The sequence below is a fragment of the Candidatus Methanoperedens sp. genome (assembly GCA_027460525.1).
Classification (GTDB): domain Archaea; phylum Halobacteriota; class Methanosarcinia; order Methanosarcinales; family Methanoperedenaceae; genus Methanoperedens.
On record JAPZAS010000032.1, the window covers coordinates 112,886 to 155,912 of the forward strand.

General features: G+C 45.3%; 49 protein-coding genes and 1 tRNA gene (1 of these 50 only partly in view). 35 read left to right on the top strand and 15 right to left on the bottom strand.

Translation table 11 applies throughout. The features are described 5' to 3' along the window. On the top strand, positions 1–261 hold the 3' portion of the coding sequence (locus O8C68_11590) for a radical SAM protein (GenBank protein ID MCZ7396433.1). It extends 753 nt beyond the left edge of the window; 261 of the gene's 1,014 nt are visible here — the last part of the coding sequence; its start codon lies beyond the left edge, outside the window; it ends in the stop codon at positions 259–261. 38 nt (positions 262–299) lie between these two features. Beyond that, a complete protein-coding gene (mqnE, locus tag O8C68_11595; GenBank protein ID MCZ7396434.1) occupies positions 300–1,385 on the top strand; it encodes an aminofutalosine synthase MqnE in 1,086 nt (361 codons plus the stop codon). A 5-nt stretch (positions 1,386–1,390) separates the two neighbouring features. Here mqnE and O8C68_11600 read toward each other — a convergent pair whose 3' ends face one another. Genes O8C68_11600 through eif1A form a run of 3 tightly spaced genes read right to left on the bottom strand, consistent with a single transcriptional unit; the run spans position 1,391 to position 3,033 of the window. Continuing rightward, positions 1,391–1,927, bottom strand: a complete 537-nt coding sequence (locus O8C68_11600; protein ID MCZ7396435.1) for a KH domain-containing protein — start codon at positions 1,925–1,927, stop codon at positions 1,391–1,393. Next, the gene (locus O8C68_11605) at positions 1,924–2,712 is read right to left on the bottom strand and encodes a serine protein kinase RIO (GenBank protein MCZ7396436.1); all 789 of its coding nucleotides are present in this window, start codon (positions 2,710–2,712) and stop codon (positions 1,924–1,926) included. The genes O8C68_11600 and O8C68_11605 overlap by 4 nt, the downstream gene beginning before the upstream one ends. Positions 2,713–2,718: 6 nt before the next feature. Then, a complete protein-coding gene (gene eif1A / locus O8C68_11610; GenBank protein MCZ7396437.1) occupies positions 2,719–3,033 on the bottom strand; it encodes a translation initiation factor eIF-1A in 315 nt (104 codons plus the stop codon). A 227-nt stretch (positions 3,034–3,260) separates the two neighbouring features. Between eif1A and O8C68_11615 the strand changes: the two genes are divergently transcribed. Continuing rightward, on the top strand, positions 3,261–4,871 hold the full coding sequence (locus tag O8C68_11615; protein MCZ7396438.1) for a bifunctional N(6)-L-threonylcarbamoyladenine synthase/serine/threonine protein kinase: 1,611 nt from the start codon (positions 3,261–3,263) through the stop codon (positions 4,869–4,871). A 19-nt stretch (positions 4,872–4,890) separates the two neighbouring features. Here O8C68_11615 and arcS read toward each other — a convergent pair whose 3' ends face one another. Together arcS and O8C68_11625 are read right to left on the bottom strand one after the other, a co-directional pair. Continuing rightward, on the bottom strand, positions 4,891–6,717 hold the full coding sequence (gene arcS / locus O8C68_11620; protein ID MCZ7396439.1) for an archaeosine synthase subunit alpha: 1,827 nt from the start codon (positions 6,715–6,717) through the stop codon (positions 4,891–4,893). Positions 6,718–7,021: 304 nt separating this feature from the next. Beyond that, positions 7,022–7,999, bottom strand: a complete 978-nt coding sequence (locus tag O8C68_11625) for a beta-propeller fold lactonase family protein (protein MCZ7396440.1) — start codon at positions 7,997–7,999, stop codon at positions 7,022–7,024. A 548-nt stretch (positions 8,000–8,547) separates the two neighbouring features. On the opposite strand from O8C68_11625, the gene O8C68_11630 reads away from it, so the two are divergent. Continuing rightward, positions 8,548–8,635 (top strand) — tRNA-Leu (locus O8C68_11630). 24 nt (positions 8,636–8,659) lie between these two features. Here the strand turns inward: O8C68_11630 and O8C68_11635 are convergent. Then, complete coding sequence (locus O8C68_11635) at positions 8,660–9,454, bottom strand: radical SAM protein (protein ID MCZ7396441.1); 795 nt, start codon at positions 9,452–9,454, stop codon at positions 8,660–8,662. 121 nt (positions 9,455–9,575) lie between these two features. Here O8C68_11635 and O8C68_11640 point away from each other — a divergent pair, with 121 nt between their 5' ends. Continuing rightward, positions 9,576–11,018 (top strand): dihydrolipoyl dehydrogenase, encoded by a 1,443-nt coding sequence (locus O8C68_11640; protein ID MCZ7396442.1) that lies wholly within the window; start codon positions 9,576–9,578, stop codon positions 11,016–11,018. Here O8C68_11640 and O8C68_11645 read toward each other — a convergent pair. After that, complete coding sequence (locus tag O8C68_11645; protein MCZ7396443.1) at positions 11,008–12,264, bottom strand: Nre family DNA repair protein; 1,257 nt, start codon at positions 12,262–12,264, stop codon at positions 11,008–11,010. The genes O8C68_11640 and O8C68_11645 overlap by 11 nt on opposite strands. A gap of 99 nt (positions 12,265–12,363) precedes the next feature. Here O8C68_11645 and O8C68_11650 point away from each other — a divergent pair, with 99 nt between their 5' ends. The 14 genes from O8C68_11650 (at position 12,364) to O8C68_11715 (ending at position 25,097) form a co-directional block, all read left to right on the top strand. Next, a complete protein-coding gene (locus tag O8C68_11650; GenBank protein ID MCZ7396444.1) occupies positions 12,364–12,843 on the top strand; it encodes a 6-pyruvoyl tetrahydropterin synthase family protein in 480 nt (159 codons plus the stop codon). A gap of 291 nt (positions 12,844–13,134) precedes the next feature. After that, a complete protein-coding gene (locus O8C68_11655) occupies positions 13,135–13,329 on the top strand; it encodes a hypothetical protein (GenBank protein ID MCZ7396445.1) in 195 nt (64 codons plus the stop codon). 162 nt (positions 13,330–13,491) lie between these two features. Further along, positions 13,492–16,458, top strand: coding sequence for a phosphoribosylformylglycinamidine synthase subunit PurL (purL, locus tag O8C68_11660; protein MCZ7396446.1), 2,967 nt, complete (start codon positions 13,492–13,494; stop codon positions 16,456–16,458). A gap of 86 nt (positions 16,459–16,544) precedes the next feature. Further along, entirely contained in the window at positions 16,545–17,237 is a 693-nt protein-coding gene (locus O8C68_11665) for a hypothetical protein (protein ID MCZ7396447.1), read from the top strand. Beyond that, entirely contained in the window at positions 17,238–18,161 is a 924-nt protein-coding gene (locus O8C68_11670; protein MCZ7396448.1) for a hypothetical protein, read from the top strand. After that, entirely contained in the window at positions 18,161–19,225 is a 1,065-nt protein-coding gene (locus tag O8C68_11675) for a hypothetical protein (GenBank protein ID MCZ7396449.1), read from the top strand. Before O8C68_11670 ends, O8C68_11675 begins: the two co-directional genes overlap by 1 nt. A 211-nt stretch (positions 19,226–19,436) precedes the next feature. Then, entirely contained in the window at positions 19,437–19,742 is a 306-nt protein-coding gene (locus O8C68_11680) for a UPF0175 family protein (protein ID MCZ7396450.1), read from the top strand. Continuing rightward, entirely contained in the window at positions 19,739–20,233 is a 495-nt protein-coding gene (locus tag O8C68_11685; GenBank protein MCZ7396451.1) for a hypothetical protein, read from the top strand. Before O8C68_11680 ends, O8C68_11685 begins: the two co-directional genes overlap by 4 nt. 80 nt (positions 20,234–20,313) lie before the next feature. Beyond that, positions 20,314–21,099: a phosphoribosylformylglycinamidine synthase I gene (purQ, locus tag O8C68_11690; GenBank protein ID MCZ7396452.1), complete on the top strand. Its 786-nt coding sequence runs from the start codon at positions 20,314–20,316 to the stop codon at positions 21,097–21,099. Between the two features lie 55 nt (positions 21,100–21,154). Then, positions 21,155–21,358, top strand: a complete 204-nt coding sequence (locus tag O8C68_11695) for a hypothetical protein (GenBank protein MCZ7396453.1) — start codon at positions 21,155–21,157, stop codon at positions 21,356–21,358. Between the two features lie 62 nt (positions 21,359–21,420). Beyond that, positions 21,421–22,188, top strand: coding sequence for an AAA family ATPase (locus O8C68_11700; protein ID MCZ7396454.1), 768 nt, complete (start codon positions 21,421–21,423; stop codon positions 22,186–22,188). A 15-nt stretch (positions 22,189–22,203) separates the two neighbouring features. Continuing rightward, positions 22,204–23,361 carry an acetylornithine transaminase gene (locus O8C68_11705; protein ID MCZ7396455.1) on the top strand — a complete coding sequence of 386 codons (1,158 nt, stop codon included), beginning with the start codon at positions 22,204–22,206 and terminating at the stop codon, positions 23,359–23,361. Continuing rightward, positions 23,351–24,442, top strand: coding sequence for a histidinol-phosphate transaminase (gene hisC / locus O8C68_11710; protein MCZ7396456.1), 1,092 nt, complete (start codon positions 23,351–23,353; stop codon positions 24,440–24,442). Before O8C68_11705 ends, hisC begins: the two co-directional genes overlap by 11 nt. A gap of 94 nt (positions 24,443–24,536) precedes the next feature. Beyond that, positions 24,537–25,097: an adenylate kinase family protein gene (locus tag O8C68_11715; GenBank protein ID MCZ7396457.1), complete on the top strand. Its 561-nt coding sequence runs from the start codon at positions 24,537–24,539 to the stop codon at positions 25,095–25,097. Position 25,098: 1 nt separating this feature from the next. Here the strand turns inward: O8C68_11715 and O8C68_11720 are convergent, their stop codons facing one another. Continuing rightward, positions 25,099–25,617 carry a nitroreductase family protein gene (locus O8C68_11720; protein ID MCZ7396458.1) on the bottom strand — a complete coding sequence of 173 codons (519 nt, stop codon included), beginning with the start codon at positions 25,615–25,617 and terminating at the stop codon, positions 25,099–25,101. A 42-nt stretch (positions 25,618–25,659) separates the two neighbouring features. Continuing rightward, complete coding sequence (locus tag O8C68_11725; GenBank protein MCZ7396459.1) at positions 25,660–26,226, bottom strand: hypothetical protein; 567 nt, start codon at positions 26,224–26,226, stop codon at positions 25,660–25,662. Positions 26,227–26,338: 112 nt separating this feature from the next. Here O8C68_11725 and O8C68_11730 point away from each other — a divergent pair, with 112 nt between their 5' ends. Genes O8C68_11730 through O8C68_11740 form a run of 3 tightly spaced genes read left to right on the top strand, consistent with a single transcriptional unit; the run spans position 26,339 to position 30,214 of the window. Next, complete coding sequence (locus tag O8C68_11730; GenBank protein ID MCZ7396460.1) at positions 26,339–26,959, top strand: 4Fe-4S dicluster domain-containing protein; 621 nt, start codon at positions 26,339–26,341, stop codon at positions 26,957–26,959. Beyond that, entirely contained in the window at positions 26,956–27,798 is an 843-nt protein-coding gene (locus O8C68_11735; GenBank protein MCZ7396461.1) for a CoB--CoM heterodisulfide reductase iron-sulfur subunit B family protein, read from the top strand. Before O8C68_11730 ends, O8C68_11735 begins: the two co-directional genes overlap by 4 nt. A gap of 1 nt (position 27,799) precedes the next feature. Next, positions 27,800–30,214 carry a 4Fe-4S binding protein gene (locus O8C68_11740; protein MCZ7396462.1) on the top strand — a complete coding sequence of 805 codons (2,415 nt, stop codon included), beginning with the start codon at positions 27,800–27,802 and terminating at the stop codon, positions 30,212–30,214. A gap of 47 nt (positions 30,215–30,261) precedes the next feature. Here the strand turns inward: O8C68_11740 and O8C68_11745 are convergent, their stop codons facing one another. Further along, entirely contained in the window at positions 30,262–32,196 is a 1,935-nt protein-coding gene (locus O8C68_11745) for a DUF4118 domain-containing protein (GenBank protein MCZ7396463.1), read from the bottom strand. A 301-nt stretch (positions 32,197–32,497) separates the two neighbouring features. Between O8C68_11745 and O8C68_11750 the strand changes: the two genes are divergently transcribed. From O8C68_11750 to O8C68_11805, 12 genes are all read left to right on the top strand, one after another. Next, positions 32,498–33,154 (top strand): ribonuclease P protein component 3, encoded by a 657-nt coding sequence (locus O8C68_11750; protein MCZ7396464.1) that lies wholly within the window; start codon positions 32,498–32,500, stop codon positions 33,152–33,154. Then, positions 33,151–33,513, top strand: a complete 363-nt coding sequence (locus tag O8C68_11755; protein MCZ7396465.1) for a ribonuclease P — start codon at positions 33,151–33,153, stop codon at positions 33,511–33,513. Before O8C68_11750 ends, O8C68_11755 begins: the two co-directional genes overlap by 4 nt. A 58-nt stretch (positions 33,514–33,571) precedes the next feature. After that, positions 33,572–34,345, top strand: coding sequence for an archaeal proteasome endopeptidase complex subunit alpha (psmA, locus tag O8C68_11760; protein ID MCZ7396466.1), 774 nt, complete (start codon positions 33,572–33,574; stop codon positions 34,343–34,345). Positions 34,346–34,351: 6 nt separating this feature from the next. Further along, positions 34,352–35,047, top strand: a complete 696-nt coding sequence (locus O8C68_11765; GenBank protein ID MCZ7396467.1) for a ribosome assembly factor SBDS — start codon at positions 34,352–34,354, stop codon at positions 35,045–35,047. A 5-nt stretch (positions 35,048–35,052) separates the two neighbouring features. Next, positions 35,053–35,844 carry an exosome complex RNA-binding protein Rrp4 gene (gene rrp4, locus O8C68_11770; GenBank protein MCZ7396468.1) on the top strand — a complete coding sequence of 264 codons (792 nt, stop codon included), beginning with the start codon at positions 35,053–35,055 and terminating at the stop codon, positions 35,842–35,844. Positions 35,845–35,892: 48 nt separating this feature from the next. Continuing rightward, positions 35,893–36,624 carry an exosome complex exonuclease Rrp41 gene (gene rrp41 / locus O8C68_11775; GenBank protein ID MCZ7396469.1) on the top strand — a complete coding sequence of 244 codons (732 nt, stop codon included), beginning with the start codon at positions 35,893–35,895 and terminating at the stop codon, positions 36,622–36,624. Further along, positions 36,611–37,396, top strand: coding sequence for an exosome complex protein Rrp42 (gene rrp42 / locus O8C68_11780; protein ID MCZ7396470.1), 786 nt, complete (start codon positions 36,611–36,613; stop codon positions 37,394–37,396). The genes rrp41 and rrp42 overlap by 14 nt, the downstream gene beginning before the upstream one ends. Next, on the top strand, positions 37,396–37,695 hold the full coding sequence (locus tag O8C68_11785; GenBank protein MCZ7396471.1) for a 50S ribosomal protein L37ae: 300 nt from the start codon (positions 37,396–37,398) through the stop codon (positions 37,693–37,695). Before rrp42 ends, O8C68_11785 begins: the two co-directional genes overlap by 1 nt. Positions 37,696–37,697: 2 nt before the next feature. Continuing rightward, a complete protein-coding gene (locus O8C68_11790; GenBank protein ID MCZ7396472.1) occupies positions 37,698–37,835 on the top strand; it encodes a DNA-directed RNA polymerase subunit P in 138 nt (45 codons plus the stop codon). Then, complete coding sequence (locus tag O8C68_11795; GenBank protein MCZ7396473.1) at positions 37,832–38,260, top strand: hypothetical protein; 429 nt, start codon at positions 37,832–37,834, stop codon at positions 38,258–38,260. Before O8C68_11790 ends, O8C68_11795 begins: the two co-directional genes overlap by 4 nt. Beyond that, on the top strand, positions 38,253–39,218 hold the full coding sequence (locus O8C68_11800; GenBank protein ID MCZ7396474.1) for a Vms1/Ankzf1 family peptidyl-tRNA hydrolase: 966 nt from the start codon (positions 38,253–38,255) through the stop codon (positions 39,216–39,218). The genes O8C68_11795 and O8C68_11800 overlap by 8 nt, the downstream gene beginning before the upstream one ends. A 65-nt stretch (positions 39,219–39,283) precedes the next feature. Further along, complete coding sequence (locus O8C68_11805) at positions 39,284–39,529, top strand: hypothetical protein (GenBank protein ID MCZ7396475.1); 246 nt, start codon at positions 39,284–39,286, stop codon at positions 39,527–39,529. Here O8C68_11805 and O8C68_11810 read toward each other — a convergent pair. The 5 genes from O8C68_11810 to O8C68_11830 form a co-directional block, all read right to left on the bottom strand. Continuing rightward, positions 39,526–40,161, bottom strand: coding sequence for a DUF115 domain-containing protein (locus O8C68_11810; protein MCZ7396476.1), 636 nt, complete (start codon positions 40,159–40,161; stop codon positions 39,526–39,528). The genes O8C68_11805 and O8C68_11810 overlap by 4 nt on opposite strands. Positions 40,162–40,225: 64 nt before the next feature. Next, positions 40,226–40,411, bottom strand: a complete 186-nt coding sequence (locus tag O8C68_11815) for a hypothetical protein (GenBank protein MCZ7396477.1) — start codon at positions 40,409–40,411, stop codon at positions 40,226–40,228. Between the two features lie 5 nt (positions 40,412–40,416). Next, entirely contained in the window at positions 40,417–41,430 is a 1,014-nt protein-coding gene (locus O8C68_11820; GenBank protein ID MCZ7396478.1) for a transcription initiation factor IIB, read from the bottom strand. Positions 41,431–41,442: 12 nt separating this feature from the next. Then, complete coding sequence (locus tag O8C68_11825) at positions 41,443–41,688, bottom strand: Gar1/Naf1 family protein (GenBank protein ID MCZ7396479.1); 246 nt, start codon at positions 41,686–41,688, stop codon at positions 41,443–41,445. 108 nt (positions 41,689–41,796) lie between these two features. Further along, positions 41,797–41,958 carry a DUF2080 family transposase-associated protein gene (locus tag O8C68_11830; protein MCZ7396480.1) on the bottom strand — a complete coding sequence of 54 codons (162 nt, stop codon included), beginning with the start codon at positions 41,956–41,958 and terminating at the stop codon, positions 41,797–41,799. A 52-nt stretch (positions 41,959–42,010) separates the two neighbouring features. Here O8C68_11830 and O8C68_11835 point away from each other — a divergent pair, with 52 nt between their 5' ends. Then, positions 42,011–42,997 carry an ISNCY family transposase gene (locus tag O8C68_11835; protein MCZ7396481.1) on the top strand — a complete coding sequence of 329 codons (987 nt, stop codon included), beginning with the start codon at positions 42,011–42,013 and terminating at the stop codon, positions 42,995–42,997. Positions 42,998–43,027: the final 30 nt, after the last annotated feature.

A 43,027-nucleotide genomic window follows, 5' to 3' on the forward strand; every position in this document is an offset into this window, starting at 1 on the left:
AATTTTGAAAAAGCATACACCAGAGGAGAAATCCTGCTAAGACAGCTTGTTCTTCCGGGACATCTTGAATGCTGCACCAGACCGATTGTACAATGGACGAAAGAGCATATCCCGAAGGCAAGGTTTAACCTGATGTTCCAGTACCGTCCCAGTTACAGGGCTTATGAATATCCGGATATAAACCGGAGTCTTTCGCCGGAGGAGATTCAAAAGGCGCTTGATATTGTGAAAGAATCCGGGCTTGAAGATGTGCTGGTGTGAAAAACCCTTATTTACTATCTGCATCTTATGAAACATAAATGGAAGAGCTCTCATCGATAATAGAAAAAGTACAGGCAACAGAGGAACTGGATTTTGAGGACGGCATGCTCCTCATGGAATCCAAAAACCTCTCACTCATAGGAGCGCTTGCGGATTATGCGCGCAAAAAAACTGTGGGCGAGAGGGTGATGTTTGTAACCAACTGCCACATAAACTATACCAATATCTGCATCTCAAAATGCAGGTTCTGTGCGTATTTCAGGGAAGAGGGGCAAAAAGGTGCTTTCACCCTTACCATTGATGAAATAATGGAGAAAGCGCAAAAGGCTTCGAGAATGGGCGCAACCGAACTCCATATCGTCGGCTCGCTCAATCCCAAACTCCCTTTTGAATATTATGAGGAAATGCTCAGCAGGCTTAATGAGAAGCATCCTGAAATGTCATTGAAGGCATATACGGCAGTGGAGATTGCGCACCTTGCAGAAACAGCAGGAATAAGCGTCAAAGAAGTGCTTCTGCGCCTGAAAAATGCAGGGCTTGCAGGTCTTCCAGGAGGCGGCGGGGAGATATTCAACGAAGATATCAGGAAAAAACTTTGCCCGAATAAAATCAGCGGGGAGCGGTGGCTTGAAGTTATGGAAACCGCCCACAAGCTTGGAATAAAAAGCAATGCCACGATGCTCTACGGACATATAGAGGCGCACGAGGACATTGTTGACCATATCCTGAGGATCAGGAAATTGCAGAAGAAAACAAAAGGTTTCCAGGCATTCATCCCTCTGAGCTTCCACCCCGATAACACCGAGCTCCAAAAAAACGGGGTGAGAGGTCCAACCGGGTTTGATGACCTGAAAATCATCGCGGTCTCGCGCCTTTTGCTGAACGGGTATGTCAATAACATCAAGGCATACTGGGTCATGGTGGGGGAGAAGCTTGCCCAGATTGCGCTTCACTATGGGGCGAACGATATCGACGGCACAGTGATGGAAGAGCGCATCACTCATGCGGCTGGAGGGGCTTCGCCGGAATATATGCCCAAAGAGAGGCTGATTCATTTAATAAAAAATGCAGGCAGGATTCCGGTGGAAAGAACTACGAATTATGAAATAATAAAAGAGTATTGAAAAACTCACAAACCCATTTCAGAGCGTTTCAATTCGCTTCTTTTCTTCTCAAGGAACTTATAGACAGGACCATGCGATGAGCCTTCCAGAAGCATATCTATCCCTTTTTTTGCCACCGAATTTTGTTCCGGATGCCCTATCAGACATACAGTTTTCCCATAAACCGAGATGCGTACATTGGTAAGCGACTCAAAGATCTCCCGTGTTTTCCCGCTCTTGCCTATGATTCTTCCTCTGATGCGCTGGAGGTCTTTTTCTGTTCTGGCGATATTCGAAAGGTCGATTGTCTCAAACATAAGAAACTCATCATCAAAGAGCCGAAGAGCCTTTTCAGGACTGAAACCCCGCGCAATGGCATGTATCACTTCTGTTGCACGCATTCCTTTGAGCGGATCTTTCGCACTTTTTATCTCAACATCCCCGCTCTGGCTGTCGATATTGAGCATTGCTGTTGATTTCTCTTCGATCAATTCCTTAATACCGCCTTTGGGACCCACAAGAACGGCGATTCTCTCAAGTGGAACTTTGATATACTCTGTCATTTTGCTTCCTCTTTTATAATCGAAATCATTTCATCTTCATCAGTCTTGATGTATTTCCCGAAGAACCGTGCAATATTGGCTACATCGCGCCGCAGGTACGCATCCGCATTTAAATGGTCTGTCATAACCGACTGACCCATATCTATTATCACCGGCTCCATCGTATTCACATCTACCAGTATATTATATTCGCTTAAGTCGGCATGGACAAGTTTTGCCTTTGAATACAGGAGTTTCATATACTCGACAGTCCTGTTAAAAATATGTTTTGCCTCTTCATGTGTCAGTTCGGCTTCTTTCAATTGGGGCATTGGGATTCCGTCCTTTCCGATAAACTCCATTAACAGAATGTTCCTTTTTGTAAAATACGGTTTCGGCACCCTTACCCCGGCTTCTTCGGCACGCTTCAGGTTCTTAAATTCTTTTCTTGTCCATGCAAGAATTATATCCTTTCTGGATTGTTTAATCCCCATAAAACGCGGGTCTCCCAGAATGTATTCCTTCATGGCATTAAAATTTGCAGTGGAAATGAGGTAGATCTTCACGGCAATTTCAGAAATATCGTCTTTTTTCGCGAGAGCATGGAAAAGATTCGCCTCTTTTCCTGTGCTGAAACAACCCCCAAGCGCCTCGATGTAGCCTTTTCTGGAAAGCTCGTAGAGTGCCATTAGTGTCGCCTCGTCAAAAACATCAGAATAAACCCCTCTCTGGTCAGAATCCTTGATACGCATGCGGAATTCATCGATTATCTCATCCATGCGGTGAAGCTTCTTGTCACTCACCATATTAATTTAAGTTTTTAAAAATCCCTTGCGTTCGAGCCAGTTTACCTGAGGTCCGCTATATTTCCACACTATGTCTGCCTTTTCATTCTGGAAAGACCATGGAACTAATATAACCACGTCCCCTTCACGAATCCATGTACTTTTCTTCATTTTACCTGGAATGCGAGCGAGCCTTACTACCCCATCCATGCACCTGACCCTCAGCTTATTTGCCCCCAGCAAACTTTCAACGGTGCCTAATAACTCGTTCGCCTTTTTTTGAGGGATGCGAATCCTGGTGAATTCTTCGGGCTGCTGGTTTTTATTTTCTCGCTTTTTCAGTATAACACCTCATGGTTCATGCTTCATATTGTCGCATGCTTCTTATTATGTCTGTGCTGTATGTAAAGTTTACTGATTTGAAAATTCTGCCAAATATTTAAAGTTCAAGTCTTCACTGAATTTTCAAATTTTGAAAATTCTGCCAAAATATTTAAAGTTCAAAGTCTTCATTGAATTTTCAAAATGCGATACTTAGTAGACCCCGTATTTAAATACGGGGTCTTTATATGAAGCTGCCAATGCCAAAAATATCGATATTCGGTCTTGAAGGAACTGCATGGAACCTGAGCGCTGCGGTTGTTGACGAAAAGGAAGTAATAGCCGAAACAACAGCCACGTATATGCCTCAGACGGGAGGAATACACCCGCGTGAGGCAGCGCAGCATCATGCCAACCATATCGCGAAGGTAGTAAAAGAAACCCTGGAAAAAAGCGGAAGGGATATAAACGCAGTGGCTTTTTCCCAGGGTCCCGGGCTCGGTCCATGTCTTCGCACAGTTGCAACGGCAGCGAGGGCTCTCGCCTTGTCCCTGGAAGTTCCTCTCATAGGCGTAAATCACTGCATAGCCCATATAGAAGTCGGAAGGTGGAAAACAGAGGCTGAAGATCCTGTCACGCTGTATGTTAGCGGCGCAAACTCGCAGGTTCTTGCTTACAGAAAAGGTCATTACAGGGTTTTTGGCGAGACGCTTGATATCGGGATAGGGAATGCTCTTGACAAGTTTGCAAGGTTTGCAGGACTGCCGCATCCAGGTGGTCCCAAGGTTGAGGAACTTGCTAAAAAAGCCACACGATACATTCCCCTGCCCTATACAGTGAAGGGCATGGATTTTTCATTCTCAGGTCTTACGACTGCAGCACAGGAAAGTTTAAAAAGCTCCACCTTGCCTGATGTCTGCCACTCATTCCAGGAAACTTCGTTTGCCATGCTGGTGGAAGTGACAGAGCGGGCTGTGGCGCACACCGGAAAAAACGAGGTTCTTCTTGCAGGAGGCGTGGGGGCGAATTTGCGCCTGCGGGAAATGCTTTCAATTATGTGTAAGGAGAGGGACGTTGAGTTCTATGTGCCTGAGAAGCGGTTTATGGGAGACAATGGCGCCATGATAGCATACCTTGGTCTTCTGATGTATAAAACAGGGTATAGAACACCAATTGCGGATTCCAGGGTCAATCCCAATTTCAGACCTGATGACGCGGTGGTTAAATGGAAACCTTTAGGAAAGGTTTATCAAACAGGGGGTATGCCAAGCATACCCCAACACGGCGGAATAATAGCAAGCGGCGCCGAGGCTGCGATAGCTCTTGAAGGAAATACGATAATCAAGACAAGGATACAGAAACGATATAGGCTGAAGGAGATTGATGAGGCGATACGCAGGGAGAGGACAAAAACTGAGGCAAAGCTGATATCCGAGGCGCGAAGATGCGGAGTGCCTACGCCGATACTCAGGGATGTTACCGATTTTGAGATAAAAATGGAGTATATCGAGGGAACTGCCCTGAAATATATAATCACCCCTTTGCTTAGCGAACAGACTGGAGAGCTTATCGGACGCCTTCATACATGCGCAATTGTGCACGGCGATCTTACCACATCGAACATAATTTTAAAAGAAGGTAAACTTTACCTGATAGACTTCGGTCTTGCGTATCTTGATAAGACCTTGGAAGCAAGAGGTGTGGACGTGCATGTGCTGTTCCAGACCTTTGAAAGCACGCATGAAAACCACGAAGAGCTAATCGAAGCTTTCAAGAAAGGATATGCCAGAACTTTCCATGGAGCAGAAGAGGTTCTTGAAAGGGTAAACGAAATCGAATCGCGAGGCAGGTACGCCTAAATGTGTAAGGTATCTGTGTTTATCTGCGTTCATCCGCGGTTATTTTTTCAATCTTCTTTGAATGCCGAAGTTCCACTGCCACACCCCTCCCGCACTCCTTCATCTCCCACCCGCTCATGAGAGCGCGCCCAACCCCGAAAAACTTCTCACCCTCCACTATCACCTCATCATTTGGGCAAATCTTGGGGTCTGCATCCAGAACCCCGGGCGCAAGGATGCTGCTGTGGGGAATGAACTCCCCAATCTTCACCCTGTAAAACGGGTGATTGCGAAGCCGCTGCGCTCCTTCCAAAGTCAAGGCTAGTGTGCCGTATTGCGGGACTAAGGTGACTAGCTGTTTATCCTGGAATAACTGGAACTTGGGATAGGGTGCTCTTACAACCGCATCATCCATAACCAGCATATCACCTGCGCCACACCCGAACTGGTAATCCGCAGATGCCCGGAAAATGTCAAGTTTTGCCCGCTCGCTTGTTCTTTTTTTAACGTTTTCGAGCCCTGAAACAGCCTCTTTTAGTTTATCAAGGGATGCGTGTAAAGTAACACCTTCGTCTGCCGTATAAATAAACTCTAAGCCGAGCTCGTTTTCCACCGTTTCGCAAATTTCCTTGTACACCCCGTGCACATGCGCGATGATGTTTTTGTATTTATTTTTTTGAAGGTAGTTTTTAAGGCAACCTCCGACCCATGCCCTCTCCTCCAGATCCCAGTGACCTGTCACAGGCGTATCGTAATGTGCAGCGGGATACATTAATTCAAGCTCGCGCGGGACAATCCCCACAGGCGATGAGATTATTACTTCATGCACATATTTTCTGGATTTTCCAAGGGCATGGATGAATTTCTGATGTGACAGCGACATGGAATAAGGTTTTTTTGCAGAGCAGGGAAGAAGCACAAGCGTATCCAGTTCGGGCGCAGTGTAGCGCTCTATTATCCGCTGTGCAAACCGTTTGATTTCAACCCTGTTAAACGATTCCACGGTGTTGGCGTACAGGGTATTCGACCTGAAAATCGGCGTTCTTCTTTCAAGAAATAAGTATTGCGAGTCTATGAGGCGGAGCGCAGCAGTGAGCCAGGGACGCGACCTGCACTGTCGTTCCACGTACTCGCGGAGATATCCTGACCTTATGAACTCGCGCACTGCGCGCAGTTCCTCGCCGAGCTTTTGAGTATTATGGCTCGATAACAGCTCGATGCGTTCTTTTTTGGGTAGTTTTAACAGTTCATGCGGGGTATTCGAATTGCATGCCTTACATGCGCAGGGGAATTCATGCAGCCTGTCAAGGTGATGCTCGCCCCAGTTCGTCAAATAAATATCCTGGTACGCTTTGATTATAGGTAATGTATCATCCACTATGTCCACGCCCATGTACACAAGCATGGAGAGGTTCTCAGGTGTGGCGAGAGCGGGCGCGTAGAGAAGCGAATCGGCGCGCGTGTTTTCCTTGAGCCTGATGATTGATTCAACGAGTTCTCTGGGCTTGTTTTCAAGCTGTCTTGCCGCGCCGAGGACGTACAGGTCTGATTCAGGATATTCGCGGGTGGAAGGGTGGACGACAATGCCTGTATGCGCCGATGTGGTCACATCTGGAAGCGAATCCTGGATTTCTTTTATGATTTCCTCTCTTGTATGCAGGGGCAGTGATTTATGGGGAAGGATTACTATCTTATTTGCATCAGGTTCAGGAGGCGCGGTCTTTTTCCAGAGAGAGCCTGAATCTATTACAGAGCTATCTTTTTCGTGAATCTGGATGATGGCTGGAGTTGATATTTCCTTATCCAGAACCAGTTTGCCGATTCTGGCTGCTGCATCACGGTGGATAATTTCGAATATTTTACTCACAAAACCTCTTTCAGCGATTTGCGCCTCAAGTGCAGTCTATGTGAGAGCTTTATTTAAATCTGAGCTTATTTTCCCTGCAATTTGTAAGTTCTAAGCATATGCGGCGAATAGAAATAGAAGAGCGAAGTCATCACGCGTGCGCAGGATGAAAATCTGCAGAGTTATAAACACAAACCGTGTATGCATGATAATCGATATAGATTGTAAATATAAAAATAAAAAAGAAGGGAACCCATTATATTCAACAGCATATCAACACATCATCTGTCTTCTCCCTTGCTGAAATAAAATCTGCCAACCCTCATTAGCGAGACGCCAGACCATTGGCCCCGATGGGTACGCCAACCGTCGGTACCGCTATAAGGCTGCCATCCGGATTAACCCGGAAGCCAGCAATTGTGTGAGCTCCTGAGTTCAGGCTATACAGGAACTTGCTGTTCTTACTTAATGCCAGGTCAATATTTCCTGCGCCGGGTGTTCCTGCGATGGAATCGAGAAGGGAAATCATCCCTGTTTTACCGATTTCGTAACTCGAGATAGTGCCGCTATGTGCATTATTTGTATAGGCGAACTTCCCATTTTTAGTTACTACAACCCAGCAGGCTGCAATCTGGAAATCAGGGACAGAACCACTTATTGTTACCAGATTGCCATGATCATCCACAGCGTACGAAGAAAGAGCGTTGGAAGCAGCTTCACTGACTATGAGATGTCCTTTTTTATCAAATGCGAACCCAAATGGTTCAGCGCCATTAGAAGTACGTGTAATAGGTCCATTCGCAATTCCTTTTTTGTTTACTGTGTACGTATCAATCTTGTTGTTTGTTTTCTCTGTGACCACAAGCACCTTTCCATCAGGATCGAAAGCTATCTCTGCAGGACCAACAGCACCACCACTCAACGGTAGGGTAGATCCGGGAATCGGTGACAGCTTGCCTTTATTGCTCAGATGGAAACCAGAAATATTACCGGTTCCGCCAGCGTTAAGGACGTACACCAGATCTTTATGGATTGCGATGCTGATTGGCAGAGTTCCGCCTGAGCTGACCTTGTCAGTAAGCATCAATCCTTTGGATTTCACCCGGAAGGCAGAAATCTCATTGCTTCCTGCATTGACCGCCAAGAGCATATCGCCGTCTTCGCTGGGTACCAGTCCGCCTTGGCTACCAAGGCTGCTTCCCGTCCCATGACCATTAGTTGAGAAGGTACCGGAGAGGCTTAATGTACCATCAGCCGCCCGGTCATAGCGTATCACCTCATTGCCTGCTGCAGCATTAGTCATGGTATACACCGCTCCATTTCCATCTTCGGGTGTGGCCGCAGCCGGAAATAGAAACACCGTTCCGAGGGTCAGCAACGACAACAATGCGAATGCAACCCACTTATATTTCTTATTACGAATCATATTTTCACCCCAAGTTTTATTTGGATTTAATTATGATAAGGCTTTCGCCATTCCCGGCTTTGGGACGAATTAAGCAGGGTACAGGTTTAACAGATTATGCCAACGCCAGGACATGTCAAAGCAGTACCAATCCGAACATCCCTTTTTTGTCCCACTTTCCATCCAAACCATCTTTTATCCATAGAAAATCCCGGGCTTCAGGCATTCACTTTTACTTTTGGGTGAGACGGCATTAACATTAAAACAAAAGGGCGCAAGCATCAAGCATGCGCCCCGGCAGTCTGTTGAGAGACTGATATCTGGTCGATCACGTCAAACTATCTTCTGTTTCCCCATTATTTAAGGATTTGCTTGTGCGAATTGAAATAATACTTTCACATCGCTTGGAAATGACTCAAATAGTCTGAAGGCAAGGTAGAAATCATGCCGAGGTAGTCTAGCAAGGTAAGGCGCCAGACTAAGGATCTGGTCGATCACGTCAGATCGCCGCGGGTTCGAATCCCGTCCTCGGCGCAGTGATCATTCAGACGCGCTGCACTACTTTAACCTGTTTATTTCACACCTCACCCCCTTCTCCTCGCATCTCCTCAAAACCCTCTCAAAAACCCCGCTGTAATAATCCTCACCCTTCAAAAAAATCCTCTCGTAATCGGTAAGCAGCTCAGGCTTAAATCCCGCAATAAACTCCCTAACCCTCTCCCACACCCCCTCCTTCAGCCTCAGCCTGTCCACAAGCACATACCTCGGCTTCACTTCTGCGATAGCCTCAACCAGCGCCTCAACACCAGTAATATACGGCATCACAGGTCCGAGGAAGACCCATGTTTTAATCCCATTCCTCTCAAGTTCCGAAAGCGCGAGCAGCCTCTCCTCCACACTCGATGCGCAGGGTTCCATTTTTGCCCTTATACCATCAACGAGCGCCGTTAGGGTCACTCCCACCTCAATATTTGAAAATTGTTTCAACAAATCCATATCCCTCAGCACAAGAGAAGATTTTGTCTGGATGCACACTGGAAAATCATGCCGCAAAAGAAGTTCAAGGCACCTGCGAGTAATTTCGTATTTCTTCTCCGCGGGCTGGTACGGGTCTGTCACTGTTCCAAGCCCCACAACACCTTTTTTCCTTCGCAGTTCCTTTGACAGGATGCGCGGAAGATTCATCTTGACCTCCACAAGCTCGCCCCACTTTCCTCTATCCCAATGTATGACCGACGGTGCGTAGCAATAGACGCAGGCATGCGCGCAGCCCCTGTAAGGATTGAGGGCATAATCCAGGCCGGGGAGCTTTGATGGGGAGAGCGCGGTTTTCACTGTTATTTCTTTTATCATTTCATGAGACCACTTTTACAGCTTTTCTTATCTTTACGTTAATAGTTCTAAAAAGCATACCTATGACTGGAAAAAGGCTATATGCAAACAAATACAACACTCAATATCAGGGGTGATTCAGGTGAAAGAGTACGACTTGATTGTGATAGGCACAGGTTCAGGGATTAACTATGTTGAATCAATGATAAGCACGAATCCGGGAATTAAAATCGCGGTTATTGATAAAGACGAACCCGGCGGGATATGCCTGACAAGGGGATGCATCCCATCAAAACTTCTTCTTTATCCTGCAGAGCTTGTCAGGGAAATTGAAAGAGCAGGAAAATTCGGCATCGATGTACAGCTTAAAAACATCAATTTTAATTTCGTGATGGAAAGGATGAGAACACTCATCTCAAAAGAAATTAAAATGGTCAGTGAAGGATTGTCCGGCAATCCGAACATCGATTATTATCACGAGGTTGCAAAGTTCGTTGCTCCCTATACTATGAAGGTAGGAAGCGAGACAATTACCTCAAAAATGATCTTCCTCTGTACAGGTTCAATACCCATTATACCACCAATAAAAGGGCTGGAAGAAGCAGGATATCTGACAAGCGATACGGTATTGAAGATGACAGAACTTCCACCCAGCATTGTCATTATAGGCGGCGGATATATCGCTGCCGAGTACGGGCATTTCTTTTCTGCAATGGGTTCAAGGGTGACCATCATTGGAAGAAATCCACAGTTCATTCCTGAGGAAGAACCTGAGATATCAGCCTTGGCGAAGAGGGATATGTCAAGACACATGGAAATCATCACAAATCATGAGGTTGTAGAAGTGCAAAGGACAGGTAAAGGGAAGAAAAGGATAATTGCAAGGGACAAAACCAGCGGCAAGGAAATAATAGTGGCTGCGGATGAGCTTCTTGTTGCATCAGGAAGGGGACCGAATAACGATATATTGCATCCCGAAAGGGGAAAAATTAATATTGATGAAAACGGGTGGATCTCTGTGAATGAATATCTTGAAACCTCGCAGCCGAATATCTGGGCGTTCGGTGATGCAAACGGGCAGTATCTTTTCAAGCATGTTGCAAATTACGAATCTAGTATTGTTTACTCTAATGCAGTCCTGAAGAAAAGGGTCAAAATTGACTACTATGCAGTTCCCCATGCCGTTTTTTCCTATCCTGAAATAGCCAGCGTGGGAATGAACGAAAAGGACGCCATCAAAAGATATGGTGAGGAGAATGTGCTAATAGGTTTCGAGAAGTATGAAGACACAGCTAAAGGCGAGGCAATGGATGTGAAAGATTATTTTGTAAAGGTGATAGTTGAAACTGGCATGCACAGGATTCTGGGTGCGCATATAATTGGTCCACATGCCTCGATACTTATCCAGGAAATCATAAACCTCATGTACACTCCACAAGAAAGTGCAGACTCTATTATGCTTGGAATGCACATCCATCCGGCATTAAGCGAGGTTGTTAAGAACGCGTTCTATTCGCTTATGCCTCCGGCACATTACCATCATATTCTGGAGAATATGAACCTGGAACCCGAGTCTACATCCTGAAGAAGTCCTCAAGACCTCTCTGGTATAATGTATCCTTCAACACAGTGCTCTCCTTTATCCACCGCGCCTTCGGGATGACAAGCCTCGTTGAAATATACGCAAAGGCATCATCCAGAGAAGAAAAATTCCTAGCCGGTGACTTCAGCGCAGCCCTCACATTCTCCCTCACGTTCCATACTCCGACAGGCATGATGTAACCCGGATGGGCCTCCCTGAGTATCACCACGCGCGCCTGCCTTTTCTCTTTAACGAGGTATTCATTCACAGCAAACCTCGCAGCATAATAGCAGCCCCCTATCTCAGCGTACGTGGTTCTTCCTTCATAACCCTCGGAGGAAGACATTATCGCCACCTCCTTTCCGAACGGGTTCCACACGGTATTGGGATACCACGCCTCTATAAGCTCATAGCTCCAGGCGCGCGGCATCATCAGGACCACGAACCTGTTATCCAGCTGCCACGACTCAAAAACCATGTATTCGTTAATCAACGTGAAATCCTTCATCTTCTCCATCAGATGGGCGCCTATCATGCTGTCGACGGCTGTAATGCTCCACCTTGTGGGGACAAAACGGCGCGCTTTCCCTTCCCCGAATGAGCCCACGCTAAAGGCTTTCTGGATGCTCGAGATTAAAGTATCCTTCTTGTAGAGTTCAAGCACCGCATCCTTTGCCTTAAGATCGGTATCGTTATACGCCTTCTCCATCCTCTGGTCAAGCTTCGTATTTCCGAGGTCTATCTTCTTAAGAGGCGCGGTGGGGCCGAAGGGCTGGACCTCATCATCCAGTACCAGCCTTGCACTTGGCTTTTTCAAGAACTCAGCCTCCACATCTACAGGAGACTTGGAGAGTGCCATCTCCCGCGTAGCTTCTATTATGTGGTTGCTTTCAAGGTCTCTTATGTGTACAAGATGTTTTCCCCTTACCAGTTGAGAGCGGAAATCCACGATATCATCGATGCTCTTACCAATCCACATCTCGGGTGTGTCCAGAAGGGTTGTGTCCCCATGCGAGGGAGGGATTAAAGGGCCCACGGAAACGTATGGATACCCGATTCTTCCCACAAACACTCCCGGCGGGGAAGAACCATCAATGCTGAGGCTGTCCGTGAGCGATTTCACCCTAACGTTGGAATAGAATTTGACAAGGACAGGGCATCTCTGTTTGCCGCATAATAATTTCGCTCCCCGACAAAGAATGCAGAGTGCATCACTCTTGCCGCTAAATAGTGAATCCGGACCTTCCATGTTTTGATTAACAACATGCATGGATATAAAATAAATCTAAGCTCTGTGAAAGTGATTCAACAAAAGGATTATACTACCCTGAGTACTTAAGCCGATGTGATGTTCATTGAGATAGACGGCTGGATGGCAAAACTGCGTTTTTCAGCGTGCCACTTCATCCCAAACCACCCGAAATGCGGATGCCTTCACGGGCATACCTATGCTGTCAGCGTGCGGATTGAAGGCGAACAGGTCGGGGAGTTCATCATTGATTTTGAGCTGGTGAAAGGGATAGTCAATGCTATTTGCGACAGGCTTGACCATAAAGTCCTGATAGCCGAGAAAGACCCCCGCCTTCGGATTGAGAAAAAAAGTGCGGCGTCTATTGAAATCATTGAAAGTAAAAAACGATACTTGTTGCCGCTGGAAGATGTCATGTTCCTGCCCACTCTATCGGTAAGCGCTGAAGACATGTGCAAATTTTTCACCGCCGAAATGGTAAAGGCGTTGAAGTCAAGCGGTGCGGATAACATCAAAAAGCTACATGTCAGGCTGGATGAAGGGATAGGTCAGGGAGCTGGCTGTGAAATAGAAATCTAAAAATAAGTTTCAAAATGAACGCAACGTTTTTCTTTTATAGCATGCTTAAACAGGTCTAAATCTGAAATTTTCTCCAGAAGTGCAATCTATAAAGAAAATATAGACTCGGAAGATGTTAAATTAAACTAATTAAAATAGTGATAGACGGTATGTTGAGATTATCAATTTATAATGTCTTTATTATTAATAAATACAATTAAAAAATGAAAAGCTTTATATATGGGCAACATACATAATCATAATTATGATAATGCACATTATTATCTAAATGTAAATGATGAGGTGGTAAATATGGAATGCAAGCATTTAAAGATCGATTGTGTCACCCGCGTAATAGATCAGAAGTGGGAAGAAATGCGGGCGTGCGAATGCGGGGTATCCTGCTTTTATCAGGATAATCCTGAACTCACTTCTATTTCTTTAGTACCGAATGAGATTCCGGATATCTTTCGGTCACGGTACACGATGTACGAGGCATATACATAGCGTTTTTAGATTATTCCAATATTATACTATTACAGTATTGCCATAACACCTGCGGAATATCTTTTTGACCTCAAACTTAGAGCAGTTGCTACTTAAAGAAGAAGGACAGATATAATTGTGACCTGATTTGCCAAAGTTATTTTATATCATCTGCATCGTAATATGACCAAATATATCATTCATCAAAAGGAACGAATAATGGTCAGGAGAATTGAAGTCGGTTTTAAAAAAGGGATGAGGGATGCGCTGGGTGAAAGCATTAGAAAAAGGATAGTAGAAGACCTGCATATTAATGTGGATTCTGTCAGAACTGTTGAAGTCTATACCCTTGATGCAACTCTATCAAATGAGCAGGTAAAGCTTTTGGGGGAAAAACTATTCGCGGACCCTGTGATACAGGTTTTTTCTGATGAACCCCTGGCAGAGAATTTTTCATGGCTGATAGAAGTGGGCTTCAAGCCAGGTGTGACGGATAATGTCGGGACGACGGCAAAAAAAGCCTCAGAAGACATACTGAAAATCCCGTTGAGTGGAGTTTATTTTTCAAAGCAGTACCTCATCAATGGGAACATCACAAAGGAAGAGGTCAAGCGTATTGCAGGAGGGCTTCTTGCAAACAGCATGATTGAACGATGGGTAATAGCAGGCATCAAGGAATGGAATAAAGAAAAGGGTGTGCGTCTTCCTCTCCCTGTGGTGAAAGGAAAACACACACCATCGGTCTTGACACTGAACTTAGAGGCAAGTGATAATCAATTAAAAGAACTAAGCAGGCAGCGGCTTCTTGCCCTGAACCTTTCGGAGATGAAGGCAATCCAAAAATATTTTAACAAAGCCGATGTTAAAAAAGATAGAGAAGAGTTTTGTCTTTCCCTGCCCACCGATGTGGAGATTGAGGCGCTTGCCCAGACATGGTCAGAACACTGCAAACACAAGATTTTCAACTCGCAGATAACCTATACGGATGAAAAAGGTACGAAGACTATACATTCGCTTTTCAATACTTTTATAAAGCGAGCAACTAAGGAGATCAATAAACCCTGGCTTGTTTCTGTTTTTACAGACAACGCAGGCGTGATCAAATTCAACCGCGATTATAACCTTGTTATGAAGGTGGAAACACATAACACGCCTTCTGCCCTTGACCCTTACGGCGGCGCCATTACCGGTATTGTGGGCGTTAACCGCGACCCGCTTGGCACGGGTATGGGGGCAAGACTGATTTTCAATACGGATGTTTTCTGTTTTGCCTCGCCGTTCTATGATAAGGAGTTGCCGCCTCGTCTTCTCCATCCCAAGAGGATATTTGAAGGGGTGAGGCGCGGCGTGGAGCACGGCGGAAATAAGAGCGGCATCCCCACGGTGAACGGCTGCATAGTCTTTGATGACAGGTATCTCGGAAAGCCTCTGGTGTACTGTGGCACGGGGGGGATAATGCCTTCAACAATAAACGGGAAGCCATCGCATATCAAGGAAATCCACACCGGCGACCTTATAGTGATGACCGGAGGTCGAATAGGGAAAGACGGCATACACGGCGCTACTTTCTCGTCCCTTGAGTTGGATGAGGATTCCCCTGTAACAGCGGTGCAGATAGGTGACCCCATAACCCAGAAGAAGATGCTGGATTTCCTGCTTGAAGCGAGGGATAAAGGACTGTACAACGCCATCACCGATAACGGCGCAGGAGGATTATCCTCCTCCGTGGGAGAGATGGCGCAACTCTCGGGAGGCTGTCTCATAGAACTTGAAAACTGCCCATTAAAATACGCTGGTCTTGACCCCTGGGAAATACTGCTTTCGGAATCGCAGGAGAGAATGACCCTTGCTGTTTCCCCTGATAAGATTGATGAATTCTTAGAGCTTGCAAAAACAAGGGATGTTGAGGCTACTGTCATCGGTACCTTTACAGACTCTGGAAAATTCCATGCAATGTACGGCGATAAAACCGTAGCTTATCTGAATATGGATTTCCTGCACAGAGGTCTTCCAACCATGAAACTCGATGCACGCTGGGAAACCCGTAAATTCGAAGAACCCGTGCTCGGGACTGTGGAGCTGACCTCAGCCCTTAAGACCCTCCTCTCTCGCCTCAATATCTGCTCAAAGGAATACGTTATCCGGCAGTACGACCATGAAGTGCAGGGCGGTTCAGTGCTTAAGCCGCTAACAGGCGATGGACCGAGCGATGCCGCAGTTCTAAGACCACTGCTCGGCAGCATGGAAGGTGTGGTGGTGGCGAACGGCATCTGTCCCAGATACGGCGACATTGATACCTACCACATGACCGCCGCCGCCATAGATGAAGCCGTGCGCAACCATATATGCGTGGGAGGCTCGTTCGATCACTTAGCTGGGCTTGATAATTTCTGCTGGTGCGACCCTGTGAAATCAGAGAAAAATCCTGACGGCGAATTCAAACTTGCGCAGCTTGTGAGGGCGAACATGGCTTTGTACGAATACACCAAAGCCTACGGCGTGCCCTGCATCTCGGGAAAGGACAGCATGAAGAACGATTATATCATAGGCAGGAGGAAAATCTCAATCCCGCCCACGGTGCTTTTTTCGACGATAGGCAAGATAGAGGATGTCAGGAAAGCGGTGACGATGGATGCCAAGAGACCGGATGACAGGATTTACGTCCTTGGAATGACGAAGGATGAACTCGGCGCTTCTGAGTATTTCGCTTCTCTTGGTTACATTGGAAATGACGTGCCGAAAGTGGATGCTGGTTCTGCGAAGAAGCTCTATATTGCGCTTGAAAAAGCCATCCGTGAGGGCGCTGTCGCCTCGTGCCACGACTGCTCAGACGGCGGTCTTGGAGTGGCGCTGGCTGAGAGCGCGTTCTCAGGAGAACTTGGGATGACGGTCGAGCTGACAAAGGTGCCTGTGGAGAACATCAGGCGTGCTGATACGATACTGTTTTCAGAATCCCAGAGCAGATTCGTGGTGACTGTGGCGCTGGATAATGTTGAGAGGTTCGAGGCGATAATGAAAGGCAATGTGTTTGCTGATATAGGCATGGTGACACAGCAGCAGAATTTCGCGGTGATGGACGGGGAGAAGGTGGTGCTGAGCGCGGGGATAGATGAGCTTAAGGAGGCGTGGCAGAAGACGCTGCGGTGGTAAAATTTTATTATATGAACAGTTTCGAAAGTTTTATCAAGGATATGTTCTTACGTAGGTTGATTTTCTCTATTTAGAGTGTATAGTTTATGGATTCACGTACAACTATGCTTTTCAAGCGTATTCAGAGTGATGGTATCTCTTTAAAGGATATTATAAAAAAAATAAAAGAAAATGAATATTCTAAATCTAAAGGCGAAGGTTTCGCCATTAAGGAAATCGGAGAGAATATTATTTATGCAAATTACATATTTCAGTATCCTTCATTCATAAATAAGTTCGACGACGAGAGCTTAGATATTAAAAAAGAAAAAATAATAAATAAGGCAGTTATTAGCTTTTCAATAGACTTTTCACACAATCTCATAGTAGTATTTTCAAATTCCTCAAATGCACGTCGTTTATTGACGGAATTAGGCAAAATAACGGATTTTGAAATGCCCATAGAAGATGTCAATTTTTCGCCACTAAACTTGCTTCCAAAATTCAAAAAATCAAATAATATTTTGAATATCACCTCTCTAAGAATTAGAAATTTCAAGTTCAATCAAAAGCTTTCAGGAACATTCTGGGTAAGAATATTGGAACAACAAACCGCCAAAGAATTGATAGATAATTATTCTGGAGAAATTATTTACATGGGCGCATCTACTAAATTTGATGGAAGAAATGTAAGCATGGGCTTTTATGAGAATGGAAGTCTCATGATATTTGATAAGCTTAATAATCTATACGATATTATAGATGAGATTAAGAATATATTATTCTTGGAGAGCAACTAATTGCCAGAAGAACAGCCCTATAGGGGAAATAGATGGACAAAACACGCAGTAGAGCTACTTGGTAACTTGGGGTGGAATTTGAAAGGAGATACAAACATGGACATACCTTGCGCTATCCACACTGGACGCAAAGTTGGTCATGGAATTGATGCTTTTTTGACTTATTTCGATCCATATCAAAATTGTGAGATAGGAGTTATAACTGAAACCAAGTATTACGCATGGAATAATATAAATAAAGACTTTGTTCAAGAATCTGTTGATAATCTAATTCAGGCAGTTGAATGCGTTCCGCATTCTGAAGAGTTTACGCAGAAGCTAAATTTTAACCATGCAAAGGTCAATACAGGACTTTTAATGATATGGTCACATGACAAGTTCGAGAAGGGCAAATTTGAAGACTACTTGCAAGGGGTCAAAATACCACAAAAACACAATATGTCAAGAATCTATGTATTGAACAATTATGATATTTTAAAACTATATTCTATAATCGACGTTATCAATGGATTAACGAATGAGTTAAATGGAAAAGGGAAATTCGATATTTATTATCCAAGTTATCCTGAGAGTGACTCATTAAGAGGCAAGAACTTTGTTGGTCTTGAGTATTTCAATTCAAAATTCATTTTCGGAAAAATGGTAAGGATTAAGGAATTTCCAAACGGTGGTTCTATGCCTATCAATGTCACAGTCGTTCTTTATTTTGACAAATTGACTACCGCATGCTTGAAGTATATGTATTTAGCTTTAAGAAGGTTCCAGTTAACTGACGAGGAAATATGGGTCTATCATTATGAAGACCCTATAGACTATAGAGGACAAACAAGTGAATTTGAAAGGCAATATGGAGAAGGCCAGAAAAAACAGATAATTTTTAAACCTATGAACCGCTTCAAAGACGTACCTTGGAGGCTCGCGTAATGGAACTCCAAGAATTTTATCCGAATGATAGCGAGATCGATGACTTTTTCAATGAATTTATCAGTTTTGACAATGCCAGGGATTATTTTAAAAAAATGGGCATACTGTTTGCAACAAATAAACGCTCTGAAATAGCAAAATATGCATCAAGAATAGTTTTTGGCTATGAAGATTTTGAAATGATGAAATCCATTACTGCAACTAAGCAGAATTATGATAAGGTCAGCGGATTTGAAATTAAAACAAGCAAAAGCATTCAAGAACTTAAAGAAGCCTTCAATAGCGGTGAAGTGATAAAAAATCAAAATAAGTTGACTATTAGGGAGTCGATAGTAGACCCCCATACGCACAGCATCACAGTTTCATACTCTTTTGAACGAAAAACCCCAGGCAAAATGAATCTGATAAGTGCTGAGGAGAGAAAAGGTGAATTCAGAATAGAGAAGGGAGACGACGAGACAGGCAAAATAGTTGTTTTCAATCATAGCAAAAATGAAGATTATGGCGCAGTAAAAGAAATTATCACGGCGATAGGGCAGAATGAAGAAACAAAAATGGATATTGTTCCTATAACACTGGAACGATTTGATGTAAAGGGAAAAATCGACTTTATCGATAAAGTTCTTCAATATGAATATAAAAAGTGGAAACTGGAAGAAGTAGTAACTATAAGGGTTAGAAAAGGTGAAGAATCTGAGGAGGAATTGGAAGAAGCGGATAAGAAATTCTTGGAAGGGATTAATGATGCAATCCTGCATGGACACAATTTACGGACTAATCCCTTTGTTATTAAATGCGAAAAGTCAGGTTATTACTTTCCAAGTATAATACTGAAAATGGCTCACAAAACTGAGCCTTATAAAATTAGCCTTGAAGTTCAATTTAAATTCCGCCCCGATATGCCTGAAATCAATATTGTGGACTCTTTTATGGTTGAGGAAAGCGCAGAAAAATCATATGTTCTGGAGAAAGAGTTCAGAAAACAAACTCTGGATAATTTTTTCCATGATATTATTGGAATTTATAATAATGTAGCTGGAGCTGAAAAAAACATCGTTAGTTAATTAACTGCTTTACAGCCCCAGCCCTTTAATTTCCCAGGTCAAAGCTGCATCGATAGCGCCACAAATTAATACAATTGAATTTATTAAATTAAATGAATCTCTATCTCAAATGTTAATGCGAGTTCAATCGAGTTCCTGTCAATCCGAGGGTTTTGAAAGTAAACAGTTATTACATAATACGTTTATAATAATACAAACTCCGGTGAAAATTATGACAGAAAGCCTTGTGCGCGAAAGTATTGATATTCTCTCAAAATCACGATACTTTGGCAGCAAAAATAAACTGCTTGACGAAGCGGTCAGAACTTTACTGGAAGTCAAGCCTGCCCTGAAAATAGAAATCGCTCTTGAACTTTATAAAAAAGGTACTGTCTCTTTAAGCAGGGCTTCAGAAATTGCAGGCGTATCGACTCAGGGATTTAAAGAAATACTTGCAAGCAGGGGCATGGTCAGGGTTATCAAAGCCCCTTCCAGGGAAAAAATCAAAAAAGAAGTTAAACTGATATTACACGGATGAAAATGCCAGTCATCTTCGATGCAGACATTCTCAGCACATTTGCAAAAACCGACACTTTATTGTTGTTAAAAAAGCTCTTCTCAAAACACGATGTTTACATAACCCCTAAAATTTATGAAGAACTCAGCGTTCCTCTGGATTATGGTTACTCTTTTCCATTGAAAATATTTGAACAGTTCAAGATTCTATATCCAGACGAGGAAGAGCAGAAAACGTATCGTGGATTTATAAAAGCCAATCGGCGCCTTGGAAGAGGCGAACTGGAAGCAATCTCCATTTGCATGAACCGGAAATATTATTTCTCGTCAATGGATGAAGTTGCCATATCATTCGCAGAAGTCAATGATGTTACAACAATAAGTTTGCATTCAATTTTAAGATCATTCTGGGAGTCTAAGATTTTAACTAAAAAAGAAGTGCAGGAACTAATATCTGAAATTGAGCAAAAAGATAATACAAGAATCAAGGATACTCAAAGGATTCTTCAATGAGATATGAGATGTCTGTTTAACTCGTGTCTTACAAAGACTAATGCTAAGTATAAGGAGAAACACTCAGAATTAACAATAACATGACCCCGAAAGTCCTCGTCCTCACAGGCTACGGCATAAACTGCGATATGGAGCTTGCGCACGCCTTCAGGCTTGCCGGTGCGGATGCAGAGCGCGTCCATCTCACCGACCTTATCAATGGCACCCCGAAACTCTCGGATTTTAATATTGTGGCGCTCCCGGGCGGCTTCTCCTTCGGGGATGATATTGCCTCGGGCAAGGTGCTTGCCAACATGCTCAAATACAATCTGGGCGCGCAGATTCAGGAATTCATAGATGCAGGAAATCTTATTATCGGCATCTGCAATGGTTTCCAGGCAATGGTAAAGATGGGGCTTCTGCCTGCTTTTGATCGGGATTATGCCGCGCAGGAAGTCACCCTCACTTTCAATGACTCGGGAAGATTCGAGGACAGGTGGGTGCACCTTAAAGCCAATAAAAGCTCAAAGTGCCTTTTTACGAAGGGAATAAACAGCATCTACCTTCCAGTACGACACGGCGAGGGGAAGTTCGTGGCTAAAAACCCGCAGGTGCTTGCAAGATTGAAAAAAAATAACCACATTGTATTCCAGTATGTGGACAGAGAGGGAACCTCTGGCGGATATCCGTTTAATCCCAACGGCTCTGTGGATAACATCGCAGGGATATGCGACGAGACCGGGAGGGTTTTCGGGATGATGCCGCACCCGGAAGCCTTCACGCACAGGACAAACCACCCGGCATGGACAAGGGAGGAGCTGCCTGAGGAAGGGGCAGGGGTGGCGATATTCAGGAATGCTGTGGAGTATGTGAGGGAGAGGTTATAAATTCCCAGTTTTTCGTCGCAAGCTTCATTATTGATTAACACATCATTTGCTTTAGATGACTGTCTTAGATGGATACCTGGAATTTTTTGATACGGCAGAGGATCCGAATCTCCATGCGTCCAAACAAAAGGACGGCATGTTCTTTATTTTTCGTTCAATAGAGGCATGGAAAGAGGAAAAGTGCAAGGATGAGGACATCCCGGCGAAAGAACTGGTGCTCAATGAGTTCACAAGGAACAGGTTTCTTGCTCATCCATAATCTCTTTTACAATCAATTATATATATTAATAAATTCATTTCTCCATAGTAGCGAGGAAACGAATGGGCAAAGTAAAAACTGCTATTCCAGGGCTTGATGAATTAATCGAAGGAGGATACGTTGAGAACGATGTCATCATTGTGACAGGCGGTCCGGGGGCAGGCAAGACAACATTCGGGATACAGTATCTGGTGGGCGGGGCAATGAATTATAACGAGCCCGGGGTGCTTGTTGTAATGGAAGAAACCCCATCCAGGATGATCCGGGATATGTGGAGATTCGGCTGGGATATTGAGAAACTGGTAGCCCAGAAAAAAATAAAGATAATATATGCTGACCCGTTCAAGTATACAAAATTTGTAAAAACGCCAGACAGCAGTCCTCTGGGTATTGTAGCCGCAACCAAAAATGTTGGGGAAATCTTCAAGCAAATTCAAACCGAGGTTGAATCAATAAAAGCAAAACGGGTTTTCATCGATTCCATAACATCCGTTAAATTAGCCTCGGAAGAAAGAGACGTCAGGCAGATTGTGTCCGAGTTCATCAAAAACCTTGAATTTCTTGATTGTACCACCCTCATGACAAGCGAGATACAGGACACCGAACTGTTCAGTGTTGAAGAATATCTTTCATCAGGAGTTATCAGGCTGCATGTTTTCAGGGTAGGTGGAAGCAGGGTAAGGGCAATCGAAATATTAAAGATGAGAGGCGTCAAGCATGATGAAACCCTGCATCCCTACGACATTCAGGAAAAAGGTATCGTTATCCATCCCGCCGAAACCGTGATGATTGATGACGTCAACCTTTTAGAGACAGTGGGCGCGAAATAACATTTGGAGAATCAAATGCAGCTTGATTATGACGAGATAGTCCAGAAATATGAAACATATATTTTCAACACCTACACGCGCCAGCCAATAGCAATAAAAAGCGCACGTGGCGCCGTGGTGACTGACGTTGATGGAAAAGAATACATAGACTGCGTTGCCGGCATAGCTGTGAATAATGTTGGTCACTGCCATCCTTCGGTTGTAGAAGCAATAAAACGGCAGGCTGAGCAGTTAATCCATGTTTCAAACCTTTATTATACCGAACAGCAGGCGACTCTCGCCGAGGAGCTTGTCAAAATCACAGGCATGGATCGCGTCTTTTTCTGCAACTCAGGAACTGAAGCTGTCGAAGGTGCGCTGAAACTTGCCCGCAAAGCCTCGGGCAAAAAGGAATTCATTGCCACGGAGAACGCTTTCCATGGGAGGACAAGGGGGGCTCTTAGCGTCACGCACAAGGAAAAATACCGAAAACCATTTGAACCGCTTGCGCCTGCGGTATTCGTGCCGTATAACGATGCCGAGGCTGTAAGAACCGCCATCAATGAAGACACAGCAGGCGTGATACTTGAGCCCATACAGGGCGAGGGCGGAGTGATAATCCCTTCTGATGACTATCTTAGAGAAGTGCGGGAGCTGTGCGATGAAACAGGCACGTTATTGATACTGGATGAGGTGCAGACAGGCTTCGGCAGGACAGGAAAATGGTTCGCAAAAGAGCATTCTGGCATCAAACCCGATATCATGACAACAGCTAAAGCCATGGGCGGAGGTTTTCCCATGGGAGCGATGCTGGCACGCGAAGATGTGGCATCAAATTTCGGGCGTGGCGACCATGCCTCCACCTTCGGCGGCACCCCGCTTGCATGTGCGGCTGCACTTGCAAATATAGATGTCATCAGGAAAGAAAAGCTTGTGAAGAGGTCAGAAGAACTGGGGAATTACCTCATCAAAAAACTGGAAAGCCAGAACAAGGATTATGTCAAGGAGATACGCGGCAAAGGATTAATGGTGGGTGTGGAGCTCACAATAAAGTGCGATGAGATTGTAAACAAAGCAAGGGAGAGAGGCGTTCTTCTCAACTGCACATCGGAATCGGTGCTGCGTTTTGTTCCTCCTCTCACCATCACAAAGGAACAATTAAATATTGCAGTATCGGTGCTGAATGAGATTTGAAAGGCTTCTGCGCCCCTCGGTGAAAGATATTAACGAGTATGTTGCCGGAAAATCCATCGAGGAGATAGCAAAAAAATACGGGCATTCTCCTGAGAAGATAATAAAACTCGGCTCAAACGAAAACCCTCTTGGAGCTTCACCTCTTGCGGTAGCGGCTATTCAAGAAAATGCCGGAAAAGTCAACATATACCCGCCGAAGGATGCCTTTGAATTAAGATATGCGCTCTCTCTCTACACGGATTATCCTGTAGATAATATCGTGGTCTCGGGGAACGGCATGGACGGGATACTCGATACTGTGATGAGGCTTTTCATGCCGCCCGGGGCAGAGGCGGTAATACCAATACCCACTTTTTCCTATTATGAAATCGCAACACTTGCAAACGGGGGGAAACCTGCGTTTACAACAAGGGGAAAGGATTTTGAGATAACAGCAGGAAATATTCTTAGTAAAGTAAATAGCAACACAACGATGATATTTCTCTGCTCACCCAACAATCCTTCAGGAAACGCCCTGCCCGAAGAGGATGCAAGAGAGATTCTGGAATCGGTTAATGCCATTGTATTCATAGATGAAGCGTATGCTGATTTCTCAGAGAACAACCTCACGGGACTTGTGAGAGAATACGATAATCTTATAGTGGGGCGAACTTTCTCAAAAGCATTCGGGCTTGCCGGGATGCGCATGGGTTATGCGCTCGTACCCGGATGGCTCTGCAGGGAATATATGAAAGTCATGACGCCGTTCTCTGTGGATGTTTTGTCACTGGCTGCCGGCATAGCGGCTTTGAATGATACGGAACACCTGAGGAAAACCATTGAAACCGTGAAGAAGGGGCGCCTCCAGCTTTCTCGAGGACTTGAATCCCTCTGCAAGGTTTATCCCTCAGAGGCGAATTTTATCCTTATAGACGTGTCGTCCAGCACTGCAAAGGAGGTTTCTGAATCTTTGCTGAAGAAGGGTATAATCGTTCGCGACTGCACTTCGTTTCGGGGGGCAGGGCAATCCCTTATCAGGATAACCGTGGGTACGAAGGAGCAGAACGCAAGGGTCATTGATGCCCTCTGCAAAATTTTATGATTATGTTTAATAAACTCTGCGCTCTTTGCGTCTTTGCGGTGTTTGCTTTTATTCACCGCAGAGGCGCAGAGGTCGCAAAGCGGGGTGTAGGTTTATGATTATCGCTCTCTCGGGTACTCCTGGCACCGGAAAAACCACGGTTTGCGGCATCATAAGCGAGCATTCGCAGTACAGGAAGCAGTACAGTATTATCGACCTGAACAAACTTGTTCTCAATGAAAAGCTTTACTCGGGGAAGGATGAGGTGCGGGACACATACATTGCGGATATGGATAAACTGGAGGAGCGGGTGAAACAGATAATCAGCCGGACTCCAGGCATGGATGTCATCATGGAAGGACATCTTTCTCACCTCCTGCCTGCCGATGCCATAATCGTGCTCAGGGCGCATCCAGTGGCTCTGAGGAAGCGGCTTGGAAAAAGAAAGGACTATTCGTTTGCGAAGGTGAAGGAAAATGCCGACGCTGAGGCGCTGGATGTCATACTTGTGGAATCATCGGAAAGACAGGACAAGGTCTTTGAGATAAATACCACGGATATGAATCCTCTTGCGGTTGTTAAATCCGTTGTTTCGATTATAGAATCCTTGAAGCAGGGGAAAATTCCCGAGGAGTTTTTACCTGGAAAGATTAACTGGATAGAACAGGTTAGTTAAGTCACCACGTTTCCATGTGAACCACCCTGTCCAGACCCATCCTGGGCGGCGCAGCGGGTGCTTCATCCGCATATCCCACTGGTATTATAGCCACTGGTCTTGTTTTATGGGGAATACCGAGCATCTCGCTTACCGCGTTTTCATCGAAGGCGCCGACCCAGCATGTCGCCAGCCCCATGGAATGCGCTGCAAGAAGCATGTTCTCCACGCCCGCTGTGGCATCCTGAATCCCATAAAGCTCTCCCCTTGATCTATATATGCGGGATGACCGCTCGATATTCGCGACGACCACGATCACAACAGGCGCCTGCTCGATGAACGACTGCCCGAGGGCAGCTTCTTTTAACTTCTGTTTTGATATTTTATTGGACACGACTATGAAATCCCGCGCCTGAAGGTTTCCGGCTGACGGTGCCATCTGGGCTGCTTTCAGAAGTTCTTCGATTATCTCCTTTCCAACCGCGCGGTCTTTGAATTTTCTGACAGACCGCCTCCCGTTAATAGCTTCCATGCAATCCATACACAAACCACCAATGGTAATTGTTATTGATAGTATTTAAACTCAGGCAAGTTTTGTCTGCTGGAATCTTGCCTTTAAGCCATCAAGGTCGATTAACTCGTTTATGATATCTATAAGAACCTCATTCCCCTTTACCAGAACCTCGCTGCCATCGCTTATCTCAAATGCAGGGTCGTCGTAAGGTATTTTGACGCGGGTAACCGATGCTCTGTAATCCTTGACGCGGGGGTCCTTTGATTCCTTCACAGCACCGCTTTTCCGTGCTTCAATTCCCAGAAGCCCGAGTTCGTATTTGAAACATGGTCTGTGGAACAGCGAGGAAAGTATAAAAACTGCAATTTCCAGCCTCTCAGAAATATCAATCCCTTTCAGATGCTCTTTTACGATGCTATATATATCCCGCTTCACATTCATTTTGAGCGTATAGACCTTTGAGGGCGGGATATCCGTCTCCTCGACATGACCCATGTCATACAGTGCGCGGAGGTATCCAGTGAGTATCAATCTGTGATGGTCGTGTCCGTTTTTTTTCAATTCCCTCGCTATGCTGCTTATGGACATCTGCCTGCTCGCAAGTATTCCTGTGAGGGTATCGTAGAACTCAGACATCGGTATAAGATTTGGTAATAGACCTGATAAAGGTTTTGATACATGCCCAAAGCGCAAAGTGCAGCAATATCTTTATATAACATAAACCCTACATCTGTTTCCCCTCAAATTTATGAAAAAAGAAGCGCTCCTAGCGGAATCCAGAGACCCTGCTTTTCGAGACCTTATTTTAAAAACACCTGTAGGTGAGAAAATTCCAACTTGCATGCAGTGCGGCATCTGTGCCGGCTCATGCCCGGTAAGCCATGAGATGGACTACACGCCACGTGAGCTTGTGCGGATGGTACAGCTCGGTCTTAAACAGGAAGTGCTGAACAGCAACACTATCTGGATATGCACCACCTGCTTTTCATGCTCTGTGCGCTGTCCCAGGGGAATTCGCCCGACTGAACTCATAGAGGCGCTCCGACCCATCGCCATAGCGGAAGGGGTAAAGAACAAAAATGCCAGATTCGATAGCATCTTTTCAGGCGTGGTAGGGAAAAACGGGAGAGCTTCGGAATTTCTGTTGATCTCAAAATACAGCCTCAAAGAGCCGGAAATGATTAAACAGGTTCCCTTCGGGCTCAGTCTTTTCGCAAAAGGAAAACTCCCGCTGTCTATCGATAAGATGGAAGATACGCAAGAGTTAAAAGCGATTTTTAAAATGGCAGGGAAAAAGCAGGAAGGCGAATCAAAAGAAAAAGAGAAGACTCAAGAAATACCCCAACCGCAAGAGGGAGCTGAAAAATGAAGTATTCCTATTACCCGGGGTGCGCGCAGCACGGAACCGCTGTGGATTACCGCATGTCAGTGGATGCTGTATTTCGCCGCCTCGGCATCGAGCTTGAGGAGATCAAGAACTGGAACTGTTGCGGCGCCCTCCATGTTCCTGACAGAACCACAAGAGTTGCCCTGTCTGCAAGAACTCTTGCCTCAGCAAAAGGTCTTGACATGGCAACGCCGTGCAACCTCTGCTATTCAAACCTGATGCGCACCCGGTCCGCACTTGAAGAGAGCACTCTTAAAAACAGGATTAATGAAGCCCTTACTGTCAAATACGACGGCAATACAAAACCAAAACACCTTCTTGAAGTGATAGTAAAAGATTTCGGACTTGCGAAACTGGCTGAACAGGTCAAAATCCCATTAAAGATTAAAGCTGTGCCTTATTACGGCTGCCTGCTCACGCGACCTGAGAACAAGTTCGACAGCCCGGAGAACCCAAAGTCGCTGGATAACCTTATCGCAAGCATCGGAGCGGAACCGGTTAAGTATTATTATAAGACAAAATGCTGCGGCGGTCCTGTACTGCTTACCAACGAGGAATTGGCTCTTAGCCTTGCAAAGGATATACTCGTGATGGCAAAGGAGTCGGGCGCAGACTGCATCGTGGTGACATGCCCAATGTGCCATCTCCAACTGGATGCCAAGCAGAAAGCTGTGGAATCAAAATATAATATAAAGCTTGAGATGCCTGTTATTTATTTCACGCAGCTCATCGGGCTTGCCATGGGTTTTCCGGCGAGCGAACTCGGGCTGGATAAGCACCTCGTTCCTGCTGATAAATTGATAGCTAAGATAGGGAAGTAATATGCCTGAAAACGAACAGCCTCAGAACGAATCCCCCAAAAACGAATCTAAAATAGGCGTGTACCTGTGCAGGTGCGGCGGGAACATAAGCGATGTGGTTGACCTGCAGGCAGTTGCGGACTCCCTGAAGGAGAATAAAGACGTAGTTGTGAATATCCAGGATTACCTGTGCAGCAGCCAGGGACAGGAAAAAATCAAAAACGATATAGAGAAGGGAAAAGTGAGCCGCATCGTAATCGGTTCATGCTCGCCCAAGCTGCATCTTGAAACCTTCAGGGGCATGGCAAAAAAGGCAGGGCTTAACCCAAACCTGCTTGAGATCACGAATATAAGGGAACAAGCCAGCTGGGTGCATAGTCCAGCCGAAGTGCTGGACACGCCCTCCAGAGGCGTGACTCTGGTACACGAGAAAGCCAGCATAGACTCAAAGGTCAAAGGATTAATAAAAGGCGCAGTCGCCCGCATGGGCTCCATAGAGCCACTCGTACCTCTTGAAAAAAAACTGGTTGACAGGACTCTTGTAATAGGAGGCGGGATAGCAGGGATAACCACAGCCCTTGAACTGGCAGATGCCCATGAAGTTATACTTATCGAAAAGCTGCCGTACATCGGCGGGCATATGATTGGCTTATCCAAGACCTTCCCCACGCTGGACTGCTCACAGTGCATACTCACGCCGAAAATGGTGGCTATCCACAATCATCCCGGTATCACCATGTTTACGCAGACCGAGGTAGCGGATGTGCACGGCAGCCCCGGGGATTATTCCATCACACTAAAACACAGCCCGCGTTATGTGGATATAGATAAATGCATAAACTGCGGGGCATGTGCAAGAAAATGCCCAAGTGGGGCGATATTCCTGCCTTTTGCCCAGGCTGTTCCGCAGGCATACATGATCGATATGTCAAAATGCAAGCGCTGTGAAGCCTGCGTGAAAGTTTGCCCCCGGGATGCCATAAACCTCGATGAAAAAGAAAAGACGAGTACAATATCAGCAGGGGCTGTTGCAATCGCCACGGGATTTGAACCCATCGACCCGTCCTTCATCGAAGAGTACAACTATCCTTCTCCCAACATCCTGACAGCGGTGGAATTTGAGGAAATGCTCTCAGCCAGGAGCAAAACAGGGATGAGGCTGCAGAAAGCAGACGGTTCGTTCCCGAATAAAGTTGCATTCGTGCTGTGCGCCGGAAGCCGTGATTTCACAGGCAGAGGAAGAAAGCACTGCTCCAAGGTGTGCTGCATCTACTCGCAGAAACAGGCACAGCTCGTCAAGAAGATGAAAGGCGATGCCGAGGCGTGGATATTTTACATCGACATGAGGTCTGCGGGCAGGAGATTTGAGGAGTTTTACCATCACACGCAGGAAAAGGGTGTCAATTACGTGCGCGGAAAAGTGGCGGAAATAATACCAAGGCAGGACGGGAGTGTCATGGTGCAGTACGAGGACACAAACCTTAGCAGGAAGGGACGCGAGTTGTTCGACATGGTCGTGCTTTGCCCTGCGCTTATCCCATCTGCCGGGACAAAGGAGCTTGCTGATAAGCTTGGCGTTCCCCTCGGCGATGACGGTTTCATCGAAGAAAAACACGTCAAGCTTGACCCTGTAAATACCCTGAACCAGGCTGTATTTGCTGCAGGTTGCGTTCTCGGTCCGAAGGACATACACGATTCCGTGACAGAAGGCTTGGGTGCCGCGCACAAGGTCTCCCAGTTTCTCGGAAAAGGCATGATACTGATTCCTCCTGAAAAACCCATGATACTGGAGTGCAACGGATGTGGGGACTGCGTGAGCGCCTGTCCTTATAATGCGCTTAGCCTTGACGGAGGAAAAGCGGTTCTTTCGCCGCTGGCATGCACAGGCTGCGGTATCTGCGTACCTGCCTGCCCGATAAAAGGAATCGAGATAAGGAATTTCACGCGCAACCAGTTAAAAGCACAGCTCAAGGCGATATTAAGTGAAGGTGCTGGTGTGATTGTGTTCATTGATCCCTTTGCCTATGCTGCGGCTGATATTGCCGGGGTTAACCGAAAGCAGTACTCTTCTCTTGTCAGGTTTGTAAGCGTGCCTTCCATCCATATACTGGATGCCGATGTGGTTAATGCCGCTTTTGAGAACGGAGCGACAGGCGTCCTGCTTGTGGAAGGTACGACTGATGAAAAACTCACATTGCGATCGGATGAGTTGTACAAGAAGCTTAAAAAAGAAACGAGAAAGCACAAAAAGCCGCTTCGTTATTCGCATATAGAGACTGCACAGTACGAAAAGCTTACCGACCTCCTGAATGTGTTTGCCCTGCAGGCTGAAACGAAGGCGCAGAAGCGAAGTAAGTTTGATGAATCCGTCAAAAAAGAACAGATAACATCGGATTCATCAAAAAAAGAAGAAGGTGCGGAAACCCAGGAAGAATGAAATTTATAATAGATTCGTTATTCATTCCGCAAGTACAAGATACCATATCATTCCTTCCCGCCAATCCTTTCAATCGCCAGAGCCCCCAGTCGGGCAATGGTATCAAATACAACCTTATTCTCGGGGGTAAGAATCTGCAGAGGAGCGTCGAAATGAAATCCCACAACACCCTTTACGATATCTGTCGTTTTCATAGGAAGATAGTACGCCCATGCTTCGGGGAGCGTATCCGTACCCATGCCGGCAGGTTCGCCATTGAGCCAGACCCAGGTTGCTATACCAAGTTCTTTCGGGTTTATCTGGAATCCGTCTGTAGAAGCCCTGACCGAAATTTGTCCATTTTCAGGAAGGAAAATAGCCATATCGCATGGGAAAATTTGTCTTGTATGACGAATCATCAGGTGCAAAACCTGATCAATGCTCTGGGCAGTGACAAGGTCCTGGCTCAATTCATATAAAGTTGTATTTCTGGACTCGCTCTGTTGAAGCTGGTGCACCTTGTATTGAAGCTTGGATGCAAGATTGCTAATTACAAAGGCAAACGCAATGAACATGAGATAAGATAAAAAATATCTTACATCAGAAACCGCAAAGCTGAAATACGGTGGAATAAAGAAATAATCAAAAATGAGAACGCTTAAGACTGCTGCAAAGATAGACGGACCTCGCCCTATGAAAATAGCGATGATCACAACGGGTAGAAGCATTAAAAATAGTAAGTTAATCTGACCAAGAATATCTCGAAAAAGAAAACCGAATAAAGAACCAAGAATAACAGCAAGTGCGCTTATGACAAAATTTAGCGGGCTGACTATACCTATTTTTTTCTTAGGTATAGGTTGTTCGCTCTTGCCGGCAAAAAGGAAAACATCGATATCTCTTGTGCGTACCAGGATCTTCCGGGCAAGAGTTGGAAACAATCCAAAACGCCTGGGTTTGCCCATTACGATCTTTGTCACATTATGGCTCTGTGCATAGCGGGCTATTTCTTCAGCAACATCATCCCCTTTGACCCAAACGACACGTGCACCCAGCTTTTCAGCGAGATCCAGGGCATTTTTGAGCCATTCCCGTTCTTTATCTGAAACTTGCGCATGTTTGGCGGTTTCTACATAGAGCGCAACACATTCCGCATTCATATCAGAGGCTATGCGAAAGGCTGAGCGGACCAGTTGCTCAGCATAAGGGCTGGCTAATACTCCTACCAGGACACGCTCCGTAGCAGACCAGGGCCCGCCGATTGCATGGGCTCTCATGTACTGAAGCATTTTTTCATCTACGTTACCTGCCACAAGCCGCAGCGACATTTCACGCAGTGCAAGTAAATTCCCAGGCTTAAAGAAACGCTTCACAGCATTTTCTGCCATATCCTTTGCGTAAACCTTTCCTTCTTTCAATCTTTTGAGCAGCTCCTCAAAAGGAAGATCTACAAGCTTGATCTCATCAGCTAACTGGAAAAAAGTGTCCGGGATGGTTTCACTGACACGAACTCCTGTTATACGGAAAACGATATCATTTAAACTTTCCAGATGCTGCACGTTCAGGGTTGAATATACATCAATTCCTGCGTTCAGAAGCTCCTCTACGTCCTGATAGCGCTTAACATGGCGGGAATTAGTGGCATTCGTATGGGCTAATTCATCAACAAGGACGATTTTGGGCACGCGAGCCAGGACACCATCCAAATCCATCTCCGCAAGCTGTACGCCTTTATATTCAGAAACAATGAGGGGAATGGTTTCCAGACCCTCCAGGAGTATTTCGGTCTCTGCCCTGCCGTGTGTTTCAACGTACCCAACAACAACATCTATTCCTTCCTGTTTACGCATTCTGGCATCAGAGAGCATGGAATAGGTTTTCCCGACACCGGGTGCGGCGCCAAAATAGATGGTCAACTTTCCACGTTTTTTGGCTGCTTCTTCCTGTTTGGCAATTGCCAGAAGAGATTCTGGTTCCGGTCTTCTTTCTTCTGTATCTGTCATTAAAATCTACTTCATATTATCCAGAGCAAGATTCAATTCCAAGACATTAATACGTTGCTCTCCTAAAAATCCCAACTGCCTTTCCCTCAACGTGTTCAAGCCCAATCGCCCCGTCATTCTAAAGGCTTTCACACCTGCTTAGCCATCAAAAACTCAACAAAGTCCGGTTAAGAATTAAACTGTTTTCAAAATTTAAAAAGATTGTATTGCCGAAGATGCACAGTCAAAAACATTATGTAATCAACCCATAGAATCATAAATCGCATAACTATATCACACCATAGAATTATTAAGCCAGATAATGTCGCTGTTTGATGCTAAGTTTTATGACTTTAATATCCATCCCGACCCTTCACATTCAATCACCCAGCTGGCGCTTGAGGCAAAAAGGTACGGATACTCAGGAATCGCTATCATCAACTCAGGGGTAACAAGCAACGAGGTTTTACCTCCGAATTTTTCGATTTACATCGGGGTTGAGATCACAGGCAGACCTTCAAGAATCAGGGAAGAAATAAAAAAACACAAGACCGGGATACTGACAGTATTGGGCGGAAATGAGGAACTGAACCGTGCCGCAGTGGAAACAGAAGGGCTTGACATTCTTTTACAGCCGGAAGAGTTCAACAACGTGCTCGCAAAAGCAGCAGGTGATAACTCAATTGCCATCGGTTTTAACCTTGGCTCACTCACACATCGCAGGGGGGAGGCGCGCGTGCGTGAATTGATGCTCATGAGGACAAACCTCCGCCATGCACGGAAGTATCACCTTTCCATGGTTCTCACATGCAGTGCCCATTCCATTTACGACCTTCGCTCACCGAGAGAGAAGGCTGCGCTTGCTGGCTTGTTCGGGATGACACAAAAAGAAGCAGTCATGGCTATGAGCGCAACCCCTCGTGGGATTCTGAGGAGAAAATCTTCTGATTATATACAGGAGGGAATTGAAATAGTATGAAAACCCTCCCAACCCTGCGCGATAAGAAACGGTACATTGCCTTTGAGGCTGCATGCGAGCACACAATAACCAGGCAGGAATTAATTAGCGAAATTTTAAACTCAACATGCTCATTATACGGCGATGCTGGATGCAGCGAGATCAATCCCATGCTTATGTCTTTTGATGGGAGATATGGAATTGTTCGATGCACCCGGGAAAAAACCACTCAAGTGAGGGCATCGCTTGCCTGCATAAATAATACTAAAAGTATACGAGTTTCCATTCTGGTGCTGGGGATATCCGGAACCATCAAAGGAGCGATGGAAAAGTTTATACAAAAGACACTCATTAAAGAGTTAGAACCGAAGAAAGAATAAAAAAAGAAACAATTCCATATCCATAGGAATTACGGTTTTTCACACGGAGATGATATAAATGCAAATGGCACCACAGATGGGATACGACAGGGCTATAACAGTGTTCAGCCCCGATGGAAGGTTATTTCAGGTAGAATACGCGCGGGAAGCGGTAAAGCGCGGAACAACAGCAGTAGGGGTGAAAGCAGTGGATGGAGTGGCTTTACTGGTGGACAAGAGGATTACGAGCAAACTTTTGGAAGCGGAATCCATAGAAAAAATATTCCAGATTGATGATCATATCGGGGCAGCCACATCAGGGCTTGTGGCGGACGCCAGGGTGCTCATAGACCGCGCCCGCGTGGAATCCCAGATCAACAAAGTTACGTATGATGAACCTATCGACGTCGAGACGCTTTCCAAAAAAATCTGCGACTTTAAACAATCATATACGCAATACGGCGGAGTAAGACCCTTTGGGACAGCTCTTCTTATCGCCGGCGTTGATGACAGCAAAGCCCGGCTTTTTGAGACAGACCCCAGCGGCGCCTTACTGGAATACAAAGCCACAGGCATCGGTTCTGGAAGGACTGAAGCGATGGAAGTCTTCGAGAAGAAATATACCAACGATATTAAATTAGAGGGGGCTATTATTCTTGGGCTCGATGCCCTTTACAGCACTGCCGAAGGGATATTCAATGCTTCGACTATTGAAGTGGGAATAATCGAGCTCTCAACCAGAAAATTCAGAAAGCTCGCTCCTTCCGAAGTGGAGAAATACGTGGAGCAGGTCGTGAAGTCGCATGCTTCTGAAGCCAAGGGAAAGGAAAAGAAAAAGAAAACTGAAGAGTGAGCTGAAATGGTCGCTCTGGATGAGTCAATAATCGCACGACTCAAGACACACGGCAAGACGTTTGAGGTTTTTGTGGAGCCTGAGGGAGCACTGGCTCTTAAAAGGGGAGAGGCTGTTAAACTTGAAAACATCCTTGCAGTCGAGGACGTGTTCCTCGACGCAAAGAACGGCGACAGACCTGCAGAGCAGGACGTTATAAGTGCCTTCGGCACCACGGACGCGATTAAGATTGCAGAAAAAATCATTCTGGAAGGAGAGCTTCACCTTACCACAGAGCAGAAGAAAAAGATCCAGGAGGAAAAAAAGAGGCGCGTAATAAATATTATCGCTCAAAATGCCATAAACCCGCAGACAAAAGCACCGCATCCCCCAGCAAGGATCGAAGCGGCTATGGATGAGGCTGGTGTGCATATTGATCCCATGAAAGAGGTGGATGAAATGGTCAGCATCACGATGAAAGCGATAAGACCGATTATCCCGATACGTTTTGAAGAGGTAAAGATCGCGGTGAAACTTCCGGCAGAATATGCTGCGAAAGCATACGGCAGCGTTGCAGGCTTTGGCAACCTCACAAAACAGGAATGGCAGAACGACGGTTCATGGATAGGTGTTATAACCATCCCAGCAGGGAGACAGGACGAGCTGTACAGCCTCTTGAACAGGCTGACAAAAGGCAGTGCAGAGACTAAATTTTTAAAGTGATTGAAATGGAAAAAAAACTAGTAATCCCAGGTGAATTTTTATCCGATGATGTAACTCTTGCAGACGAGGGTACATATGTCGAAGATGGTAAGGTATTCTCCTCAGTCTTCGGCATAGCGTCACTGAAAAACCATATAAGGGTGGTTCCGCTTTCAGGTAAATATATTCCAATCCCAGGTGACATGATCATAGGCGTAATAACCGAAGTCTCTTTTTCGAACTGGATTGTGGATATCCGCTCGCCCTACGAGGGTTTGCTGCACATATCCGAATTCCCGAGAAGAATCGAGAGCCAGGACATGTCCAGATATCTTACTGTCGGGGATTCGATAATGGCTCTGGTAAGGGATGTAGATGCCAATATGAAAGTTGAATTGACTCTCAATGACCAGAGGTTGAGGCAGATAAAGGAAGGGCGCATTATCGAGGTCACACCTTCTAAAGTGCCCAGATTGATAGGCAGGAGCGGTTCGATGATTGCCATGCTGAAAAATGAGACAAACTGCAATATCTTTATCGGGCAGAATGGTAGGATATGGATGACGGGTAAGGACAAGGATCTGGATCTGGCTGTGAAGGCTATCTCCAAGATCGACAGAGAATCTCATATTTCAGGTCTGACTGACAGGATCATCAAGTTTTTAAAAGAAGAAAAAAGCGGGCAGGTTAAAGAACCTGAAAAAGAAGCCAAGAAAGAGATTAAGACAGAAGAACATGGTAAGGAAGAAAAATCGGAAGCAGAGCATGAAGAGGAAAAACCTGGAGGAATTCTGGACGAGCTCCTCGGGGATAAATAATTTACTTTTCATAATATAAAAAGAAGGAGAAAAGACAAGAGGAATTTTATGAGTAAACCAGAAAAGTTGTTAGAAAACGGTATCCGCCTTGACGGCAGAAAACCGGATGAACTAAGACCCATTAAAATCAAAGTGGGTGTTTTGAACAGAGCAGACGGCTCATGCTATTTTGAATTCGGGGGAAACAAGGTAATTGCAGCTGTTTATGGACCAAGGGAGGTTCACCCGCGTCACCAGCAGAAGTCAACCAGCGCTGTTGTAAGATACAGGTACAACATGGCATCCTTCTCAGTTGAGGAACGCAAGCGGCCAGGTCCGGATAGGCGAAGCATTGAAGTGTCTAAGGTAAGCCGCGAAGCGCTCGAGGCTGTGATATTCGAGGAATATTTCCCCCGCTCCGCAATCGATATCTTTGTGGAAGTGCTGCAGGCGGACGCTGGTACGAGAACAGCAGGGATTAATGCCGCTTCCATAGCTCTTGCTGATGCCGGCATACCTATGAAAAGCCTGGTCTCAGCCTGTGCTGTGGGGAAGGTAGATGATACGCTTGTTCTTGACCTGAATAAGGATGAAGATAACTACGGGCAGGCTGATATGCCCATCGCAATGACGCCAGAAGGTAAGATCACGCTGCTTCAGATGGACGGGCATCTCACCAAGGAAGAGTTCAAGGAAGGACTCGAGATGGCAAAGACCGGATGCCTTGCCATTCACGAGATGCAGAAAGCTGCGCTACTGGAGAAATACGCTTCACAGATGGAGGGTGATGTCCTTGAGTAACGAGGTAATGGCAGAACTCCGCAAGGATTATATCTACAACCTTATGGTTAAAGGGGAAAGAGAGGACGGGAGAGCTTTTGACCAGTACAGGGAAATAACAATCGACACCAATGTCATTGAAAAGGCTGAAGGGTCTGCACGCGTAAAACTGGGAGACACGCATCTCGTAGTCGGCGTGAAAATCCAGCCCGGCACACCGTTCCCAGATACGCCAGACCAGGGAGTGATTATCACCAACCTTGAGCTTATACCCTTAGCTTCGCCTGTATTTGAATCTGGACCTCCGAGGGAGGATGCCATCGAACTTGCGAGGGTGGTGGACAGGGGTATCCGTGAGTCAGGAGCCATTGATCTTGCCAAGCTGTGCGTAACAGCCGGAGAGAAGGTATGGATGGTTTTCATAGACGTGCATGTACTGGACGATGGAGGGAATATTATGGATGCCGCATCGCTCGGCTCCATAGCCGCGCTGATGACAGCAAAACTGCCTGCCAAGCGCTTCGATCTCGGCGAGGATTCGCCCCTTCCGATACGGGATGTACCTGTGGCTGTAACCGCTGTCGAGGTGGGAGGTTCAATAATGCTTGACCCATCGCTGAATGAAGCGAGCATAGCAGGGACGAAGCTTACAGTTATATCCAATCAGGATGGTTGCCTGTCCGGGATGCAGAAAAGCGGCGTACACCCCCTCACCACAGAGCAGATAAATTATATAGTGGATATTGCAATTGAGAAAGCAAAAGAGCTAAGGCAAAAATTCCTTGAGGTATAATCATGGTTGAAACTACAGCGAAAGGCAGGAAATCAAGAACAGCAGGCAGATTCGGTGTGAGATACGGCACAAAGAGCAGAAAGCTTGTGGCAGATATCGAAGAGAAAATGCGTGCTGAATATACATGTTCAAAATGCGGAGCCAAAAAAGTGAAAAGGACAGGAACAGGCATCTGGCAGTGCACCAAATGTTTGCATACTTTTGCAGGCGGGGCGTATGTGCCCCAGACTTCGGCGCACCTCACTGTGCTGAGGGCTGTCCAGGGTGAGAAAGTCGTTAGCCTGGAAGCGGAAGAATAAGCATGGTCTATAAATGCACCCGCTGTAAAAGAGCCGTAGAGATCGATTACGAATACAGCGGCATCCGCTGTCCCTACTGCGGTCATAGAATACTTGTCAAGGAAAGACCAGTGGTTGTCAAACGCATCAAAGCTGAATGATTATTACCACGGCGCGTAAACCTTCTTCAAAAATACGGATTTTTTGCAAGCATCTGGGCAGGTTCACTGGCTGGGAATACCTCACCCGGGGAAAAACCAGTTTATCGAGCCTGACAGATGAACCTTTTTTGCTGGTGGGAGAACATAAAGGGAATCCGGGAAGCTTTAAATTTTTTTCAAAAGGCAGATGTATTCTCTCTATCCACGCAAATGTATCACTCGATAACGAGATAGAGGCTGGCGAAGCGCCTGCTATTGAAGGCGAGAGCCCTCTTGCCATTGCCCTGGGAAAAGCCACGGGGCTTACGATGGGTAATAGTTCGAAACGGGTTATCCATGTTAATGGCAGAATCGAATTTATTGAGAAAGGGGTACCCTGTATCATATTGACAGTGCTGGCAGTGAGAGGCGAAGGAATTGTTTGAATCAGTCCCCGTATTTAAATACGGGGTTTTCAGGAAGGAAGAAATTAATTTCTTAAAAGCAAGAATAAGAGAGCTTGAAGAGGAAAACAGGAAACTTTCTCTCCAGCTTGAAAAAAGGGATGAAAAAGCAAAGAAAACTGTTACGACAAAACAGGAGGTTGACAGGGAATTAAACGAGGCAAGGCAGAAGCTTTCTTCGCTCGGGAATGAACTGCAAAAACTTAAACAGGAGGCTCCCCGTGAATTGAGTTTCCGATTTTCTGAGAGTTTGCCCAGGCGCAAACTGGATGAGGTTCTTTTCTTACTCGGCTCGTTGCAGTCAAAGGCTCCAACGCTTGTAACCATTTATCTTGCACGGGATGAAACACTTAAGAATATAGAAGAGACGATAGCATCCCGGCTCGACAGTTCTGCAGCATACCTGATTGAAAAAATAGAGTCGTCAACAGGCAAGGCGATTTTTTATGATACGGACCAGATTATAAAATTAGTGGTTATCCCGGTTTTCCCGATATCGCATTCAGAATGTGCCCTTGGCAGGCAATTTGCTCTTGAACCCCTGGAAAAAAGTCTCGATAGTGATAAGATTCTTGTGCTCAATGCCCATGCGGGAGAGACGTTTGCCGGCATAGTGGAAGCTGATGCTTTTGCGGAACATGAAATAGTAAGAAGCAGCGTTATGGGGAAGCATTCAAAAGGAGGATGGAGCCAGAAGCGCTTCCAGAGCCTTGTCGAGGAGGATGTCAAGCACCATGCGGATAAGGTGAGGACGGCGCTTGAAAAGATGATCGGGAAGCATAAGGATATACAGTATGTCATTGCTGGCGGCGAGGGTAAGTTAATTAAAATGATAATGGAGGGGTATGATTATCCTCTGGTTATCAAGAGCATGGATGCCGGCTCGAATGCCGAACAGGTGCTCAGGGAAGCGATGGCAGTGAGGATATACGGAATTTGACCTGAAAAAGACGATAGAAGAATGTATATACAACAACTCCAATAATATGTTTCAAAGGGATAGATATGGAACAAAAAACGGTAATTAAGATAAACGAAGATATTTTAAAAAAGACCACCAGATGCAAAAAAGACTTTTCCTGTTTATCTGGCGAAATGGAGCTTTGCAGGGTTGAACTCTGTGTTGATAATAAAATCCATTTTATTAAATGCGTGAGCGATGAACCCTGCAGTTACAAGATACCCTTCGGGTACTCTTTTGTGTGCATCTGCCCTGTGAGGAAAGAGCTGCATAACCGATATGGAATTTAACCTGTCGCTATTTTTATTAACCTCTCAGCCCACACGAGCTTTTTCTTCTTCAAGGGAGTAACATTCTCATCCCTGAAATCAAACCCGATTAAAGTAATACTTCTCGCCCCCATTTCCTTCGCAAGGAACACACTCCTGTCCCCATCCGTGAACCCCCCGAAATTATAGACGTTCTTCAGGGGTTTTGACTGCGTTGTCCCGATCACTCTTTTCAGCCTCGGCACTTCTTTCATGAGCGCCTCTATGTTATCGCCGTGGGCATGCACCACCATTATTGCGCCTGCTCTTGCCTCGTCATCCATATTGCCGTCAAGGTCTGTAACAATAATATCAGGTATAATGCCGTTACTCATCAATATGCTCGTGGCGCCATCTGCCGCTATTGTGACGTATTTTTTAAAATCCACATCTTTAATCTCATCCGCAAGTACCGGCGCCTTCCCGCACACAAGGACATCCTTCCCATTAATAGTTCTTCGCAGGACCTCTATTCCCGCAACCTCATTTTTTTTCCTTGCCTTGGTTTCAAGCGTTTCAGAAAGCAAGAGCGCGGCACGCTCATCCTTTCTCCTGTCAAAACCCATGTCCTTGAGGATTAGCTTATAAACAGGCTCCCATTCCTCAAATTTCATATATTGATTAATTTAATATTAACCGCAGATGAACGCGGATAAACGCAGATAGAGAATTAACAAATCAGTCAGAGAGGAGTTTTAATTCCCCTTTCAGCTTCTCCAATCTTCCCTTAAGCCCGGAGCACCGGCGTTTACCTTCAGCCCGAAGGCTGAGCTGGCGCTCAACCTCCTTTATCCTGCCCTTTATGTGCTGCTTTTTCAAGTCTTTTTCAATCTGGGCTTCTATTATTGAATCCTTGACGTACATTGCACCTAAAGGATGATTTCGATATCCAGCTCTTCTGCCAGTTCTTTGTACCTGTTCCGTATGGTCACCTCAGTGATGCCCGCCACTTCTGCCACTTCACGCTGCGTCCTCCTGTCGCCGCACAGGATTGAGGCAATGTATATCGCAGCCGCAGCCACGCCGGTGGGGCCGCGCCCGCTTGTGAGTTCCTTTTCTGAAGCCTGCCTGAGTATCTCAACAGCCTTTGACTGGACTTCGCCTCGGAGGTTCAATCCCGAGCAGAAGCGCGGCACGTAATCTATCGGCGATGTCGGGATTAATTTTAACCCGAGCTCCCTTGAGATAAACCTGTACGTCCTCCCGATTTCCTTCCTGCTCACCCTTGATACTTCACCTATTTCATCCAGGGTTCTGGGGACATTGCACTGCCTGCATGCCGAATACAATGCTGCTGCAGCCACGCCCTCGATGCTCCGCCCGCGTATGAGGTTCTTATCAACCGCCTTGCGGTATACAACTGCTGCGGTTTCCCTCACGTTCTGAGATAAACCCAGAGCCGAAGCCATCCTGTCAAGTTCAGAGAGGGCAAAAGCCAGGTTCCTTTCTGTTGCATTGCTAACCCTTATCCTTCTCTGCCATTTTCTCAGCCGGTAGAGCTGCGCCCTGCTCTTGGATGAGATGGATTTGCCGTACGAATCCCGGTTCCGCCAGTCTATCATTGTAGAAAGCCCCTTATCATGGATAGTATAGGTCATGGGAGCGCCCACACGTGAGCGCTTCATCCTCTGGTCGTGGTCAAAAGCCCTCCACTCAGGTCCCTGGTCTATAAAATCTGCATCAACCACAAGCCCGCATTCGTTGCATACAAGTTCAGCCCGCTCATAGTCGTGCACAAGTGTATGACTTCCGCATTCAGGGCATACCACTGTTGCTTTTTCAAACTGACCGAGCTTTTCTTTCTCCTTTTTTTGTTTAATGCCTTCTCTTATCTTCTCGCGTTCGGTCTTCTCAACTTCTTTAACTTTCTCAATTTCTGCCATTTTATCATTCCTTTATGCCAAATAGACTCTTTCGTTTCTCAGCTTCACGAGTAGAGAGCCTGTGGTTTCTCTGAATATCTTGATGGAAATGTAGGGACCATTTACCGGACCGAAAATTTCTTTTATCCTTCCGATTTTCTTCATATTTTTTGTGACAACCGTTGAATTTTCAAATAAATCACCTGTTTTGAGTGTTTTATCAGCACGGACTATCAACAGGTTATCGACAGTATGCAGAATAGTTCCCAGTCTTTTCAATTTCGCCTCAGACGGAAAGGTTATATATAGCTAAATGTGCTATTTAAACTTTTTGGTCAAACTGGGTGTGGGACAAAAATGAAAGACGCCCTGTACCCATAAGCAACTTCAGTCCTTTAAAACAATAACGAAGACTCTTTTACCAATGTACTTTTTTTGAGCGTCTATCTTGGCACCATTTCCATAGGGTGTCACTTTTTTCTCATATATTTCTTCAACATTGTCTTTTATTGTCAATTTTCCGCCAACAACGGCTTTAATTTCTCTCATGCTATAGTATATACATGTAAATACTTATATACTTTGTGGACATTATGTGCTTATGTTCAAAAGTGATGATATCAGGGACAGGATAAAGGACATAGAAGAATTTCTGCTAAAGCAATACAAAGAGAACAAAGAAGAAAAGAAACGCGATTGGCGGACATACGAAGAACAATTGATGAACAGGATTAAAGAAGCAATTCGTAACCTTGAACCTTTGATAAATGAAGCGACAAATATTAAAATTCACAGAAGTAGGGGAAGACCTCCAGTTCTCAATCTTAACCAGAGGGTAACTATCCTTTTATTGAAAGAACTGTTTGGAGAGAGTAACAGAATGATGGCTTCTATGCTTGGTTTATTTTCTCTCCTTTCAGGAATTGATGTCGGCTATAAAACTGTGGAAAGATTGTACTCAAATCATGATGTTGAGATGGCAATTCATAATCTTCACATCCTGATTTTAAAAGAAAAAGGAGTTAAGAATATTGATGCATGTGGAGATGGGACTGGCTATTCATTGACTATAAAAAAACATTATGCTTCTGAAATTCAGTTACAAAATGATAAAGCGAAAGAGTACTCTGGAACTAAAGCTTTTGTATATTCTTTCAAATTGCTCGATCTTGAATCAAAATTGTATGTAGCATTTGGAATGAGTCTAAAGAGTGAAAAAGAAGCTTTTGATAGAGCAATGGAGATGCTAAAACACATTGATGTTAAAATCGAAAGCGTAAGGCTTGATAAATATTACAGCTTTCCTTCGTATGTCGATAGATTCGGGGAAGCTAAGGTCTATGTCATTCCAAGAAAAAATGCCACTTTGAGAGGTTCATGGAAGTGGAAGGATACAATGGAGGAGTTTATAGATAATACGATTATTTACCTTGGACAATATTTTCTCCGAAATAATTCTGAATCTGGATTTTCAGCGGATAAGAGGTGTTTTGGATGGACGGTGGGACAAAAAAGGGATGATAGAATTGAAACTGCTTTATTTTGCACTGGCGTCTGGCACAATTTGCTAAACTTGTACCCGACTTAATTCTGTCCCACAGCCGGTCAAACTTTTATT

Excerpts from the sequence above, each read along its gene's own strand:
- mqnE (MCZ7396434.1), top strand. The coding sequence starts at position 300 with ATGGAAGAGCTCTCATCGATAATAGAAAAAGTACAGGCAACAGAGGAA.
- O8C68_11600 (MCZ7396435.1), bottom strand. The coding sequence starts at position 1,927 with ATGACAGAGTATATCAAAGTTCCACTTGAGAGAATCGCCGTTCTTGTG.
- O8C68_11605 (MCZ7396436.1), bottom strand. The coding sequence starts at position 2,712 with ATGGTGAGTGACAAGAAGCTTCACCGCATGGATGAGATAATCGATGAA.
- O8C68_11615 (MCZ7396438.1), top strand. The coding sequence starts at position 3,261 with ATGAAGCTGCCAATGCCAAAAATATCGATATTCGGTCTTGAAGGAACT.
- O8C68_11625 (MCZ7396440.1), bottom strand. The coding sequence starts at position 7,999 with ATGACTAATGCTGCAGCAGGCAATGAGGTGATACGCTATGACCGGGCG.
- O8C68_11635 (MCZ7396441.1), bottom strand. The coding sequence starts at position 9,454 with ATGATAAAAGAAATAACAGTGAAAACCGCGCTCTCCCCATCAAAGCTC.
- O8C68_11645 (MCZ7396443.1), bottom strand. The coding sequence starts at position 12,264 with ATGGAAGGTCCGGATTCACTATTTAGCGGCAAGAGTGATGCACTCTGC.
- O8C68_11650 (MCZ7396444.1), top strand. The coding sequence starts at position 12,364 with ATGTTCATTGAGATAGACGGCTGGATGGCAAAACTGCGTTTTTCAGCG.
- O8C68_11655 (MCZ7396445.1), top strand. The coding sequence starts at position 13,135 with ATGGAATGCAAGCATTTAAAGATCGATTGTGTCACCCGCGTAATAGAT.
- purL (MCZ7396446.1), top strand. The coding sequence starts at position 13,492 with ATGACCAAATATATCATTCATCAAAAGGAACGAATAATGGTCAGGAGA.
- O8C68_11665 (MCZ7396447.1), top strand. The coding sequence starts at position 16,545 with ATGGATTCACGTACAACTATGCTTTTCAAGCGTATTCAGAGTGATGGT.
- O8C68_11675 (MCZ7396449.1), top strand. The coding sequence starts at position 18,161 with ATGGAACTCCAAGAATTTTATCCGAATGATAGCGAGATCGATGACTTT.
- O8C68_11680 (MCZ7396450.1), top strand. The coding sequence starts at position 19,437 with ATGACAGAAAGCCTTGTGCGCGAAAGTATTGATATTCTCTCAAAATCA.
- O8C68_11685 (MCZ7396451.1), top strand. The coding sequence starts at position 19,739 with ATGAAAATGCCAGTCATCTTCGATGCAGACATTCTCAGCACATTTGCA.
- purQ (MCZ7396452.1), top strand. The coding sequence starts at position 20,314 with ATGACCCCGAAAGTCCTCGTCCTCACAGGCTACGGCATAAACTGCGAT.
- O8C68_11695 (MCZ7396453.1), top strand. The coding sequence starts at position 21,155 with ATGACTGTCTTAGATGGATACCTGGAATTTTTTGATACGGCAGAGGAT.
- O8C68_11700 (MCZ7396454.1), top strand. The coding sequence starts at position 21,421 with ATGGGCAAAGTAAAAACTGCTATTCCAGGGCTTGATGAATTAATCGAA.
- O8C68_11705 (MCZ7396455.1), top strand. The coding sequence starts at position 22,204 with ATGCAGCTTGATTATGACGAGATAGTCCAGAAATATGAAACATATATT.
- hisC (MCZ7396456.1), top strand. The coding sequence starts at position 23,351 with ATGAGATTTGAAAGGCTTCTGCGCCCCTCGGTGAAAGATATTAACGAG.
- O8C68_11715 (MCZ7396457.1), top strand. The coding sequence starts at position 24,537 with ATGATTATCGCTCTCTCGGGTACTCCTGGCACCGGAAAAACCACGGTT.
- O8C68_11720 (MCZ7396458.1), bottom strand. The coding sequence starts at position 25,617 with ATGGATTGCATGGAAGCTATTAACGGGAGGCGGTCTGTCAGAAAATTC.
- O8C68_11725 (MCZ7396459.1), bottom strand. The coding sequence starts at position 26,226 with ATGTCTGAGTTCTACGATACCCTCACAGGAATACTTGCGAGCAGGCAG.
- O8C68_11730 (MCZ7396460.1), top strand. The coding sequence starts at position 26,339 with ATGAAAAAAGAAGCGCTCCTAGCGGAATCCAGAGACCCTGCTTTTCGA.
- O8C68_11735 (MCZ7396461.1), top strand. The coding sequence starts at position 26,956 with ATGAAGTATTCCTATTACCCGGGGTGCGCGCAGCACGGAACCGCTGTG.
- O8C68_11740 (MCZ7396462.1), top strand. The coding sequence starts at position 27,800 with ATGCCTGAAAACGAACAGCCTCAGAACGAATCCCCCAAAAACGAATCT.
- O8C68_11745 (MCZ7396463.1), bottom strand. The coding sequence starts at position 32,196 with ATGACAGATACAGAAGAAAGAAGACCGGAACCAGAATCTCTTCTGGCA.
- O8C68_11750 (MCZ7396464.1), top strand. The coding sequence starts at position 32,498 with ATGTCGCTGTTTGATGCTAAGTTTTATGACTTTAATATCCATCCCGAC.
- O8C68_11755 (MCZ7396465.1), top strand. The coding sequence starts at position 33,151 with ATGAAAACCCTCCCAACCCTGCGCGATAAGAAACGGTACATTGCCTTT.
- psmA (MCZ7396466.1), top strand. The coding sequence starts at position 33,572 with ATGCAAATGGCACCACAGATGGGATACGACAGGGCTATAACAGTGTTC.
- O8C68_11765 (MCZ7396467.1), top strand. The coding sequence starts at position 34,352 with ATGGTCGCTCTGGATGAGTCAATAATCGCACGACTCAAGACACACGGC.
- rrp4 (MCZ7396468.1), top strand. The coding sequence starts at position 35,053 with ATGGAAAAAAAACTAGTAATCCCAGGTGAATTTTTATCCGATGATGTA.
- rrp41 (MCZ7396469.1), top strand. The coding sequence starts at position 35,893 with ATGAGTAAACCAGAAAAGTTGTTAGAAAACGGTATCCGCCTTGACGGC.
- rrp42 (MCZ7396470.1), top strand. The coding sequence starts at position 36,611 with ATGTCCTTGAGTAACGAGGTAATGGCAGAACTCCGCAAGGATTATATC.
- O8C68_11790 (MCZ7396472.1), top strand. The coding sequence starts at position 37,698 with ATGGTCTATAAATGCACCCGCTGTAAAAGAGCCGTAGAGATCGATTAC.
- O8C68_11795 (MCZ7396473.1), top strand. The coding sequence starts at position 37,832 with ATGATTATTACCACGGCGCGTAAACCTTCTTCAAAAATACGGATTTTT.
- O8C68_11805 (MCZ7396475.1), top strand. The coding sequence starts at position 39,284 with ATGGAACAAAAAACGGTAATTAAGATAAACGAAGATATTTTAAAAAAG.
- O8C68_11810 (MCZ7396476.1), bottom strand. The coding sequence starts at position 40,161 with ATGAAATTTGAGGAATGGGAGCCTGTTTATAAGCTAATCCTCAAGGAC.
- O8C68_11815 (MCZ7396477.1), bottom strand. The coding sequence starts at position 40,411 with ATGTACGTCAAGGATTCAATAATAGAAGCCCAGATTGAAAAAGACTTG.
- O8C68_11820 (MCZ7396478.1), bottom strand. The coding sequence starts at position 41,430 with ATGGCAGAAATTGAGAAAGTTAAAGAAGTTGAGAAGACCGAACGCGAG.
- O8C68_11830 (MCZ7396480.1), bottom strand. The coding sequence starts at position 41,958 with ATGAGAGAAATTAAAGCCGTTGTTGGCGGAAAATTGACAATAAAAGAC.
- O8C68_11835 (MCZ7396481.1), top strand. The coding sequence starts at position 42,011 with ATGTTCAAAAGTGATGATATCAGGGACAGGATAAAGGACATAGAAGAA.